The sequence below is a fragment of the Alkalibaculum sporogenes genome (genome assembly GCF_009362815.1).
GTDB lineage: Bacteria > Bacillota > Clostridia > Eubacteriales > Alkalibacteraceae > Alkalibaculum_A > Alkalibaculum_A sporogenes.
The window spans coordinates 57,672-115,342 of sequence record NZ_WHNX01000003.1 but is presented as its reverse complement, the minus strand read 5'-3'; the positions used below and the strand labels follow the sequence as shown (position 1 = coordinate 115,342).

The 57,671-nt window shown below is 32.0% G+C and carries 49 protein-coding genes and 3 riboswitches (2 of these 52 cut by a window edge); of the genes, 13 read left to right on the top strand and 36 right to left on the bottom strand.

Features of this window, described 5'->3' with window-relative positions:
• A protein-coding gene (locus GC105_RS02535; protein ID WP_152801373.1) for a DEAD/DEAH box helicase crosses the window boundary here: on the top strand, positions 1-1,175 show its 3' portion. It extends 109 nt beyond the left edge of the window; 1,175 of the gene's 1,284 nt are visible here — the last part of the coding sequence; its start codon lies off the left edge, out of view; it ends in the stop codon at positions 1,173-1,175.
• A gap of 133 nt (positions 1,176-1,308) precedes the next feature.
• On the opposite strand, the gene GC105_RS02530 is transcribed toward GC105_RS02535, so the two are convergent.
• From GC105_RS02530 to GC105_RS02500, 7 genes are all read right to left on the bottom strand, one after another.
• Positions 1,309-3,102, bottom strand: coding sequence for a GTP-binding protein (locus tag GC105_RS02530; protein WP_152801370.1), 1,794 nt, complete (start codon positions 3,100-3,102; stop codon positions 1,309-1,311).
• 1 nt (position 3,103) lies between these two features.
• Complete coding sequence (gene cysD / locus GC105_RS02525) at positions 3,104-3,985, bottom strand: sulfate adenylyltransferase subunit CysD (RefSeq protein WP_152801368.1); 882 nt, start codon at positions 3,983-3,985, stop codon at positions 3,104-3,106.
• Positions 3,982-4,740, bottom strand: a complete 759-nt coding sequence (locus tag GC105_RS02520) for a phosphoadenylyl-sulfate reductase (RefSeq protein WP_152801366.1) — start codon at positions 4,738-4,740, stop codon at positions 3,982-3,984. Before GC105_RS02520 ends, cysD begins: the two co-directional genes overlap by 4 nt.
• A 24-nt stretch (positions 4,741-4,764) precedes the next feature.
• Entirely contained in the window at positions 4,765-5,817 is a 1,053-nt protein-coding gene (locus GC105_RS02515) for a sulfate/molybdate ABC transporter ATP-binding protein (RefSeq protein WP_152801364.1), read from the bottom strand.
• 108 nt (positions 5,818-5,925) lie between these two features.
• On the bottom strand, positions 5,926-6,729 hold the full coding sequence (gene cysW / locus GC105_RS02510; RefSeq protein WP_425481513.1) for a sulfate ABC transporter permease subunit CysW: 804 nt from the start codon (positions 6,727-6,729) through the stop codon (positions 5,926-5,928).
• A gap of 76 nt (positions 6,730-6,805) precedes the next feature.
• On the bottom strand, positions 6,806-7,651 hold the full coding sequence (gene cysT / locus GC105_RS02505; RefSeq protein WP_152801362.1) for a sulfate ABC transporter permease subunit CysT: 846 nt from the start codon (positions 7,649-7,651) through the stop codon (positions 6,806-6,808).
• A gap of 91 nt (positions 7,652-7,742) precedes the next feature.
• Positions 7,743-8,768, bottom strand: coding sequence for a sulfate ABC transporter substrate-binding protein (locus tag GC105_RS02500; protein WP_152801360.1), 1,026 nt, complete (start codon positions 8,766-8,768; stop codon positions 7,743-7,745).
• A gap of 643 nt (positions 8,769-9,411) precedes the next feature.
• On the opposite strand from GC105_RS02500, the gene deoC reads away from it, so the two are divergent.
• On the top strand, positions 9,412-10,152 hold the full coding sequence (deoC, locus tag GC105_RS02495; RefSeq protein ID WP_152801358.1) for a deoxyribose-phosphate aldolase: 741 nt from the start codon (positions 9,412-9,414) through the stop codon (positions 10,150-10,152).
• 47 nt (positions 10,153-10,199) lie between these two features.
• Positions 10,200-11,024 carry an SDR family NAD(P)-dependent oxidoreductase gene (locus GC105_RS02490; protein ID WP_152801356.1) on the top strand — a complete coding sequence of 275 codons (825 nt, stop codon included), beginning with the start codon at positions 10,200-10,202 and terminating at the stop codon, positions 11,022-11,024.
• Positions 11,025-11,152: 128 nt separating this feature from the next.
• Here the strand turns inward: GC105_RS02490 and hisC are convergent, their stop codons facing one another.
• Positions 11,153-12,223: a histidinol-phosphate transaminase gene (hisC, locus tag GC105_RS02485; protein ID WP_152801354.1), complete on the bottom strand. Its 1,071-nt coding sequence runs from the start codon at positions 12,221-12,223 to the stop codon at positions 11,153-11,155.
• 61 nt (positions 12,224-12,284) lie between these two features.
• Positions 12,285-12,458, bottom strand: a complete 174-nt coding sequence (locus tag GC105_RS16755; protein WP_193708250.1) for a hypothetical protein — start codon at positions 12,456-12,458, stop codon at positions 12,285-12,287.
• A gap of 219 nt (positions 12,459-12,677) precedes the next feature.
• Between GC105_RS16755 and cooS the strand changes: the two genes are divergently transcribed.
• Together cooS and GC105_RS02475 are read left to right on the top strand one after the other, a co-directional pair.
• A complete protein-coding gene (gene cooS, locus GC105_RS02480) occupies positions 12,678-14,588 on the top strand; it encodes an anaerobic carbon-monoxide dehydrogenase catalytic subunit (RefSeq protein ID WP_152801352.1) in 1,911 nt (636 codons plus the stop codon).
• Positions 14,589-14,897: 309 nt separating this feature from the next.
• Positions 14,898-16,610 (top strand): methyl-accepting chemotaxis protein, encoded by a 1,713-nt coding sequence (locus GC105_RS02475; RefSeq protein WP_152801350.1) that lies wholly within the window; start codon positions 14,898-14,900, stop codon positions 16,608-16,610.
• A gap of 288 nt (positions 16,611-16,898) precedes the next feature.
• Here GC105_RS02475 and GC105_RS02470 read toward each other — a convergent pair whose 3' ends face one another.
• The 9 genes from GC105_RS02470 to GC105_RS02430 form a co-directional block, all read right to left on the bottom strand.
• Positions 16,899-17,612 (bottom strand): class A sortase, encoded by a 714-nt coding sequence (locus tag GC105_RS02470; protein ID WP_152801348.1) that lies wholly within the window; start codon positions 17,610-17,612, stop codon positions 16,899-16,901.
• A 164-nt stretch (positions 17,613-17,776) separates the two neighbouring features.
• The gene (locus tag GC105_RS02465) at positions 17,777-18,520 is read right to left on the bottom strand and encodes an LPXTG cell wall anchor domain-containing protein (protein ID WP_193708249.1); all 744 of its coding nucleotides are present in this window, start codon (positions 18,518-18,520) and stop codon (positions 17,777-17,779) included.
• Between the two features lie 130 nt (positions 18,521-18,650).
• Positions 18,651-19,259, bottom strand: coding sequence for a TasA family protein (locus GC105_RS02460; RefSeq protein ID WP_193708248.1), 609 nt, complete (start codon positions 19,257-19,259; stop codon positions 18,651-18,653).
• 16 nt (positions 19,260-19,275) lie between these two features.
• Positions 19,276-19,800 (bottom strand): signal peptidase I, encoded by a 525-nt coding sequence (locus GC105_RS02455; protein ID WP_193708247.1) that lies wholly within the window; start codon positions 19,798-19,800, stop codon positions 19,276-19,278.
• An 81-nt stretch (positions 19,801-19,881) separates the two neighbouring features.
• The gene (locus tag GC105_RS02450; RefSeq protein WP_152801340.1) at positions 19,882-20,442 is read right to left on the bottom strand and encodes a SipW-dependent-type signal peptide-containing protein; all 561 of its coding nucleotides are present in this window, start codon (positions 20,440-20,442) and stop codon (positions 19,882-19,884) included.
• Between the two features lie 26 nt (positions 20,443-20,468).
• Positions 20,469-21,080 (bottom strand): hypothetical protein, encoded by a 612-nt coding sequence (locus GC105_RS02445; protein ID WP_152801339.1) that lies wholly within the window; start codon positions 21,078-21,080, stop codon positions 20,469-20,471.
• Between the two features lie 45 nt (positions 21,081-21,125).
• Positions 21,126-21,614: a signal peptidase I gene (locus GC105_RS02440; RefSeq protein WP_152801337.1), complete on the bottom strand. Its 489-nt coding sequence runs from the start codon at positions 21,612-21,614 to the stop codon at positions 21,126-21,128.
• Between the two features lie 24 nt (positions 21,615-21,638).
• Positions 21,639-22,250: a hypothetical protein gene (locus GC105_RS02435; RefSeq protein WP_152801335.1), complete on the bottom strand. Its 612-nt coding sequence runs from the start codon at positions 22,248-22,250 to the stop codon at positions 21,639-21,641.
• Between the two features lie 18 nt (positions 22,251-22,268).
• Positions 22,269-25,262: a vWA domain-containing protein gene (locus GC105_RS02430; protein WP_193708246.1), complete on the bottom strand. Its 2,994-nt coding sequence runs from the start codon at positions 25,260-25,262 to the stop codon at positions 22,269-22,271.
• A gap of 141 nt (positions 25,263-25,403) precedes the next feature.
• A riboswitch (cyclic di-GMP riboswitch) is annotated at positions 25,404-25,514 on the bottom strand.
• A gap of 197 nt (positions 25,515-25,711) precedes the next feature.
• Positions 25,712-25,821, bottom strand: a riboswitch (cyclic di-GMP riboswitch).
• Positions 25,822-25,889: 68 nt separating this feature from the next.
• Positions 25,890-25,981, bottom strand: a riboswitch (cyclic di-GMP riboswitch).
• Positions 25,982-26,168: 187 nt separating this feature from the next.
• Here GC105_RS02430 and GC105_RS02425 point away from each other — a divergent pair.
• Positions 26,169-26,861 carry a manganese catalase family protein gene (locus tag GC105_RS02425; RefSeq protein ID WP_152801331.1) on the top strand — a complete coding sequence of 231 codons (693 nt, stop codon included), beginning with the start codon at positions 26,169-26,171 and terminating at the stop codon, positions 26,859-26,861.
• A gap of 124 nt (positions 26,862-26,985) precedes the next feature.
• Here the strand turns inward: GC105_RS02425 and GC105_RS02420 are convergent, their stop codons facing one another.
• From GC105_RS02420 to GC105_RS02405, 4 genes are all read right to left on the bottom strand, one after another.
• Entirely contained in the window at positions 26,986-29,649 is a 2,664-nt protein-coding gene (locus GC105_RS02420; RefSeq protein WP_343029934.1) for a cation-translocating P-type ATPase, read from the bottom strand.
• A 372-nt stretch (positions 29,650-30,021) separates the two neighbouring features.
• Positions 30,022-30,654: an amino acid ABC transporter ATP-binding protein gene (locus GC105_RS02415; RefSeq protein WP_152801329.1), complete on the bottom strand. Its 633-nt coding sequence runs from the start codon at positions 30,652-30,654 to the stop codon at positions 30,022-30,024.
• Between the two features lie 7 nt (positions 30,655-30,661).
• The gene (locus tag GC105_RS02410) at positions 30,662-31,303 is read right to left on the bottom strand and encodes an amino acid ABC transporter permease (protein WP_152801327.1); all 642 of its coding nucleotides are present in this window, start codon (positions 31,301-31,303) and stop codon (positions 30,662-30,664) included.
• Between the two features lie 171 nt (positions 31,304-31,474).
• A complete protein-coding gene (locus GC105_RS02405) occupies positions 31,475-32,281 on the bottom strand; it encodes an amino acid ABC transporter substrate-binding protein (RefSeq protein ID WP_343029933.1) in 807 nt (268 codons plus the stop codon).
• A gap of 280 nt (positions 32,282-32,561) precedes the next feature.
• Here GC105_RS02405 and gdhA point away from each other — a divergent pair, with 280 nt between their 5' ends.
• From gdhA to pflA, 4 genes are all read left to right on the top strand, one after another.
• On the top strand, positions 32,562-33,908 hold the full coding sequence (gdhA, locus tag GC105_RS02400; protein WP_152801325.1) for an NADP-specific glutamate dehydrogenase: 1,347 nt from the start codon (positions 32,562-32,564) through the stop codon (positions 33,906-33,908).
• A gap of 294 nt (positions 33,909-34,202) precedes the next feature.
• Positions 34,203-35,714 carry an FAD-dependent oxidoreductase gene (locus tag GC105_RS02395; protein WP_246169670.1) on the top strand — a complete coding sequence of 504 codons (1,512 nt, stop codon included), beginning with the start codon at positions 34,203-34,205 and terminating at the stop codon, positions 35,712-35,714.
• Between the two features lie 14 nt (positions 35,715-35,728).
• Positions 35,729-37,948 carry a formate C-acetyltransferase gene (gene pflB, locus GC105_RS02390; RefSeq protein WP_152801324.1) on the top strand — a complete coding sequence of 740 codons (2,220 nt, stop codon included), beginning with the start codon at positions 35,729-35,731 and terminating at the stop codon, positions 37,946-37,948.
• Between the two features lie 128 nt (positions 37,949-38,076).
• The gene (pflA, locus tag GC105_RS02385; RefSeq protein WP_152801322.1) at positions 38,077-38,799 is read left to right on the top strand and encodes a pyruvate formate-lyase-activating protein; all 723 of its coding nucleotides are present in this window, start codon (positions 38,077-38,079) and stop codon (positions 38,797-38,799) included.
• A 57-nt stretch (positions 38,800-38,856) separates the two neighbouring features.
• Here the strand turns inward: pflA and GC105_RS02380 are convergent, their stop codons facing one another.
• On the bottom strand, positions 38,857-39,372 hold the full coding sequence (locus GC105_RS02380) for an amidase domain-containing protein (protein WP_343029932.1): 516 nt from the start codon (positions 39,370-39,372) through the stop codon (positions 38,857-38,859).
• 141 nt (positions 39,373-39,513) lie between these two features.
• Between GC105_RS02380 and GC105_RS02375 the strand changes: the two genes are divergently transcribed.
• Positions 39,514-40,866 carry a methyl-accepting chemotaxis protein gene (locus tag GC105_RS02375; protein ID WP_152801320.1) on the top strand — a complete coding sequence of 451 codons (1,353 nt, stop codon included), beginning with the start codon at positions 39,514-39,516 and terminating at the stop codon, positions 40,864-40,866.
• 190 nt (positions 40,867-41,056) lie between these two features.
• Here GC105_RS02375 and dnaJ read toward each other — a convergent pair whose 3' ends face one another.
• The 9 genes from dnaJ to gpr form a co-directional block, all read right to left on the bottom strand.
• Positions 41,057-42,199, bottom strand: a complete 1,143-nt coding sequence (gene dnaJ / locus GC105_RS02370; RefSeq protein ID WP_152801318.1) for a molecular chaperone DnaJ — start codon at positions 42,197-42,199, stop codon at positions 41,057-41,059.
• A 182-nt stretch (positions 42,200-42,381) separates the two neighbouring features.
• Entirely contained in the window at positions 42,382-44,214 is a 1,833-nt protein-coding gene (gene dnaK, locus GC105_RS02365; RefSeq protein ID WP_152801316.1) for a molecular chaperone DnaK, read from the bottom strand.
• A gap of 25 nt (positions 44,215-44,239) precedes the next feature.
• The gene (gene grpE / locus GC105_RS02360) at positions 44,240-44,794 is read right to left on the bottom strand and encodes a nucleotide exchange factor GrpE (protein WP_152801315.1); all 555 of its coding nucleotides are present in this window, start codon (positions 44,792-44,794) and stop codon (positions 44,240-44,242) included.
• Positions 44,795-44,799: 5 nt separating this feature from the next.
• Positions 44,800-45,855, bottom strand: a complete 1,056-nt coding sequence (hrcA, locus tag GC105_RS02355) for a heat-inducible transcriptional repressor HrcA (RefSeq protein WP_152801312.1) — start codon at positions 45,853-45,855, stop codon at positions 44,800-44,802.
• 102 nt (positions 45,856-45,957) lie between these two features.
• Positions 45,958-47,094, bottom strand: a complete 1,137-nt coding sequence (hemW, locus tag GC105_RS02350; protein ID WP_152801310.1) for a radical SAM family heme chaperone HemW — start codon at positions 47,092-47,094, stop codon at positions 45,958-45,960.
• A 46-nt stretch (positions 47,095-47,140) separates the two neighbouring features.
• On the bottom strand, positions 47,141-48,952 hold the full coding sequence (gene lepA, locus GC105_RS02345; RefSeq protein WP_152801308.1) for a translation elongation factor 4: 1,812 nt from the start codon (positions 48,950-48,952) through the stop codon (positions 47,141-47,143).
• Positions 48,953-49,271: 319 nt separating this feature from the next.
• The gene (locus GC105_RS02340; RefSeq protein ID WP_152801306.1) at positions 49,272-49,505 is read right to left on the bottom strand and encodes a hypothetical protein; all 234 of its coding nucleotides are present in this window, start codon (positions 49,503-49,505) and stop codon (positions 49,272-49,274) included.
• A 13-nt stretch (positions 49,506-49,518) separates the two neighbouring features.
• Positions 49,519-50,670, bottom strand: coding sequence for a stage II sporulation protein P (gene spoIIP, locus GC105_RS02335; protein ID WP_152801303.1), 1,152 nt, complete (start codon positions 50,668-50,670; stop codon positions 49,519-49,521).
• A 72-nt stretch (positions 50,671-50,742) separates the two neighbouring features.
• Entirely contained in the window at positions 50,743-51,708 is a 966-nt protein-coding gene (gene gpr / locus GC105_RS02330) for a GPR endopeptidase (RefSeq protein WP_152801301.1), read from the bottom strand.
• Between the two features lie 151 nt (positions 51,709-51,859).
• Between gpr and rpsT the strand changes: the two genes are divergently transcribed.
• Positions 51,860-52,120, top strand: a complete 261-nt coding sequence (rpsT, locus tag GC105_RS02325; RefSeq protein WP_152801299.1) for a 30S ribosomal protein S20 — start codon at positions 51,860-51,862, stop codon at positions 52,118-52,120.
• Positions 52,121-52,305: 185 nt separating this feature from the next.
• Here rpsT and holA read toward each other — a convergent pair whose 3' ends face one another.
• From holA to GC105_RS02305, 4 genes are all read right to left on the bottom strand, one after another.
• Entirely contained in the window at positions 52,306-53,331 is a 1,026-nt protein-coding gene (gene holA / locus GC105_RS02320) for a DNA polymerase III subunit delta (RefSeq protein ID WP_152801297.1), read from the bottom strand.
• Between the two features lie 12 nt (positions 53,332-53,343).
• Positions 53,344-55,614, bottom strand: a complete 2,271-nt coding sequence (locus tag GC105_RS02315; RefSeq protein WP_152801295.1) for a DNA internalization-related competence protein ComEC/Rec2 — start codon at positions 55,612-55,614, stop codon at positions 53,344-53,346.
• Between the two features lie 250 nt (positions 55,615-55,864).
• Complete coding sequence (locus GC105_RS02310) at positions 55,865-56,581, bottom strand: MBL fold metallo-hydrolase (protein ID WP_193708244.1); 717 nt, start codon at positions 56,579-56,581, stop codon at positions 55,865-55,867.
• Positions 56,582-56,605: 24 nt separating this feature from the next.
• Positions 56,606-57,175 carry a helix-hairpin-helix domain-containing protein gene (locus GC105_RS02305; RefSeq protein ID WP_152801291.1) on the bottom strand — a complete coding sequence of 190 codons (570 nt, stop codon included), beginning with the start codon at positions 57,173-57,175 and terminating at the stop codon, positions 56,606-56,608.
• Positions 57,176-57,421: 246 nt separating this feature from the next.
• On the opposite strand from GC105_RS02305, the gene GC105_RS02300 reads away from it, so the two are divergent.
• Positions 57,422-57,671: the beginning of a D-alanyl-D-alanine carboxypeptidase family protein gene (locus GC105_RS02300; RefSeq protein ID WP_193708243.1), read on the top strand. The gene runs 1,034 nt beyond the window's last position; the window shows 250 of its 1,284 coding nt (coding positions 1-250); its start codon is at positions 57,422-57,424; the stop codon falls past the right edge of the window.

The following is a 57,671-nucleotide window of genomic DNA, read 5'->3' as shown; positions in this document are numbered from 1 at the left end:
AAGGAATGGATTTACTTGGATGTGCTCAAACAGGCACAGGTAAAACTGCTGCTTTTGCAATACCTATACTACAAGGTCTATCAAATGATCAAATCAATACAAAAGGACCAAGACAAATAAAAGCATTAGTATTAGCCCCTACTAGGGAGTTAGCAATTCAAATCCACGATAGTTTTTGTGCTTACGGAAAATATTTAGGTCTTAAAACTACAGTTATCTATGGTGGTGTATCACAGCATCCCCAGACTAACGCTTTATTAAAAGGAGTGGATATTTTAGTAGCTACACCTGGAAGACTCTTAGATTTAATAAATCAAAAGTTTATCCGTTTAAATAGTATAAAGTATTTCGTACTTGATGAGGCAGATCTTATGCTTGATATGGGAATGATTAACGATGTAAGAAAAATCATTAAGTATATTCCTTATGATAGGCAAACAATGTTTTTTTCAGCTACTATGCCTAACGAAATTGCAAAACTTGCAGACTCTATACTAAAAAATCCAATAAAAGTACAAATCACACCTGTTGCTTCTACAGTTAATTTAATAAAACAAACAGTATATTATGTTAATAAAAAAAATAAAACCCAATTACTTATACACTTACTAAAGAATAAATCTATCGTCTCTGCCTTGGTATTTTCTAGGACAAAACATGGAGCAGATAGAATAGTTAAGTCTTTAGAAAAAGCAGGCCTACAATCTCAAGCAATTCATGGAAATAAGTCTCAAAATGCGAGACAACTGGCCCTTAATAATTTTAAAGAGAGAAAAACCAGAATATTAGTAGCAACAGATATAGCTGCCCGTGGAATAGATGTCGAGGAGTTATCTCATGTGTTTAATTTCGATTTACCAGAAGTTCCAGAAACCTATGTACATAGGATAGGTCGTACTGGAAGAGCAGGTCTTGGAGGAATTGCTATTTCATTTTGTGATCAAGAAGAAAAACCTTTGCTCAAAGGTATTGAAAAGTTAATAGCTAAATCCATAACCCTAGTTGAAGATCACCCTTATCCATTAATAGAGACAGCGTCTGAAATAAAAACAGTAAATTCACGAAAACATGCACCGCTCAAAGCTACCTCACGCTATGAGGATAGAAAGGGCAAAGCAAAGAGTTCCTATAAAGGTAGCACGCGAAAAAGCGATAAAGCTAAATATTCTCGTTAAAACAATAAACTCATTATAAAAAGATGGGTCAATTTACAAATCGACCCATCTTTTTATCCCATACTACGGGCACTAAGATTTCTGAGAAAAATCCCTGCAAAATAAAGTTTCACTTTATTCTCTAAAATTATGTTTACAGGTAATACTCAAGGATAATATCCTGATTCTTTAGAATATCACATACTCTGTCAACTGAACCCTCTATAGGTATGCACGCATCTGGCTTAAAACTGTCAAAAGGTGATTCCCCTATATTAATAACTAAAATATCATGCGGTTGGTTTAATAATTTTAATTTTTCTGCCTCATAATCATCTAAATTAAATACTGTGGTAATAAAAATTTGTCCTGAATCTGTCATAATTCTAGCTAATTCTCCAATATGTCTTATCTGTTCATCCCTACCTCTATAGTCTAATACTATATCTGAAGCTATACTCTGTAGAATACTTCCTACACCAAGATAATAAGCATTATAGTTCATCTTAAATAATTTTTCTTCTAACTCTTTAGCTACGTCTTGAATTCTACTTTCATTACCTTCATTTCCTGAGGTAATAACGATAAACTTAGATTTATGTCCATAAGCTGTATTTCTCTGTGCTGAAGTGATAGTACCCTTCTCCCATTGAAATTCTCTATCTTCAATATAATTAATTAAGGTATTCTCATTATCAACACTATGTTGTATTATTCCTCCTCCTGATATTTCATAATTATCTACAATAACAAATCTACCTGTCATATCAATATCTGAAATAGAATCAAAAGCTAGAGGTTTTACTGTTTCCAAAATACATTCTGCAACATCATGCCTTTCAACTTGATCCTTAAATGTATCTATTTGAAGTTCTGCTGCATCTATTATACTTGATATCTCTAAGAGTTTAACTCCAATTTTCATATTTCCAATTTTCAATTTATAATTTTTATTCTTTACAAAAGGTGCTTTACCAACCCAAAATATATTTACCTTAAAGCAAGAGCTAAGAGATGGCTGTTTCTCATCTGCTTTAACCATTAATTCACCTGGTTGTATGTAAATTTGAGTGCTAAGTGTTACCCCTGTTGCTTCATCAGCATAAGCAGTATCTCTGTGCTTTACATTAAAGCCTTCAATACTTTTTATAGTACTTTTCTTTTTTGAAGGTAAAAAGATCACTTTATCCCCTGTACGAATAGTCCCACTTAAAATAGTACCAGCTACAATTCGTCTATCGTCACCTTCTCCAGTAAATTTGTAGATATCTTGTACTGGCATACGCAGTGGTAGCTCACTATTTTCTTTCTTATTTTCGAATACATCCAACTGTTCTAACACTGTAGGTCCATCATACCATTTAGCACGAGAAGATTTTTCGGCTACATTATCCCCATCAAAAGCACTCATAGGTATAAACTCTACTGGATTAATATTTATCTTATTTAAAAATCGCGTAAATTCAGTACGTATGTTATTATAAACATTCTCATCAAAATCCACTAAATCCATTTTATTAACTAGTACAACTACTTGCTTAATCCCTAACATAGCGACTATATGACCATGCCTCTTTGAATTTTCTGCTATACCTTCTTTCGCATCTATTACGAGAAGCGCAGCCTCTGCCCTTGATGCTCCAGTGACCATATTTTTTAGAAATTCTATATGCCCTGGAGCATCAATAATAATATAATCTCTACTTTCTGTTTTGAAAAAGCACCTTGCTGTATCAATAGTGATCCCTTGAGCCTGTTCATCTTTCAATGCATCTAATAAAAAAGCATATTCAAAAGGTCGAGAATTCTTTTTGCAGTATTCCTTTACAGATTCAAGTTTACCCTCTGGGAGAGAACCTGTATCTGCTAACAATCTACCAATTACAGTACTTTTACCATGATCTACGTGTCCAACTATTACAATATTCATCTGTTCTCTAGTATTCATATTACATGTACCCATCCCTTCTTAGCGTTTCAAGACCTCCACCATCATCTTTATCTTGAGCCCGACCAGATCTTTCTGCAATATTTGCAAATTTACCACTTTTTAATTCTTCAATAATTTCACTTACATTTGTAGCTGTTGATTCAACTGGTGTAGTACATGGATAACATCCTAATGAACGATATCGTTTGCCACTTCCTCTATCAAAATATAGTGAAGTAATAGGTATATTTTCTCTCTCAATATACTCCCATATATTCAGTTCAGTCCAGTCAAGAAGTGGGTGTATACGAACATGGGTACCTGGCGCAAAATCTGTTTTATACTGATTCCAGAATTCTGGCGGCTGATCACCTACATCCCAGTCATTTTCTTTGTCTCTAGGTGAAAAATATCTTTCTTTTGATCTACTACCTTCTTCATCTGCTCTTACACCTACTATAACGCCTGTATACCTGTCTCTATTTATATCAGGTATATATTTTCCTGTTGTAAGATCCATAATATATCGATCCCATTCTCCTGATAACGTGTTTTTCAATGCTTCAGATTTTAAAGCTTTACAGCAACTGATACGATCTATCTTTCCATCAGGAAAAGTGTTTTTTTCTAGTATTGCCTTGCTATTTTCACCGTAAATCATCGTTAATTTCCATTTAAACGCTAGATCGTCTCTATATTGAATCATCTCTGGTATCTTAAAATGAGTGTCCACGTGTACTAGAGGTATTGGCACATGGCCAAAAAATGCTTTCCTCGCTAGCCATAAAAGAACTGTACTGTCTTTACCAATTGACCATAACATACAAATACTCTTAAATTCCCTATACGCTTCTCTAAGTATATGAACACTTTGTGCCTCTAATTTATCTAAATGATTCATTTTATTTCCCCCTTAGTATCTGTATAAATCATCTCTGTTTCTAAATCCGTATCCCAATGTAATCCACATTCTTTCTTATCAGCATCCTCCCACCACCATCTACCACTACGAAGGTCATCACCTTTATTTATGGATCTTGTACATGGCTGGCAGCCAATACTTGCAAAACCATCGTGATACAATTCACTATAAGGCACATTCTCTCTTTTTATATAATTCCAAAGATCTTTTTCATTCCAGTATGCAATAGGATTTATCTTATAAATAGAATGTGTTTTATCCCACTCAAAAATTTCTACATCTTGACGAGTAAGAGATTGCTCTTTTCTCAAACCACAAATCCATGCATCTACAGTAGTTAGTACTCTTCGTAATGGGCGAACTTTTCTTATTTCACAGCAATTTTTTCTCAACTCTACACTTTCGTAAAAAGAATTTGGCCCATAGTCTGCAACCATCTTTTCTAGTTCTTCACTTTGTGGTACATACAATTCATAGTTGAAGTTATATCTCTTCATAGTCTCATCCATAAGATCGTAAGTTTTTTGAAAGTGCCTACCTGTATCAATAAAGAAAATTCTTGCTTTAGGGTTAACTTTCAATAATATATCTGTAAGAACCTGATCTTCTATAGAAAGACTTGAGGCCAGTGTAATTTTTGAAACACCTATTCTCTCAACCATATATTTTATAATCTCTTTAGGTTCCTTGTGTACGTATTCTGCGTTTAGTTTATCTAGATTAAATCCTTCCATTTTACCTTCCCCTTTATAGTAGCATTAGATTACATAATCTTCTGGTACAAACACTTTAAAATCTTTAGGTCTCATATATACAATTTGCTTTGATTTAAATTCAAGTTCCTTATAAACTTCCTTGGCTATTTCGGCTTCGATATAATCTCCATTATCTAATCTTTTAAGTTCTATATTTACTATTGGCCCAATAGCCCTAATAAACACAATCTCAGCAGAAATATATCCTTCCCCTTGCTCTTCTAGTTTTATTTCTATATCATGAGGACGACTATACCTTACTTCATCTGTATTTATTTGATAATCATTAGCCCCTACCTCTACTACTCCTTCATGTAATCTTCCATGAAATAAATTTACATTCCCAAGAAAGTTATAAACAAAGGGATTCGCAGGATTATCATATACTTCTTCAGGTGTACCGATTTGCTCTATTTTTCCTTTGTTCAAAATCACAACTCTATCAGCCACATCAAGAGCTTCTTCTTGATCATGTGTCACAAAAACACTTGTAATAGGGTATTCATTATGTAGATTTCGTAGCCACCTACGAAGATCTTTCCTAACCTTTGCATCTAAAGCTCCAAATGGCTCATCTAATAACAAAACCTTAGGCTCTACAGCTAAAGCCCTTGCAAGAGCTATTCTCTGTCTTTGACCGCCTGAAAGCTGTGCTGGATATCTATTAGCTAACTCTTCCATCTTCACCAACCCTAGTAATTCATAAACTTTTTTATTAATAGCATCTTTACTAGGGCGTAACTTAGAAGGTCTTACTTTTAAACCAAAAGCTATGTTTTCAAAAACAGTCATGTGTTTAAAAAGCGCATAATGTTGAAATACAAAGCCAACCTTTCTATCTTGAGTATTTCTTCCTGTATTGTCTTCACCATTTAAAACAATACTTCCACCATCAGAAGTTTCAAGTCCAGCAATGATTCTCAAAAGAGTGGTTTTACCTGAACCTGACGGACCCAATAGAGCAATTAATTCTCCAGTTTTTATGTTTAAATCAATACCACCAAGAGCCTCATAGGAATCAAATGATTTTGTAATATTTATTATATCGATGCTCATAACTTGCTCCCCCCTCATTTTTATAAACTACAAAAATACACTACACCTCTGTTGTGAATCGTCATATCATCGCAAGCAGATATTTGGCTCCTTATCTACACAATTAAACTAGATCTTTTGCTGCTTTATTTTCCAATCAGAAATATTTTTAATAATTATATTTATAAATGCTATGCCAGTTAAAAGTGTTGCTACTGCAAATGAAGCAGAAAATTGATACTCATTGTATAGTATCTCCACATGCAGAGGTATTGTATTTGTAAGCCCTCTTATATGGCCTGATACAACTGACACTGCACCGAATTCTCCAGCAGCCCGTGCGGCAGTGAGCATTACTCCGTATAATAAAGCCCATTTTATATTTGGAAAAGTTATAAGGCAAAACGTTTTAAAACCACTTGCACCTAGGGTAAGAGCAGCTTCTTCTTCTGTAGTCCCTTGTGCTTCCATTAAGGGAATAATTTCTCTTGCTACAAAAGGGAGTGTTCCAAATAGTGTCACTAGTATAATAGCTGCTCTTGTGAAAATTATACTTATACCCCATTCATTTAGTAATGGAGCAAAAATTCCATGAGTAGTACTAAATAATAGGACAAATATTAGTCCTGAAACAACTGGTGAAATTGCGAAAGGTAAATCAATGATTGTTATTAAAAAACTTTTACCTTTAAATTTAAACTTTGCTATAGACCATGCTGCCACTAATCCAAAAATAGTATTTATCGGCACTACAATTGCCATTGTAATAAATGTAAGTTTTATAGCCTCTAAAGCCATAGGCTCACTTATTGCAGCAAAGTACACCATAGCACCTTGCTCAAATGCTTTTATAAATACTAGAAAAAGAGGTATCAATAGCATTAGCGTAAAAAACAATAATGCTATTCCAATAAGTATGATTTGAACAGCTATTGGATCTTGTTTAACATTATTTCGATTAGTGCCTCTAACACAAGGGATATACTTAGCCACTTTATCACTCCTATCATCACTTATGTCTATTGCTTACCCACCATTGGAAAAAATTTATAACTAGTAACATTAAAAACGATATTACAAGCATCATTGCTGCAATTGCAGTAGCACCTGCGTAATCATACTGCTCTAACTGGGTTTTAATTAAGAGTGGAACAATCTCTGTTTTTAGTGGCATATTTCCCGATATAAAAACAACTGAACCATATTCGCCTATAGCTCTAGCAAAAGCAAGGGCAAAACCAGTAATCAATGCAGGTAGTAGTTCAGGAAAAATAATCTTTCTAAATACTTGCAACCTTGTTGCTCCAAGACACATAGCTGCTTCTTCAACTTCAAAATCTATGCTTTGTAACACAGGTTGAACTGTTCTAACTACAAAGGGGAAACTAATAAATATTAGTGCAATAGTAATTCCCAAAGGTGTATAAGACATTCTTAATCCAAGGGGAGCTAATAGCTGGCCTATCCACCCATTTGGAGCGTAAAGTGTTGTAAGCGCGATACCAGCTACTGCAGTTGGTAATGCAAAAGGCAAGTCAATTAATCCATCTACTATTTTTTTTCCAGGGAATGTATATCTTTCAATAACCCATGCAATAAGAAGTCCAAAAAATACATTTACTATTGCTGCTATTGCTGAAGTACCAAAAGATACATTTAATGCAGACAATACTCTTTGGCTAGTTGCTAACTCCCAAAAATTCACCCACCCTATACCAGAGCTATTTACAAAAACCATTGAAACAGGAATTAGAATTATCAATGTTACGTAAGATAAGGTAAATCCCATGGTAATATTAAACCCAGGTATAACACTATGCTCTTTTAGTTTAAATGGCTTAACTGTTGAATTCATTAATTTGCCTCCTAAATTGTTATACTAATAATACTTTGTTAATTGAGCACCTCTAGGTTTTCAAAAGTGAAATATTTGTTAGATTTTCACTTTACTTAATATAAATTTGATCGAATATACCACCATCCACAAAATGTTTTTGTTGTGCTTTTGTCCATCCTCCAAAAATTTCATCGATAGTAAAGAGCATAATTTCTGGAAAAATTGAAGCATATTTTTTTGCTACATCTTCATTAACTGGTCTATAATAATTTTTAGCAGCAATTTCCTGACCCTCAGTACTATATAAGTATTTAAGATAAGCCTCTGACACCTGACGTGTTCCTTTTTTATCGACTACTGAATCAATGACAGCAACTGGTGGTTCAGCTAATATACTCATAGATGGCACGACTATTTCAAATGCATCTTTATCAATTTCATTAACAGCAAGATACGCTTCATTTTCCCAAGTAATTAGTACATCCCCTAATCCTCTTTCAACAAATGTTGTAGTTGATCCTCGTGCTCCTGAATCAAGTACAGGTACATTTTTATAAACTAATTCAATAAATTCTTTTGCTTTTTCTTCATTGCCGCCGTTATTTTTAAGAGCATATCCCCAAGCTGCAAGATAATTCCAACGTGCACCTCCAGAAGTTTTAGGACTAGCCGTTATTATCTCTATCTCCGGTTTAATTAGATCATCCCAATCTTTTATATTCTTTGGATTACCCTTTCTAACGAGAAATACAATTGTAGAAGTATGAGGTGATGAATTATTTGGCAAACGACTTTGCCAATCTTTATTAATAATCTCTTGGTTTTTATTAATTGAGTCAATATCATAAGCTAATGCTAGACTTACTATATCTGCCTGATTCCCATCTAAAACAGTCCTCCCTTGACTACCTGAAGCACCATGAGATTGCAAGATGGTTACATCTTCCCCTGATGTTTCTTTCCAATACTTTACGAAGGCAATGTTATATTCTTGATATAGTTCTCTGGTAGGATCGTATGAAACATGTAGAAGTGTTACCTTTCCTTTTTCTTGAACTGGACTACAACCTACCAGCAATGATAATAACGTCATTACTACAACTATTATAGAGATACTTTTATGTAATCCTTTCATGCACTCACACCTTCATCGAAATACCAATACGTATAATTCGTATATGTTTAGTTTATATAATATGCTCTATGATTTTCATTGTCAATAGATTTTTATTATTATTCATATATATTTAGTAAGTTTAATTGCAATGTCACGGCAATCCCATGAAAAGTTATTTAAAGCACGCTTTTTAGTTTTATTTTTTATCATTTAAAGGTTCTTCGAACTTTTAAAAAAATATATCTGAAAGTAGCTAACTTTATTGAGTATTTTTAAAACATTAGCAAACGATAGCTTCGCTAAATTTGACCTTTTACTACTGTAATGTTAATATTTCTATATAAAGAGAAACTTTATTAATTAGGGGGTTTTCTTCATCCCCTACTTAATATTAGTTCTCGCGAAACAATAAGCCAAGCGAAAACATGTTTTCGCTAGTACCTTAATGACGGAGCAGTTAAATAGCTTGCTAATTTAACTGTGGAGTTATTAAAATACGTAAATGAAAGTTTGCTTTCATTTGGCGAATGTCGCGGCTTTTACAGGCACTTAACTCCCACTTATCTTTCTTTACTATCTTGAAATCTTGAAGTGAGAGTCTTAGTGCCTGTTAATGCGGGATAAACATAATTATCTTTTCAAGTAAACGGAGGTTTGATTAATGAAACAATTTAATGGAGACTTAAAACAAATAGGTCGTATGATCGACGTTAGTGCTGTTAGAACTGATGTTACACTTTCTGAAATCGACCAACTAGTAGAAGTAGCGAAGAAATATAACTGTATCTGTACATTTGCTATGCCTTGCTTTACAAAATATCTTGTTGATAAGCTTATAGATTCACCAAATACAATGGTTGGTGGTGTTGTCGGATTTCCTTCCGGAGCAGATACTTCCTCAATCAAAGTCCTTACTGCTAAAGAAATGATTGCTACAGGATGCAAAGAACTCGATATGGTCATTAATGTAGGTGCTTTAAAGTCAGGTAAATTCAATATAGTTAAAGATGATATTAAAGCTGTCGTAGATGCCGCAGAAGGTATACCTGTAAAGTCTATATTAGAAGTTGGATACCTTACAGATGACGAAATTGCTAAAGGAAGTGAGATTGCAGTAGAAGCAGGTGTTACATTCGTTAAAACAGGTACTGGGTGGGCGCCAAAACCAACTACTGTGGAAACCATAAAGTTAATAAAATCAGTCATTGGAGATTCTACTCAAATTAAAGCTGCGGGAGGTGTCAGAGATCTTGATACTTTGCTTAAGATGATTGATGCAGGATGCAGTAGATTTGGAATAGGAATACGTTCAGCTATAACAATATTTCAAGAAGCCTATAATCCCTCAACAATCGTGATTTCAGACACTATTGAAAATTTAAATCCAAATGACACTTATTAGTATGTACTATCCTATCCTAAAATTACTGGATAATGGAAGGAGATTAAATGGAAAAAAAACTTATTAATAAAGTAGCCATGGTGACAGGAGCTGCCCGAGGTATAGGAAGAGAGTACGCACTCAGACTTGCTAAATTAGGTGCTAATATCGTCATCACTGATATTGACTTAACTGCTGGAAACTACAAGGAATCAGATATTTCTGCAAATACAGTTAAAGAAGAACTTGAGAATTTAGGTGTAAAAGCCCTTGCATTCCAAGGCGATGGCACAGATGAAGAATTTGTTGTAGATGTAGTAAAATCTACTATGAATGAGTTTGGTCACATAGATATACTTATAAATAATATTGGTGGAACTGGTGGAGCTGGCCCTGGACTTGCTACTGAAATGTCAGTAGAAAAATTTAAGAAGGTAATCGATATTAACTTAACCACAACTTTCATATTTTCTAAACACGTGGCAAATATCATGAAAAAACAACGTAGCGGAAAGATTATAAATATTTCATCAGTAGCTGGGGATGTGCCTCTTTTTGTTGTTCAACCACATTATGCAGCAGGAAAAGCAGCTGTAATATCTCTTACCAAAACTCTAGCACTAGAATTAGCACAATATGGTATTACCGTTAATGCGATTGCACCAGGTTATATTAGCACAGTCAAATGGGATGCTCATTTTAGTAGCCAAGTAGAAGAATTAGTTAAAAAAGTCCCTATAGGAAGGATTGGTACAACAGAAGATTGTGCCAAAGTAATTGAATTTCTTGCTACTGATTTATCTGATTATCTTACTGGGCAAACAATTCAAGTAGATGGCGGATTATTAGCACTAAACCCCTCCTCTACAAACACAGACACATATCACTTGTAGTTTCTTAGTTATATTTAAAAATTTTGGTTAATAGAGTAAAAGAACGACCTCATAGACGTTCCTTTACTCTATTATTAACTAGGTCGCTAAAATCCAAATTTTTTAAACGCGTAGAAAGCGCTTTCTTGTTATAGATTGTTTTCATAGACTATTTTGCATACTTCTCTTATGAAAATGTCCATTTCCTTATCATTACCTATGGTTACTCTAAGGTAATTATCTATTCTAGGCATTTTAAAGTATCTCACTAGAATAGCTCTCTCTCTTAACTTCATAAAAATATCTACTGCTTTTATAGAAGAGTGGTTAATAAATAAAAAATTTGACTTTGAATCTATAACATTAAACCCTATCTTTATCAATTCAGAAGTTATCCTCTTTCTCGTATCCATAATTTTATTTCTTGTTTCTTGAAAATAATTTTCGTCATTTATAGCTGCAATGGCACCCTTCAAAGCCAACCTATCTAATGTATATGAATTAACTGAATTTTTAACTCTATTTAGACCTTCTATTAAATCTTTATTACCAAGTGCATATCCCACTCTTAATCCTGCTAAAGAACGAGACTTAGAAAATGTCTGAATCACTAGTAGATTTGGATACTTATCCACTAGAGCTACTGCAGAATCTCCTCCAAAATCAATGTACGCTTCATCTACTATAACTACTCTGTTAATATTTTTAATTAATACCTTCTCAATATCTTCAAGTGGTATACAATTTCCTGTAGGCGCATTGGGATTTGGAAAAATTACACCACCATTTTTTTTATACAGTTCTTTTATAGGTAATGTAAAATCCTCATTCAAAGGTACTAACTCATAATTAATTTTAAATATATTTGCATATACAGTGTAGAAACTATAAGTTATATCTGGAAATATAATAGACTCAGATGAATCAAAAAATGCCATAAATGAAAATGCTAAAACTTCATCTGAACCATTTCCTAAAAAGACTTGATCTTTGTCTAGATTATAATAGTTTGCTAAGGCTTCCTTTAATTCACTTCCATTTGGATCAGGATATAAACTCAATTTATCATCTGTAACTAACTTAATAGCATCGATTACTTTATTAGACGGCGGATACGGATTTTCGTTAGTATTAAGTTTAATGTATTTTTTGTCTTGAGGCTGTTCACCTGGAACATAAGGTTCTAAATTTTGTGCAAGTCTACTCCAATATTTACTCATATTTTCACGCCTTTCTGCTTAATATGCAACTATATTAACACTAGATATGATAAAAATATTATTACGGCTCATAATGATCTTCTTCGTAATCAAACTCTATCTTTTTCATAGTTGATCTATTTGTAAAGCATTTATCTTTACTATTATTTATATCGCTATTTTTTAAGCGATCGTAAGTGTCTTCTTCATAATCAAATTCTACTCTAAAATCCTTGCCATTTCCGATGATTATCACTCCTTGTTTATAAAATAATTCTTGAATGTAATGTAAAATTGAAGAATGTTAGTTAAATTTATTCTAGCATATAAGAATATAATAAACATCATTAGGTCTTTAGTCAATCCGATATATATATATCGGATTGACTATATATTCTCACAAACAACATTATTTTATAAAAATTGCACATACTATTTACATTAACAATTATAGATTTTACCTGAGGAGGTTACTATGTCTACTACTATTTTAGAAAAAAAAGAAGGTCGTGTAAGCTATCATGACTCTGTTGAAGAGATGCTTAAAAGGATTAAAGAAGATGGTCTTTCAAGTGTATTTTCAAGATGGGGTGAGCAAGAAAAAATTCGCTGTAAATACTGTCTTGAAGGCTTAAGCTGTCAACTTTGTACACAAGGTCCTTGTAGAATTAGTGAAAAAGCAGGTGCAGAAAAAGGTGTTTGCGGAATTGGTCCAGATGCAATGGCTATGAGAAATTTGCTTATGCGTAATATTATGGGTGCAGCCACCTATGGCCATCATGCATATGAAGCTTTTAGAACACTTAAAGCTACAGGCGAAGGAAAAACATCTTTTAAAATAACTGATGTAGATAAGCTTAAATCCATGTGTGAAAAGCTTGGAATTAAAACAGACCAAGACACTAATCAGTTGGCAATTCAATTGGCTGATCTTCTAGATAAAGAAATGAAAGTGAATCCGGATCAGGAAAGTATGATGGTTGAGGTCTTTGCACCAAAAAAGAGAAAGCCATTATGGAAAGAATTAAATATTTATCCTTGTGGAGTCCAACATGAAGTAGAAAACTCAATTGCAAGTTGTTTGACAAATGTTGATGGTGATTATGTATCCCTGGCAAAAAAAGCTCTTCGATTAGGATTATCTACAATATATACAGCACAAATCGGACTAGAAATGACACAAGATATTTTATTTGGAACTCCTATGCCCCACGAAGTAAATGTTGATATGGGTATTATGGATCCAGATTATATTAATATTGCTTTTAATGGACATCAGCCATGGATTGCTGTTGCTACTCTACAAAAGGCTAAAGAATCTCACTATCAAGAAATGGCAAAAAAAGCTGGTGCAAAAGGACTTAGAATTGTTGGTTCTATTGAAACAGGACAAGAATTACTACAAAGGTTTGAAGTTGATGATGTCTTTGTAGGCTTAATGGGAAATTGGTTGTCTATTGAACCATTCCTTGCAACTGGAACTGTAGATGCTCTAGTTATGGAAGAAAACTGCTCTCCTCCTGCCATCGATCAGTATGCTGAGAAGTATCAAGTAGCTCTAGTCAGTGTAAGCACTATTATAGGAGTTCCAGGAACTCAACACGAAATGCCTTACTACCCTGCTAAAGCTGATGAAATGGCAGAAAATTGTATTAATATTGCTATTGATAATTTTAAAAAGAGACATAATAAAATATTACCTATGGTTCCCAAACAAAAACAAAAAGCTATTGCAGGTTTCTCAACAGAGGCTGTGCTCAAAGCAATTGGAAATGACTTAAATGTATTAGTAGATGTTATAACAAAGGGGCAAATTAAAGGGATTGTTGCCTTAGCAAACTGTTCAACTTTACGAAATGGTCCTCAGGATTGGAATACTGTAAACCTTACTAACGAGTTGATTAAAAGAGATATCTTAGTAGTTTCTGCTGGATGTGGTAACCACGGTTTAGAAGTAGCAGGTATGTGTAATTTAGATGCAATTGAATTAGCTGGAGAAGGTCTAAAAAGCGTTTGTAAAGCCTTGCAAATTCCTCCTGTACTAAGCTTTGGAACTTGCACTGATACAGGTCGTATTTCTATGTTAGTTACCGCTTTAGCAGATCACTTAGATCTGGATATATCAGATCTTCCAATTGCAGTTACTGCTCCTGAATGGATGGAACAAAAGGCCACTATTGATGGTTTATTTGCAGTTGCATATGGTGCCTATACCCATCTTTCACCTACTCCCTTTATCACTGGAGCTCCAAAACTTGTAAAACTTCTTACAGAGGATGTTGAAGGATTAACTGGTGGAAAAGTAGCTCTAGGTGATGACCCTGTTCAAGTAGCAATAGATATAGAAACACATATCAATAATAAGAGAAAAAAATTGGGTATGTAAAACGAGGGAATTTCCCTCGTTTATTTATTATCACGAAGTAATGAGCCAAATGTCTGCAAGCAGCCACTTGGCGACTACCGCGTAACCCGATAAACTCGTAAATCGTGTTTCTTGTGGTTTGCAAAGACCTTGATCCAAGCGTTTTCTTGTGGCTAAACTTATCTGACTAGCTTATTGAGTTGCATTCTTTTCTATCATACTTGAACTTGTTAAATCTATTTAATTATTAACAAAACTATTAATTAATCAAAGAGTATACCGATATAATTACTTCTGTAATTAACATAAGAAAATGGAGGTTTATTTCGCATGGGATTTTTGAAAAAAATTACTATTAAAAAGAAATTATACTTTTTGGTAATACTACTTTCCATCGTTACCATATTTGTCGGTATATATGGATTGAATGGGATTAAAACTACAAATCAAGGCCTAGAAACGGTGTATAACACAAACGTAGTTCCACTTGAAAATCTAAAAAAAGTTTCAGATTTATATGCAGTGAGTATTGTTGATATATCACATAAGGTTAGAAATGAAAATATTTCATGGTCACAAGGTTTAATAAATATCGATAATGCAAATAACGGTATTTTAGCCTTATGGGATAGATATAAAAAAAGTCCTTTAACTACTGAGGAAGAAAAGCTTGTAGCAGAGGCTGAAGTTCTTTTTAAAGAAGCTGATCTTTCGGTAGAAAAATTGAGAGAAATTATAGTACATCAAGATGAAGAGGCCTTAGTTGAATATACCACAAATGAATTATACTTTAAAATTGATCCCATTACAGAGAAAATAGGGGAATTAGTCAATCTTCAATTAACAAATGCCGAACAAGAATATAGAGAAGCTGAAAAACAATATAATAAATCTCGTACACTTTTATTAGGAATTATAATCATAAGTTTAGGAGTTGCAGTTGTTCTCTCTGCTTTGGTGGTTAAATCAATTACTAATCAAATTGCGATTATGATGGCAGGGATAAAAAAAGATGAAGACGGAAACATAACTATTAAGGAGATAGATATTAAAACACAAGATGAATTAGGTGAATTAGCAAGATCATTAAATATTATGACCTCTCAGATTCGAGATTTTATATTAACAATTATATCTTCATCTACAAATCTTGCATATGCATCTGAAGAATTGACATTGACTAGTGAACAATCTGCTATTGCAGCTAATGAAGTATCTCAAGCCATAGATGAAATCGCAAAAGGTGCTTCAGCTCAAGCAATAGAAACTGAATTGGGAGCAAATAGTATTCATAATTTAGGTGATCTAGTAAGTGAAAACCAAGACTATATACATAAACTAAATAGTGTAACTCAAGATGTTGACAATCTTAAAAACCAAGGTCTAGAAATAGTTAAAGAACTAGTTCAAAAAACACAATTAAGCGAAAAAGGGACAGAAGAAGTATATAATATTGTATTAAAAACACAAGAAAGCGCACAAAAAATTGAAGTAGCAAGTCAAATGATCAAGGATATATCTGACCAAACAAATCTTCTTGCGCTTAATGCTGCTATTGAAGCAGCAAGAGCAGGTGAGTCTGGCAAAGGATTTGCAGTGGTGGCAGAAGAAATTAGACAACTAGCTGAACAGTCTAACACATTTACTCAGGAGATTGCCATGGTTATAAAAGACCTTTCTACTAAATCAAGTAATGCTGTATCAACAATGAATCAAGTTGGTGAAATAGTAGCTGCTCAAACTGACAGTGTAAATATGACTAACTCAAAGTTTACAGGTATATCTGAATCTATAGAGAAAATGAAATCTATCATTGAAATCTTTAATGAATCAGGTAATAAAATGGCAATAAAAAAAGACGAGATAATATCAGTCATTGAAAACTTATCTGCCATATCTGAAGAAAATGCAGCTGGAACAGAGCAAGCTTCTGCATCAGTTCAAGAACAAACTACAAACATTAGTCAAATTGCTGATAAAACTGAAGACTTGACAAAATTAGCTCAAGATATGAAAATAGCAATTTCAAAATTTAAACTTTAGGCAATAATAAGGAAAACTAAAAAATTATGATTAAGATTTTTCTAGTTTTCCTTATTATATTTATCCCGCATTAACAGGCACTAAGACTCCCACTTCAAGATTTCAAGATGAAAAAAGATAAGTGGAGGTTAAGTGCCTGTAAAAGCCGCGACATTCGCCAAATGAAAGCAAGCTTTCATTTACGTACTTTAATAACTCCACAGTTAAATTAGCGAGCTATTTAACTGTGGAGTCATTAAGAGGTACTAGCGAAAACATGTTTTCGCTTGGCTTATTGTTTCGCGAGAACTAATATTCAGTAGGGGATGAAGAAACCCCTACTGAATAAAGTTTCACTTTATTAAAAGTATCATCGTAAGGATACTCTTTGACAAGCTCTCCTAACGCAAAAAATCTCTTACCTGTCTTAGATGAATAATAACATGTCATAAGTGAAATGATTGGCGTTCCCCGTTGATTTGATTTGTTATCAGATATCATAGCAAGATTAGTATCTGAAACTACCGCTGTATTATAAACACTATATTCATACACAATTTTTTTATCCGTTATTTTTATTATACTTCCTTTTTTTATGTCCATTAATCCACCGAAAAGCGTATCTTTTCTTTTTATATAATGTCCTGCTAAAGTATAATTATTTTTGCCCATTATTTGATCTTTTTTCATGGTAGCAGCACCTGCAAGCAAGTTACTTTCTGAGACACCTTTAACAATAGGTAGATTTAGATTAATATCTTCTATTATTATTTGCCCTATAATAAGATTGGGATCAAAATTTCTCGAACCTATTAAAGTTCTAGTAAGATCAACGTCTCTAACACCATTAAAATCAAAATCTGCATCTCTCAACATATTTCTTTGTAAATCTTCAGCTGTCAATTGATCTAAATTGTCAGCATTGTTATCGCTAATGATTTTTAATATCATATCTGCTACAGTAGGTAGTAATATTAAAAATAAACCTATTACAATTAATAGTATAGAGACTTTTCTTTTCATAATATCACCTCACTCAAATTAGTTCCTAATATGTAATAATCCCCATCAAAGATGGGGGATATCACATATTATTATCGCTTAGACAAGAATCCAAGCGTATGTTTATAGACCATGTACTACCAAACAAAGCCAGTAAAACAGACAAAACATGTTTTTATGGTCGGTTACTTTTTATTTCTAGATTTATATGCACCAACAGCTCCAGTACCAACCAATGCAATTCCTATAATAGAAAATAAAGATGTTAAAGCCATAGAACCTGTTTTAGGTAGTTTTGCTCCTCCTAGAGGAACTTCTTCATCTAAAATTTCTTTATCTGGTTTATTTATGTCAGGTATTATTGCACCGCCTATTGGCACCTCTTCATCTGGTATCTCAACTAGTTCTTCGTCACTTATTGCAGTGAACTTCCATTGATTGTTATGGGAGATACCCATAAATTCATTACCTGTATCTTTTCCAGGAAGATGAACTAAAATCTGTATATCCTCTGATTGATCTGGTTCAAAAGTTCCAAATTGAATCCCATTAGGATCAGTCGCGAAATCTATCATAGAACCATTGTATATCTCTTCCCCTTTAAATGTGACGCTCAACATTAATTGTTTAAACAAATCAGGGCTTCCCACAGGAGGTTCTTCATCTAATCTGCTTACTTGTAACATCAATTCAAATGAAGTATTATATGTATTACTAACTGTAAGATTAGCTTCTTTATAATCTCCAGGGCCCAAATTCAACTCACTGTACAAGTTGCTATCATGTGGAATTATTTCTAAACCATTATCACTACCAACCACCTGCAAACTACTTGCATATACGGATCCATTAGTAAACACTAATGATATTAACATCATTAGAAATAGAATACTAAAGAATATTGGAGCTTTTATATTCATATTTTTCATTTTAACCATCCTTTAACCAAGTGATACAAATATAGTAAAACTCTTTTTTCATCTTAAAATCTTCAAGTAGGAGCAATACCCAATTTATTTAGCCTAAAAGGTAAGACTCTACACATCTACTATCATGTACCTAGTTTGTTGGAGCCTCGTTTTCTGGAGTCCATTCTTCTACTCCTACAGCAGGTATAAAACCATTAGTTCCCATTACACCAGTAATCCCCCATTCATCTTGAAATGCATAGTGAGATGCTTGCACAGCTTGTACTTCAATATCTATTTCGAAAGTTGCTCCTTTATATCTATTGTCTGTTTTCTTTCCATCAAATGTGATTCCACTTAGCAACAATTCTGTTGTTTCTTCTTGATTTAGTATCTCTTTATAATAAAACCAATTTCCTACTCTAACCCAATCATCTGTGTTTAAATCTGGTACTATATTATTAATAGGTAGTGATACCCTCTCCTGTGCTGAAGTCCACTCAGGAGTAAATCTAACTCTTACATAAGTTTGTTTTGACCCATTACTAGTTACACTTACGTCTTTTTGATACCAATCGCCAGGATTAACATTCTGAATTCCATCTAAAGGGAATTCATCATTTAAAGTAATATCTACGCTTCCAGTGGTAAATACATTGTTTGCCTCAGCACCAGAAGTAAACCACGCCATTGTAGCACCACCGATTACTAATGCAATAACTAAAACTGAAGAAACTAATATAGTAATATTTTTTTTCATTATCATTATCCTCCTACTATTCCATTTTTGAAGTAATTCTTCTTTTTTTATTGGATATAAATGTTAATATTACTGTTAATATTATTAAAGTAGCAATAACTAGAAAACCCATTCTAGATTGTATGAATTTTAGCAAATATCCAATATATGGAGCATTAAAAACAACTTTTCCAACAATCCTTTTACTATCCACTGCATATGGGTCATCTGAATTATTTGCATCACCTCTAGTTATAAAGCTTTCCTCGCGAGTTACTATTTCCATAACTCTGTGTGTGACAACATAACTTCCCATACCCTCATACGTTATAACATCGTTTAATCGAATATCTGTTGGATCAACTTTCTTAACTACAATTAAGGAACCTGTTGGGATAGTAGGAGACATACTACCACTGTCAACGTAATAAATTTTGTGATTTAGAATAGATGAATTGTCTCCTTTACTATTAGTCTGTATAACATTCAATAATAAAACTAATATAACCAACATTGTTATGATAAACATCGTATTCCCTATAACTCTAATAATTCTAACCATTAAGTCCACCATATTTCCTTAAACTGTAGTTATTAAGTGTTCTAATTAAGTAATTATACTTTTAATATGTATTACTTGAAATTATTCTACTTCAAATGCAACCCATGCATCCCCTTGATTAGCAAAGTTTGCAGATTGTATAGCCTGTGCAACTACAGTAATCTTAAGATCATTATCTGTCAACGCTGCAAGAGTCTCATTACTTACGCCTGGCCCTTTTATTTTTATTTCATCAAATACAGGTGGTAGTTCAGTATTTGTACCACTTGATAACACTTCTCCATACTCGAAGTAATAGTCGTCACCTGTAACAGGTGTCACCATAGACCAACCATTATTTAGTTCTAGATCTTCCATTATTGCTTTCAATTTCGCTGGAATAGTTACTTTTACACGAACATAAGCCGATTCACTCCCAGCTAGTACAGTAACTACAGGATCTTTTTCTATTACTTTACCTGGAATAATTTTTGAATTATCCATATCCCAATTTGGCTCTGATAATTCTATCGCTACATTTCCTACTGTAAAAGTATTAGTAGCCTCATCTCTGTCAGTTAAGTATGCAATTGTACCTGCAATAGTTAAAGCACTTACTAGTATCACCACTAGAATTGTCGATAATAATTTATTCTTTTTCATTTTATAACCTCCAAATTTTTATTATATTATTGTAATATTAATGTATCTAACTCAGCTTTTGCTGTATTATAGTCTACTCCTTCTGCTTGTACTGCGTAGGCTTGAATTGTAATATTAAAACTATGTAAATCATCGATACCAATTTCACTTAAAATAGTAATATTGTCGAATAAGCTAGCTGTTTCCACAGAAGATGCCACTTGTGTTTTATAGTAAAACACCGTATTTGTTTGATCCGCTGCTTCCCAATCTGTACTAAATGCAATTGTTGCAAAGTCATCTATATCACTATATGTAGATAATTCCTCTTCTACTTCATAATCTAACTTAATAGCTATCCAAACAGACTCTTCAACACTAGTATTCTTTACTTTAGGATCTTTGGGAATTACTCTACCTGGAACCATATTGTTTGCCTTAGTAATACCCATTGTGGATGTTTGCTCTGGTATAGTACTTTCACCAAATTCTTGCCCATCCCATGCTGGTTCTCTTAATTCAATTTCAATATTTGTGCCTTTAGTAAAAGTATTTACTTTTTCATCTGAAGTTGCCGTCAAGTATGCAAATGTAGCACCTGTAATAATTACTGCACATAATGCAACAGTTATTGATATTAATACAAATTTATTTTTCATAATCCATCCCCTTAAAAATTTTTCTTGACATAGAAGTATAACATTTTAAGTCGATTCTTCCTTCTTCATAATCTGTGGAAGAAATGTAAGTATAATCATTACTATTAATATACCTATCATCAACACGATACCTTGTTTGGTTTTAATAAAAGCTGTTAAAAATCCTAAGTAAGGTATACTAAACAATAATTTTCCTACTAATCTTTCAAACTCTACTGGTCCATCATTAGTCTCATTAGCATCACCTTTTGTTATAAATACATTTTCTACTTCGTTTACTGAAACTACTCGGTGTGTTACTAAATACCCGTTATCACCAGTCATAGTATATGTAATAATATCGCCTTTTGTAATTTCATCAGGTGTCGAAGCTTTTATATAAGCAAGACTACCTGTATGTACTGAGGGCTCCATGCTACCACTTAGCACTACAAAAGTTTTAACTCCTATTAGATGAGGTAGTCCAAGTGATAAAGATACTAAAATCATAAGCGTTAGTATAATTGATGAAACCATTGAGCAAAATCTTTTCATTATGTATTTTCCTCCAAATTATGCCTACTGTAATTGCTCTGCAATAGTTCCCCACGCATCTAATGCTGCACCGTTTTCCGCCTGAATTGCATCAGATAAAACTTCTAGATTAAATGTTTGCCATAGCTCAGTATTGGTAACATGGACACTTTCAAGTAGAACGTCAGTTAAATCTCCTGGTGATACAATACTTTTATAGTAGAAGTAGCCATTTTGAGATATCCAATTATTATTCCATCCCGAAGTGAGATTAAGTGTTACTGTCTCACCACTAGGCGCTTCTATTATAATACTGTCATTATTAGGATTCAGTGATATGTTCCCAGCTAAGGTACCCTCGTCTGACCGAAAAGTAGGTACAAGCATTACTCTAATATACGCATCAACCTCGTGTGCACCAGGCGTATTTTGCACCTGTACTTCCTTTAGTGTTGTATTTTCTGTAGGTATTAGACTGCTATGTCCATCAGGTGCTAAACTACCATTTTCAAATATCTGTGAAGTTAAAACCCCTGGAACGAATCCATTTGCTTTTGCTTGAGTCTGAGTAGAGAGCAGGGCTAAGGTAGTACCTGCAAAGGCAAGTGTCACCACAAAAACAGAGCAAACCACTAAAAACATTTTTTTCTTATTCATTATCCCTTTACCCCCTTTCTATTTAAACTCATTTACTACCCAATCATCACTACTAAGGAATTTAATTACCTTAGATTGATTAGATAATGTTGTTTCTCCATTGATTTTGTTAATATTTCTACTGCCATTGGCATTCAAGCCCAAAGTATCAAACTTCATTTTATTTCCAACCACATTGTACTTCCAAGACCAATCGTCTTTTTCACTGACTTCATAATAACCTTTAGGTAATTTGATTATTGTTCTATTATTTTGTTCACTGCTAACTCTTATGGTTTCATAGAATGTCTTTATCAGTGTAGTCTTGTCTGTATCGTCATACTGTTTTATTTCAAATACGAATGTCTGATTTGGATTAACTGTCCCGTTAATCGCTTTAGTAATGGTTAAAGACCCTTGTTTTACGTTTATTGTGACGGGAATATTATTTTGCACATCCGTAGAATCATACTTTGCTTTTACTTTTAATATAGTATCTTCCACCGGCTTATAACCACTTAATGGTGCAATATAACTTGGAGCAGTAGCAGGATTTATAGCATCCACTTTAAAAGTTAATCTATTTTTGTAGCCTGACAATCTATTTTGTAGATTGTTTTTTATATTTGTAGGTATATCCACTCCTGCTATATCTTTATTTGGTATTGAAAGAGTAATTGCATTAGATAATGTACTTGCCCCTCCATCTCCAGAGGTTTCTCCAAGAAATATATTGTAGGTACTACCTGCAAATTCAGGTTTTACAGGTCTAATAGTATAAGTACCTGTATCAGCTTTGCCTACTGCTACTGTACCAACTGCTAGATTATAAATTTCTCCAGTATTTTTATTTTTATACCCACCCGAAATCGGCTCCCATATACTTTGATCATTAAAGGATATATAATTTATAGGCTCTGCTGTAATATTTAAGTTAAAATCCGTCGTCGTTGTTGGTTTTGTATCGCTTGTTAAGTTTGGACTCCAACTATACTCTAGCATTCCATTTGGATAGTTATAATGAAGATTTTGATTTACAATTTCTTCCTGTACGACTTCAACACTTTTCGGTACGCTTTCGCCTAATAGTATATAATCTTGAATATTCTTTACGCTTATATTAAAGGGTACATTTACTAGTGGATTCGGAAAACTTCCTATGTTATTTCCTTCTGTATAAATAGCAGAAATATTTAATGTATTTGTTGGAATATTATTACCACCTATAAAATCAGATTTAGGTTTAATAAATAGCGACCCTTTAAAACCTTTTCCCTCAGCAATAGTTCCTGGTCTAATTCTTGCTTTGGTCCATCTAACATATATTCCTTTGTCATCTATCATGATTGTACCTGTTTCACCACTTACAGTAATCGTATCGCCAATTTCTAATATATTGCCATTAGCATCGACTATGTCAAATGCTGGATTTATATAATCCTTTATTACTACATCTTCTACTGTTTCTCCAGTTTCTTCTGCAATTGCTTGGAAAATTGAATCTAAGCTTTCAGTAGAATCTGCAGTAAAATAATAATCATGTCCATTAGAATTTGTTGCATTAGTTTTATTATCACTAGACATCCACGCCATGTATCTATGTACTAATGTATTGACATTACTATCGAATACACCTACACTATATACGGTGGCACCACAACCTACTTCATTGCTAACTACCTTTGGTCCATCTATATTGCCATTACCTGCTCTCTGATTATTGAAGGATACATCGCTACTTAATGTTGTACCTCTAGCTCCTTTTAAAACTGCTGCCTGGTTTATAGTGGCAGCTGCATACCTAGAACCATCATTATTATCAAAGCCATAATTCCCTGGTTCTCCATCAGTAAACTTTATCACTACTCTATTTCTATCTGAACTATTATCTGCTTGGAATATATCTTTTGCCATTCCCATACCTTTATTAGAATGAGTTGCCCCATCGGCATTTAACCCATTTATAGCATTGGTTATAGTATTATTTACTGTGTTATTACTCTTAACATTTACTAAGCCACCAGTATTATTTGTTACGTTTCCGCTATATGAAACTATTGCTATCCTACTATCTGGAGATTCTGCGTAAACTTTATTTACAAAGGCATTTGCAGCATCTTTTAAACCTTGTAATCTTGTAACACGTCTATAAAATGGTTTTGGTCGAGGGTTTGATGAAGAAGTGTTACCAGCACTATTGTCATCACCATTAATATCCCACGTAACATATCTTGTTCTGTACAAAATTCCAGGTTTGTAACTCCATCTATTAGAGCTATATGATACTTGTATAAAACTGCCATCTACCTTCACGTAATAATTTGAATTTGTTGAAGGTGCAGAAGTTATAGGGGTATAGCTTAACAGATCACTCATACTTCCTGATCTATCTAAAACCATTATTATGTCACTAGGTTTAATAGTCGTCACTATATCTGATTCTGTAGTTGCAGTTAGATCTAGTCTAAATTTGTTACCATCGGTTGGAGTAGCTGTTTTTGTCAGTGTCAATCCATGCTCTTGTGGATCTACATAAGGCGCCATACTTTTTACATTCATCATTCCTGACGATCTTAATAACATAGCTCCTACTTGAAGGGATTCAATAACTGGTCCTACATTTAATGATGAACTTGCAGGATAGTAGTCTAGTGATTCTTCTACTACAATTGGGTCGTCATCTTCCTCTAAGAGTTTTAAATTATCTTCAGATTTTTTATCATTTTTTTCTTCTTGACCTTTTTTATCATCTTTATCCTTGTCTTCCTTAGATTCTGATTTTTCTAAATCTCTCTTATCTAAATCCTCAGTCTCGTTAACTTCTTTATTTTCATCTTTTTCATCATCTTCAGCTAGTTTTTCAGTTTCATTCAGATCATCTAGCTCTTCTAACTCTAGACTTTGGATTTGTAATACTTCTTCATTAGGTGCACTAGACTTTGTACTTGCAAATGTATTTTGATTCAACAGTGAAAATATCATAACACATGCAAATACAAGAGATAAAACACGCAATCCTCTTAACTTTTTCATTCTCATTTCTCCTCCTATCATTAAAAATATCTAATTTTCTTTAAAATTCCTCCTCTTATTTATAAAATCCTGTTAGCTTGATAGCAAGCCTGAGCTTGTGCAATAACTTTCTATCACATAATAAAAGCCACCTGAATTAAATCTGGCGGCTTGACTGTCATAGTAAATACATCTACTGCAAATAGTAGTTATATAAACATTAGACTCTTAGCTTTGCGTCCTTACCTTTCAGTAAGTTTGCCTTTATCAAAATGTTGATATGATTTTTCATATGTTTAATAATTTATTGGATAATAGCAAAGTTTAGACTTTAGCTAAACTTTGCTTCTTCAAACCACAAGAAACACGCTTCGCGAATTTCTCGCGGTTACGCGGACAGTCGCCAAATGTCTGCAAGCAGACGCTTGGCTCATTGTCTTCGCGATAATTAAAAAAGCCACCTGAATAACTCTGGTGGCTTGACTATCATTGTAAATACAATTACTTTTAACAGCAATTATATAGACTTTAGACTCTTGCTTTGCGTCCTTACCTTTCGATAAGTTTGCCTTTATCTTTTTAAAAACTATGATAGGATTTTGTCCTATATTTTATGTACTTGTATAAAAAAAGCCACCTAATACTAAATTAGGTGGCTCGACTATCATAGTATAATTTTTATATACCTTAGACTCTTAGCTTTGCGTCCCCAACTTTCATCAGGTTTGCCTTTTCTTTTTGATCTGAATTGTAATATATAGTTACCACAAATTTCACTTCTTAAACAACACTGTAAATAATTGTTTTTTATAATTTATATACTACATAAAGACAATGTATTTGTCAATAATTTATTATCTTTTTATTTACATAAAATCTATTATTAAAGAGAAAATAAATATAAACCTTGAAAGGGAGTGAATTCTATTGTTTAAACATGAAAAACATCTGTTACAAGAAGTTAAAATTGATGCACCTAACCCAAATTATGCAGCTATGCTTCAAGAACAACTTGGTGGTCCCCAAGGTGAACTAAAAGCAGCCTTACAATATCTTTCTCAAAGTTTTAGAATAAACGATCATGAAATTAAGGATCTATTCCTAGACATCGCAGCTGAAGAGTTAGCTCACATGGAGATGGTTGCTACTACAGTAAATATGTTAAATGGACATACTCCAGATGCAAATAGAGCTACAGTAGGAAATGTACAAGCTCACGTACTAAGTGGCCTATCGCCTATGCTAACCAATGCATCTGGTCAATTATGGACTGCTGCTTATGTAAACTGTACAGGTGATTTAGCAGCGGATATATTATCCAATATCGCTGCAGAGCAACGAGCAAAAGTAGTGTACGAGTATCTTCATCGACAAATAAATGATAAAGGTGTACGAGATACTATTGACTTTTTACTCAATCGAGAAGAAGCACATAACTCATTATTTAGAGAAGCTTTTAATCGCATACAAGATACTGGTTCTCAAAAAGATTGGGGAGTAACAGAAGATTCTAAACTTTACTTTAACTTATCAACTCCAGGTAAATATTTTGATTTAAATAATCCAAAACCTACAAGTTTTAATAATCCTAACCCACAAAATGATAGACCAATGAATTAAGAAAAAGTATCCTAGGTTTTAATTCTAGGATACTTTTTCTAATTGGATAATTATAATCTTATCATTTTAAACTTCAAATCAATCTTCTTATATTAGCAAATCCTAAATTATATCCTTTTAAAATTTATTCACCTTGTTTATCTTTTCTTCTTAAAAATATTTTAATAATTTCATTTATAAATAAAGGTACTAATGCAAATAAAATTACTAATCCCCAATCATAAAGAGATAACATCTGTACTCTAAAAGCTCTAGCAAAGAAAGGAATTGATATTACTCCTAACTGTAAAATAAATCCTATTACTATTGCACCTATTAAATATAAATTAGAGAATAAACCAACTTGAACAATTGATTTTGTAGGATGCCTCATAGTGAGAGAATAAAACAACTGAGAAGCAGCTAGAACTACAAAAGCCATAGTTCTAGCGTATATAAGTACTCCGTCAGGAATATCATTTGCTCCTAGATTATATCCATACTCCTTCAAACCAAAGTAAAACGCTACTAAGGTTAATATACCTATGAGGGTCCCACCTAAAATGGCTCTAAATCCGGCGCCTTTTGCGAAGAAGCTTTCTTTAGGATCTCTAGGCTTTTTTTTCATTACATCTCTATCACCAGGGTCAAGGCCAAGAGCAATAGCAGGAAAAGTATCTGTAATTAAGTTAATCCATAGTATCTGCGTGGGTAGCAGTGGTATTGGCCAGAAAAATAAAACAGATGCAAATATGGCAATTACCTCTCCCAAATTACAAGATAATAAGAATATAACGGACTTCTTTATATTATTGTATATATTCCTTCCTTCTTCTATAGCGTGAACAATAGTAGAAAAGTTATCATCAGTTAAAATCATATCACTAGCACCCTTAGAAACATCCGTCCCAGTAATCCCCATAGCAACTCCAATATCTGCACTTTTAAGGGATGGCGCATCGTTAACACCATCTCCTGTCATAGATACAATGTTTCCATGATACTTATAAGCCTTTACAATTTTCACTTTGTGTTCAGGTGAAACTCTTGCAAATACTCTATATTCATTTATTCTATTAGTAAATTCTTCATCTGACATTTCTTCTATTTCACTACCTGTCAAGCTTTGTTCAATAGAATCAGCTATACCTAATTCTTTTGCTATAGCTACTGCAGTATTTTTATGATCACCAGTAATCATTATGGGCATAATACCTGCTGCTTTAGCTTCTATTATAGATGCTTTTACTTCAAGTCTTGGTGGATCTATCATTCCTACTAAACCTATAAGGATTAAATCACTTTCCATATCTTCTGACTCTATAATCGTAGTCGTATCCTTGTATCCAACTCCAAGTACTCTAAGAGCTTGATTAGACATCTCTTCTACAACTTTTAAATATTCATTTCTCAACTCTTCTGTTAATGGAATAACTTTACCATCTATTAATGTTTTAGTAGCAATTTTTAATAGATTATCAACTGCTCCCTTAGTATGAACTCGATAACCATTTTCCTCTATATTAAGAGTAGACATAAGCTTTCTATCAGAATCAAACGGTTTTTCTCCCACTCTTTTGTGTTGTGAGTTCAATATTTTTCTGGATAAATTGTATTTATCTCCTAATACAACTAATGCTATTTCAGTAGGGTCTCCTGTTCCTTCGCCATTCTCATAAGTTGCATCAGAACATAATACAAAAGATTTTACTAACTCTTTTTCATCACTAGTGGCCTCAAGTCCTGTACTCTCAGCGGGTATATCTTTCACTTGGTTACTTACATAATGTTTAACTACTGTCATCTTGTTTTGTGTAAGTGTACCTGTTTTATCTGAACAAATGACATTGACACATCCCAAAGTCTCAACAGCAGGCAATTTTTTAACTATAGCGTTTATTTTAGACATCCTAGTTACGCCTAGGGCCAATACTATTGCAACTATAGCAGGTAGCCCTTCAGGTATAGCAGCAACAGCTAAACTAATTGAAGTTAAAAACATTTCAAATAGGTCTCTTCCTTGAATTAATGCAATGATAAATATAAGTACACATATGCCAATTGCAATAAATCCTAGTGTCTTACCTAGTTCTTCTAACCTTTTTTGCAATGGGGTCATTTCTTCAATATCTTCATCTAGAATCTTAGCAATCTTTCCTATTTGAGTATCCATAGCAGTAGCTACTACTACACCTTCACCTCGGCCATAAGTAGTTAATGTAGACATAAATGCCATGTTTGATTGGTCTCCTAATGAAGTTTTAGGATCTGTGAAAATGTCTTTTGCGTCCTTATTGCTTGGTACTGATTCTCCTGTTAGTGCTGATTCCTCTATTTGAAGGTTTGCACTTTCAATCAATCTAATATCTGCCGGTATATATCTACCAGCATCTAAAATAACAATATCTCCAGGCACTAATTCCTGTGAATCAACTTCTTTTATCTCGCCACTACGTTTTACTAAAGATTTTGGCGCAGTCATTTGTTGTAGCGCTTCAATAGCTTTTTCTGCTTTGTACTCTTGTACTAACCCAATTACTGCATTTAAAACTACAACAAATAGAATAATTATAGCGTCAACATATTCTCCGATTATAATAGTGACAAGGGCAGCACCTAATAATACATAAATCAACATATCTTTTAACTGAATGAAAAAAAGTGAGATAATACTCTTTTTTGGCTTTCCCTTTAGTTTGTTCTCACCATATTCTTCAAGTCTTCTAACCGCTTCCTCAGTATTAAGACCCGTATGGAGGTTAACATCTAGTTCTTTAAGTATTTCTTCTTGGGATCTTGAAAACCACACAACAATCACCTCTTATTATTATTTTATTACATTTTTTTTAGATATTCTATAAAAGCTATGTTCTAAATATAAATTAATCTGTCTACTATATTATTGTCTAAAAATTTAATATGAATGAATGAATTTTTGTATATCAACACAAAAAAGAGACTTTCCACATAACCATTAAAAGATTATGTTAAAAGTCTCGTTACCTATAAATTGGGTACATGGCCAAGTTAAACTATCAATTTAACCAGTATTGTTGACGTATGTATTTAAAACTACTCCCTCTTAACGAAATTATAATATCATATTTAAAAAAGAGAGTCAATATTATTTTCCACAATTAAACAATTCGTACACACTAAAGTTATTTCAAAAATCTATATTTTAGCTATTGCGCAGTTCTAACTGTTCACCAAGTTCGTATAGTTTTGTAGCATATTTTTCAGCAAATATCTTATCGTGAGTTATAACTATAACTCCTGTCCCTTTTTTAGCAATTCCTCGAAGCATTTCTCCAACATCTTCTCTAAGTTCTGAATCTAATGCTGATGTAGGTTCATCAAAACATAAATACTCAGGATTTAACGCTAATGCTCTAGCAATTGCCACTCTTTGCTTCTGCCCACCAGAAAGTTGGTACTCATAGCTTTCTTCTAGTCCTTCTAATCCAAGAGAGGCTAACAATTCTTTTGCTTGCTTTTCTGCTTTTTCTTTGCTATGTTTCTTAACTTTAATTAAAGGAAAAGTTATATTTTCTAGTGCACTTAAATGAGGAAAAAGATTAAAACCTTGAAATACTAAACCAACAGGATATTGTTTTTCTTCTCTTCTCTCCGATATTTCAATTTTGCCACTATCATATTTTTCAAGGGATGATAGACATCTTATAAGTGTAGTCTTTCCAACACCAGAAGGACCTGTAATGATTGCAATATCACCTTTATTTACCTCAAAATTAATATTTTCTAAAACTTTTTTATCTCCAAAGCTTTTTGAGAGATTTTCCACTTTTAACATTTTACACCTACCTGTAGTAATTGTATTTTATCTCTGTGCGTCTAAGTAAATAGGTTACAATAGCTATTAATACTAGATATATAACACCAGCTACAACTATAGGCATAAGAGATGCTTGCGTATTGGATAAGGTTTTTGCAGCTCTAATTACATCTCCAAGTCCTAGTACATAAACTAGAGAAGTATCTTTTACTAATGTAATCAATTCATTTCCTACTGGAGGTAATACTCTTTTAAAAACCTGAGGTAATATTACACCAAAATATGTATCTCGTTTTGATAAACCAAGTACTTTAGAAGCTTCGTATTGTCCTTCACTTATAGACATTACCCCGCCTCTAAATATCTCTGCAAAGTAAGCAGCGTAATTAAGGGTAAAAGCTATTAATACTGCAGTGCCTCTATCGAGTACAATTCCCACATATACAAGCCCAAAAAACACAAATATCAACTGCAATAACAGTGGTGTCCCTCGTACAATCAATATGTAAAGTTGCATAGTTCCTTGAAGAATTTTGCTCTTAGACAACCTAAGTGTACATATTATCATACCAAGAGGTATTGATAATAATCCAGTAAATACAAATACCCAGATTGTTGTCCTTAGCCCTTGCATCATCAAAGGCATTATTTCCATAATATAACTCATTGTGTCACCTCATTTTCATAGCACCTAAAAAGCTAAATAAGCACCTAGCTTCTAGCTACTAGCTTGCAGGTCTGTCTTGTTAGTCATTAAACTTAATGATGGTATTACGCTAGTGACTAGAGTAGCCACTAGCTAATTTTTTTTACCTTATATAGTAGTAAATTTACTTAATTACTTCACAATATTTTCGCCAAACCATTTGTCACTAATAGCAGCCGCTCTTCCATCTGCTTTCATTTCATCTAATACTGTATTTAATTTTTCAAGTAGTGTCGTATCTTCTTTTCTTACTCCAATACCGTATTCTTCATCTCCAAAATCTTCATCCAATATATAATATTTTTCTTCTCCTCTTTGAGCTATATAGTATCTTGCTAAGATTTCATCTGCAACAACAGCATCAACTCTGCCTGCTTCGAGGTCCATAAATGCATCATTGTAAGTATCAAAAAGTACGATATCTCCGTTTTTAAAAGTTTCCTTAGCTCCTTCTGATTCAATAGCTTCTAATGCACTAGAAGAATTTTGAGTTGCAACTGCCTTATCTTTTAAGTCAGCCTTATTTTTAACGCTTGAATCACTCATTACGACAATAACTTGTTGATTATCTAAATATGGAGTAGTAAAATTCACTTTTTCTCGTCTTGCTTCGGTTATAGTATAACCGTTCCAAATCAAATCAATATTACCTGCATTTAATTCCGTTTCTTTTAAATTCCAATCAATTGATTGAAATTGAACGTCAAGTCCCATGCTTTTAATAGCTTCCTCGGCTAATTCAACATCAAAACCTGTTAATTCACCACTTCCATCTTTAAATCCCATAGGAACAAATGTATCATCTAATCCTACAATGATAGTACCTCTCTCCTCAATCATGTCCCATGAATCTTCTTTATCTTTGTCTCTTGAAGAACATCCTACAAGTACTGTTGCTACTAGCAAAGTAGCTATTATAGCTAATAATAATTTTTTCACGTTGTTTCTCCCCCTTAAATAATTATATCGATTTCTACACATATGTGCTATTTTATACTGTAGCACTTTAGTGTCATAAACCATTATAGTATATTTAAATTTTGAATACAATCTAATAATAACTGTTAAATTGTCTCATTTATGTTTTATTAGTATAACTATATTACAAATTATTTGACACTCAAATAGTAGGGTGCTATATTTATTTATACAAAGTAATAATATTTAAGTTTAGAAATGGTTATTAAAGTAATTAATCTTATACAAAGGGAGAATGACGATGAACGGTAGTGAGTATGTACAATTAGTTTTAAATCAAGTAGAGAGACGAAATATAGGAGAAACTGAATTCCTTGAAGCTGTTAAAGAAGTATTAACCTGTTTAACACCTGTATTCGAAAAAAATCCAGAACTTATAGAGGCTGGTTTACTAGAAAGGCTTACTGAGCCTGAGAGAGTTATCTCATTTAGGGTTCCTTGGGTAGATGACAGTGGAAAAGTACAAGTTAACAGAGGTTTTAGAGTTCAGTTTAATTCTGCACTAGGTCCATATAAAGGTGGTCTAAGATTTCATGCATCTGTAAACCAAAGTATTATTAAGTTTTTAGGATTTGAACAAATATTTAAAAATTCACTAACTGGATTACCTATAGGTGGTGGAAAAGGTGGTTCTGACTTTGATCCTAAAGGTAAATCTGATAATGAGGTAATGAGATTTTGTCAAGCATTTATCAGTGAATTGCAAAAGTACATAGGTGCAGACCTAGATATACCTGCTGGTGACATTGGTGTAGGTGCAAGAGAAATCGGCTATATGTACGGATACTATAATAAAATTAAGAATGTCCGCGAACAAGGAGTACTAACAGGTAAAGGATTAACTTATGGAGGTAGCCTCGTTAGAACACAAGCAACTGGTTATGGTCTTGTATACTTTACTGAAGAGATGTTAAAAGATACACATAAAAGTTTTAAAGGAAAAACTGTAGTTGTATCAGGTTCTGGTAATGTTTCTATTTATGCTATGGAAAAGGCTGCGGAATTAGGGGCTAAAGTTATAGCTTGCTCTGATTCTAATGGTTATATTATAGATGAAAATGGTATACAATTAAATATTGTTAAAGAATTAAAAGAAATTAAAAGGGCAAGAATTAAAGAATATGTAGAAAGAGTACCTGGCTCAAAATATGTAGAAGGTTTTACAGGTATTTGGACTGTAAAATGCGACATTGCATTACCTTGTGCTACCCAAGGAGAGTTGGATGTAACAGCGGCTAATTCATTAGTTTCAAATGGAGTTATAGCAGTTGCAGAAGGAGCAAATATGCCTTGTTCTCAAGATGCTGTTAATGTATTTATAGAAAACGATATTCTATTTGCACCTGGAAAAGCTTCTAATGCAGGGGGAGTAGCTTGCTCTGCTCTTGAAATGTCACAAAATAGTATGCGTTATTCTTGGACCTTTGAAGAGGTAGATTCTAAATTACAACAAATCATGGAAGATATCTACAAAAATGCAAAAGAGGCTGCTATAGAATATGGTTCTGATAATAATCTTGTAGTTGGCGCAAATATTGCTGGGTTTTTAAAGGTATCAACTGCTATGATGGCACACGGAATAGTATAAAATTTTAGGACAGTTGCTAAAATGTTTGCACACATCTTTTACACGGGTATGTAGTTTAATACCTGTGTTTTTTTATCTTTATTTTATAATTTTAATAATCTCATTAAATACAAACTCATAATTTTTGTAAATTTCATTATAATTGCTGTTGATGTAAAGTATTTCAAATCTCTTTGAATATATTTATATAGCAGTGGAATACTTACATACAAATACTGTGGTTTAAAATTAATTTTCAAATACTCAGTTTTCTGTTTAGTCTAATATATCACTTTTATAAGGAGGATTATAAATTTGAATGATAATCGATTTAAAGATAGTCCAAGTTCATATTGGATGTCATCTACTAAACAAACTAATTATCAAAAACTAGAAAGTGACATAGACATAGATGTTGCCATTGTTGGTGGAGGCATGGTAGGAATCACTACAGCATATATGTTAATTAATTCAGGCTTAAATGTCGCTATCTTTGAAAGTAAAAATATTGCGAGCAGTACTTCAGGTTATACAACAGCTAAAATAACGTCACAGCACGGTTTGATTTACAATAATATAATCGACAATTTTGGTATAGACCATGCAAAAAAATACGCAACTTCTAATGAGTGGGCAATAAATTATATTGAAAATCTTGTTTCTGAATTAAGTATTGATTGCGATTTTTCACGACAAGATTCTTATATTTTTACTCAGGATGATACTTATTTAGATCAAATTCAAAGTGAAGTTGAAGCTGCTAAAAAGGTTGGCATTGATGCTACTTTTGAAAAAGATCTTAATCTTCCTTTCCCTACTCTAGGAGCTGTTAGATTTAAAAACCAAGCTCAATTTCATCCTAGAAAGTATTTACTTGCCATTGCAGATCATATTATTCAAAATGGAGTTCATATTTTTGAAAATACTCCAATTGCAAACATCAAAAGAAGTGATCCTTGTATTTTAACTACTAAAGATAATAACCAAATAAATGCTAAAAAAGTTGTTATCGCCTGTCATTTTCCATTTATCGATAATATTGGGTTCTACTATGCTAGAATGTACCAAGAACGCTCTTATATATTAGGTGTTAAAGTTAAAGAAAAATATAATGAAGGCATGTATATAAACGCCGAAACACCTACTAGGTCACTTCGTTGTCAAAAATACGAAAAGGGAGACTTAATTTTAATAGGTGGAGAAAGCCATAAGACAGCCCATGGGCAAAATACCCATGAACATTATAATGAGTTGCTCAACTTCGCTAAAAAATACTATACCGTCGAAGATGTCCCTTATCATTGGTCAACGCAAGACCTAATTACTCCCGATAATATACCTTATATTGGAAAAATAACTAAATTCTCAGAAAACATATATTTAGGTACAGGTTTTAAAAAATGGGGCATGACCTCTTCTCATGTAGCATCAAAAATTATTAGTGACGAGATTCTAAAAAATAATAATGAATGGAAAAGCCTATATAATCCATCTCGAAGCTTAAACCCAATCTCCATTCTAAAATTAGTAAGTCAAAATCTTCATGTAGCAATAGATTTAGTAACAGGAAAACTTAGAAATCTTCCTGATGACTTAAACCTCACACCAGGAGAAGGCTGCATACTCAAAATTGATGAACAGAAGTTTGGTGCGTACATGCATGAAGATGGCAAAATATATTTTGTAGATACAATATGCACCCATAAAGGTTGTGAACTTAGGTGGAATAGAGCAGAAAAATCTTGGGACTGTCCATGTCATGGTTCACGTTTTGATTACAGAGGAAATGTAATTAACGGGCCCGCAATAAATGCATTAAATGATTAAGAGGAGAGTTGTATATGAGTTCTTTTACAAGAGGCAATTGGAATAGTGAAGTTGATGTTAGAGACTTTATAATTAAAAATCGTACTCCTTATATTGGAGATGATAGTTTTCTTGAAAAAGCAACAGAGAAAACTAAGAATATATGGAGTAAGATTTCTAAAGCTCTACAAGAAGAAAGAAAACGTGGAGGTGTATTAGATATAGATACAGATACTATATCTAATATCGTTGCTCATAATGAAGGTTATATAGATAAAGAAAACGAGATAATATATGGATTGCAAACGGATGCCCCTCTTAAGAGAGCTATAATGCCTTTTGGTGGAATTCGTATGATAATAAAAGGATGTCAATCTTATGGCTTTGATTTGAATCCAGATATAGTAGAGATATTTCAAAAGTACCGTAAGACCCATAATGAATGCGTATACGATCTTTATACTGCCGAGATGAAACGAGCAAAAAAAGCTGGTATCATTACAGGCCTTCCTGACGCTTATGGGCGTGGACGAATTATAGGGGACTATAGGAGATTGGCTCTATATGGAGTAGATTATCTTATAAAAGACAAAGAACAAGAAAAAATCATGATGGAGTATGATTATATTGATGATAATGTAATGAGAGCTAGAGAAGAAACATCAGAGCAAATTAAAGCCCTAAAAGAGTTAAAAGAGATGTCTAATAAATACGGCGTCGATGTTTCTAAAGGCGCTACAAACGCCAAAGAAGCTGTTCAATGGCTATATCTAGCATACTTAGCAGCTATTAAGGAACAAAATGGTGCTGCCATGAGTCTTGGTCGTGTATCTACATTCTTAGATATCTATATAGAAAGAGATCTTAAAGAAGGAATAATAACAGAATCACAAGCACAAGAACTAATAGATCAATTTGTAATCAAATTAAGAATTGTTAGATTTTTACGTACTCCTGATTATGATAAATTATTTAGCGGTGATCCAACTTGGGTTACTGAGTGTATCGGCGGCATGGGTTTAGACGGTGAAACATTAGTTACAAAAACATCATATAGATTCTTAAATACTCTAAATAATTTAGGACCTGCTCCAGAACCCAATATGACCGTATTATGGAGCACCTCTTTACCTGATAATTTTAAAAAATACTGTGCCAATATTTCTATTAATACAAGCTCTATTCAATATGAAAGTGATGATATCATGAGACACCATTATGGTGATGATTACGCCATTGCATGTTGTGTATCTGCAATGAGAGTTGGTAAACAGATGCAGTTTTTTGGTGCAAGATGTAATCTGGCTAAAGCCTTACTATATGCTATCAATGGCGGAAGAGATGAAATCACAGGAATACAAGTTGGCCCGAAATTTCATGCAATTAAGTCTGAGTACCTTGACTATGATGAAGTTATGACAAGCTTCGATACAATATTAGATTGGGTAGCAAGATTGTATATTAACTCTTTAAATATGATTCACTTCTCTCATGATAAATACGCATATGAAAGAATACAAATGGCCTTACATGATAAAGAGGTTTTACGTACTATGGCATGCGGAATTGCAGGGCTATCTGTGGTGGTAGATTCTCTTAGTGCTATTAAATATGCTAAAGTTAAGACTATAAAGAATGATGAAGGTATTGTAGTAGATTATGAAATAGATGGTAATTACCCAAAGTACGGTAATAATGACGACACTGTAGATCAAATTGCTATCGATGTTGTGAAACTCTTTATGAATAAACTCCGTAAACAGAGAACATATCGACAATCAGTTCCTACCCTCTCTATTTTAACTATTACTTCAAATGTAGTATATGGTTCTAAAACTGGAAATACTCCCGATGGCAGAAAGTCTGGCGAACCATTAGCTCCAGGAGCAAATCCAATGCATGGACGTGATATAAAAGGAGCATTAGCTGTGCTAAATTCAATAGCTAAATTACCTTACGAATATGCACAAGATGGTATTTCTTTTACTTTTTCAGTTATTCCTAAAGCTCTAGGAAAAGATCAAGGCTCTAGATCAACAAATCTTAAAGCATTGTTAGATGGATATTTTAGCAAAGGCGGACATCATATAAATGTAAATGTCTTTGAAAAAGAAACATTAATAGATGCTATGGAACACCCTGAAAAATATCCTCAACTTACTATAAGAGTCTCTGGATATGCTGTTAATTTTATAAAGTTAACAAGAGAGCAACAGCTTGATGTAATTAATAGAACCTTTCACGAGAAAATTTAGTTGAATGCATTCTGTAAAATGGTAATTTATATCTTTCCTCAGATATTTTTATCATTTACAACAAGTCATTTAATACACGTGCTAATAGCTATGCTATAGTTTAATTATGCTGGGTAGGAGGTGGAATAATGTCTATTACAGGTCAGATTCATTCTATTGAAACTTTTGGAACAGTAGATGGTCCTGGCATTCGTTATATTGTTTTTATGCAAGGTTGTCCTCTTAGATGCCTTTACTGTCATAATCGAGATGCTTGGAACCCAAAATCTGGACGTACGGTCACCGTTGATGAAATTCTAGATGATCTTCAAAACTATGTGGAATATTTTAAATTCTCACAAGGTGGCATTACTCTTTCAGGAGGAGAGCCAACCATGCAAATAGATTTTGTAACTGAATTATTTAAACAATGCAAAAAATTAGGCATCCATACAGCACTAGATACTTCTGGCTATATAGAAGTTAAAAAAGTGTATGAATTTTTGAATTATACTGATCTTGTACTATTAGATATAAAACAAGCAGTTAAAGAAAAACATAAATTATTGACTGGCGTAGATTTAGATATAATTCATAAATTTGCACAGTATTTGTCTGAAATAAAAATACCAGTTTGGATAAGGTATGTTCTCATACCAGGGTACACGGATGCTCAAAAAGATTTAGAATTAGCAGCAGAGTTCATTAATACTTTGAAAAATGTAGAGAAGATTGAAGTGCTACCTTATCACTCGTTAGGACAATATAAATGGAACAAGATAGGTGTTGATTATACTCTAAAAGACATTGAACCTCCTTCGCAAAAAGAAGTCGAAAAAGCAAAATCTATATTATCTTCTAAATTTCTATAATTTAAAAATATTAATAGCCAGATTAAAAGATTCATTTTTTCTCTGGCTATCAAGTTACTAGTTAATGCTAGTTATATGATGAAAAATTACTTGTTTAAAATTTTTTCTCCATGAAACATTTCTACCTTCAAATGTATGTTGTGAAACTAGTGGTTCATTATCTACATTATCAAATCCTGTGATAATAGTAGAATGCTGTATTCTGTCTTGATAATTTTTGTATTGTATAATATCTCCTAATTTTATTAATCCTTCAATATCTTGTTTATATTTATTATTGTCATTTAAGTAATATGTATTAGCTTTAATACCAAATCTATTCTCCTGTGTACATACTCTAATATACCAAAAAAGCGAGTGTGCAACAGACCAACAAATAGAATTTTTTCCATTATTATACCACCAAGGGTGACTAGTATTAAAGTCATTTTGCGCTCCTCCAGCCCGTAGACACTGTGAAATAAAATTTGTACAATCATTATCTTGATAGTAAATATAGTTGTTATTTGGCTCTAAGGCATACTTTAGCGCATATTGAACTGCTGAATTCTTATCGTAGATAATATAAATCACATCCCTTCTATATATTTTATTATGCTAAATAATATATGTTCTTGTATTATCATATAATATTTTATTTTTTTCATAATTTCCCATTAAATTTATTCAAAAATTAACCGATATTACAATAAGCACTTATCAAAGGAGGAAAAGATGAAATATAGTAATAAAGAAAAATTACAATATTATACTGTCACAAAATCCTTAGTATTGAGAACGATTTTACTATGTATTATGATTTTTATAGTGGTAGGTATCTCTACAGCTGTGTACTTAACCAACAATCCCACTAATACACAAGATTCTTTAAAATTCTTGTTAGTACTTTATTTAATATCTGCTTTAACATTTTCAATAATAGCACTAGTATATTTTAATTCTTTTATGAAAAAGAATGTACATGACCCTATATTCTTTTTAAAATGGCTATCAGGTAAAATGAGCAAGGGTGACTATACTTTTACAGCTAATGAAAACAAATTAAAAAAAGATGAGTTTGGTGAAGTAATCTGTTCATATAATTTAGTAATAAAAGAAACTAAAATTTTAATAGATAAAGTATACGATTCCTTAAGTTTTTTAACTGAGGCTCTACAAGTATTAGGAACTACTGTTGATCAGACAAATGTAGCTTCCAATGAAATTTTAAAAAGTAGTGAGAATATTGCAAATAGCGCTACTGAACAAGCCTCTGTAACAGTAAGAGGCGTCGAAAAGTCTCATTACTTAGGAGAGATGGTAATTGAAACAAACTCTCTGATTAACGGTGTAGATGAAATTTCTAATAATATCTTAGGATTAGTAGATGAAGGTATGTATCAGATACAAGATTTATCAAGTAAGGTTTACGAAGCTGATGAGTCAATACAATCAATAAGTCGCGTAGTTATTAAAACTAATGAAAGCGCAGTAGATATTAAGGAAGCAAGTGATATTATTTCTTCTATAGCTCAGCAAACTAATTTACTTGCTTTAAACGCAGCTATTGAAGCATCAAGAGCAGGAGAATCTGGAAAAGGTTTTGCAGTAGTTGCAGAAGAAATAAGGGAGTTAGCAGAAAAGTCTACAGAATCAACTAAAAAAATAGATAATATTATTAAAGAATTACAGATTAACTCAAATGGTGCTATGGATGCTATGGACTTAACAAAAGAGGTTATAAATAAACAAGTCACTAGTGTTGAAACGACAAAAAATAAGTTTGAAGATATAATTAGTTCAATTAATAAAAGTAAACTCGCTATAGAAACACTAAAAAAGAGTAGCTTAAATATGGATCTAGTAAAAGAAGATATATTATCTATTATGGAAAATCTCTCAGAGATAGCAGAAGATAATGCGGCAAGTACAGAAGAGTCAATTGCAGCTATACAAGAACAAACATCCGCAATGGAAAATTTATCTATTGAAGTGGAGAAAATTTACTTGTTAAATGAAGACCTAAACCAAGCTATTTCTTTCTTCAAAACTAAGAAGAAAACAAAGAAAAAAGAAAGCTTAGCATAGTGATGGATATTTAGGTAGTGTAATAAATTTTGGGTCTATGGTAAAAAATAACTCTTTATCGACTTTTTATCCTAGAACCCAGAAAAAATTACATTCTCTTTTATAGTATTGTATTACTCATGAGTAACTGGTCTAAGTCTTTTAAGAAGTTACTTAATTAATTAAAAAAAGATAGCTTATGCTATCTTTTTTAATTAAAATAATCTTTTACCTTTTTCCAAAAGCTTTTATTATGTTCATGTACTTCTGATCCTGTAACATCAGCAAACTTTCTCAGAAGATCTCTTTGTTCTTCATTTAAATTTGTAGGTACTTCCATTTTCACTTTAATATACTGATCTCCCTTACCATAACCATTCGGATTATTTACACCTTTACCTTTTAGTTTAAAGGTATGATTTGGTTGAGTTCCTTCAGGTATAGCAAACTTAACTTGCTTTATAGTCTTAGACTTTTCATCTAAAGAAGGTATATCTATTTCGTCTCCTAAAGTTGCCTGCACAAAAGTAATTGGTATCTCACTATAGACATTATTGTTTTCTCTAACTAAAAACGGATGGTCATCAGCACTTATGTATACTAATAAATCTCCTCTAGGTCCTCCGTTGACTCCAGGTTCTCCTTCTCCTCTAAGTGGTAAGATAGAACCATTATCTACTCCTGAAGGAATATTAATATTTATTTTTCTGACTTTTTTTTCTAATCCTCTACCACCACAGTTACTACAAGGATTTTTAATTATCTTACCTTCACCATTACATTTATCACATGTTCTAATAGATTGCATAATACCAAAAGGAGTTTTTTGATTTACTCTCACTTGACCTGCGCCATCACATTTATCACAAGTCTTAACATCTCCTACATCTTTAGCACCAGTCCCGTGACATTTTCCACACTCTTCATTTCGGTTTATTTTTATATCTCTTTCAACGCCAAATACAGCTTCTTCAAAAGAAAGATGAATGCTTATCTTTAAATTTGCCCCTCTTTGAGGAGCGTTTCTTCTTGCTGAAGAGTTTCCTCCACCACCAAACATATCAAAAATATCGCTAAATATATCGTCAAAACCACCACCACTAAATCCACCACCAAAACCACCGTTATTACCCATTCCAGCGTGTCCATACTGGTCATATTGACTTCTTTTGCTGTCTTCGCTTAAAACTTCATAAGCTTCATTAACTTCTTTAAAATTTTCTTCTGCCTTCTTATCTCCTGGATTCCTATCAGGATGATATTTCATAGCAGCTTTTCTATATGCATTCTTAATTTCTTCCGAAGAGGCACTCTTACTTAATCCTAAAACCTCATAATAATCTCTTTTACTCATTTAAATACTCTCCTTAAACTCACTTCACTTATAAGGTATTCAAGAATGATCTACACGTGATTTTATTGGATGAATAAATCCCAACTGGTATATCTATCTTTCATATCATATAATAATAAGAACAATAAGCAACCAAAACAGAGCTTTGGTTGCCATAATTCTTTTTTACTTCATTTATTCTATTACTTTTTATCCTCTTCGTCAACTACTTCATAATCTGCATCTACTACGTCGTCATTAGGCGAACCTTCTGGTTGCTCTCCTTGTTCTTGCGCTGATGCTTCTTCATACATCTTTTGTGCTATTGGGTAAAAAGCTTCATTCAATGCTTCTGTTGCAGCCTTTATAGATTCAGTATCACCGTTTTCGATTTTTGCTTTTAATTCATTTATAGCAGATTCTATTTTTCCTTTATCTTCATCAGATACTTTATCCCCTAATTCTTTAAGAGATTTTTCAGTCTGATACAATGTAGAATCAGCAGTGTTTTTTACTTCAACTTCTTCTTTTTTCTTTTTATCTTCTTCGGCAAATTTTTCAGCATCTTTTACAGCTTGATTAATTTCATCTTCACTCATATTAGTAGAAGATTGTATAACAACATTTTGTGATTTACCAGTACCTAAATCTTTTGCAGATACATTTACAATTCCATTTGCATCTATATCAAATGTTACTTCAATTTGTGGTACTCCTCTTGGAGCAGGTGGAATTCCAGTCAATTGGAATCTACCTAATGTCTTATTATAGGTAGCCATTTCTCTTTCACCTTGTAATACATGTATATCAACTGCAGTTTGGCTATCAGCAGCCGTAGAGAATACTTGGCTTTTTTTAGTTGGTATCGTAGTATTTCTTTCAATTAACTTTGTAAATACAGCACCCATTGTTTCTATTCCTAAAGACAGTGGTGTAACATCTAACAACAATACATCTTTTACTTCTCCTGCTAATACTCCTGCTTGGATTGCAGCACCAATTGCAACACACTCATCTGGATTAATTCCTTTATCTGCTTCTTTTCCAGTAAGTTTTTTAACTGCGTCTTGTACTGCTGGTATCCTAGTTGAGCCACCTACTAAGATTATCTTATTAATTTGATCTGCTGATAAACCAGAGTCTTTCATAGCATTTTTAACTGGACCTACAGTTCTTTCTACTAAATCGGCAGTTAACTCATCAAACTTTGATCGAGATAAGTTAATGTCTAAATGTTTTGGTCCCTCTTGAGTTGCAGTAATAAACGGTAAGTTTATATTAGTTGTCATTACTCCTGATAATTCAATTTTTGCTTTTTCAGCAGCTTCTCTCAGTCTTTGCAAAGCTATCTTATCACTTCGTAAATCAACACCATTATCTTTCTTGAATTCTGATGCTAAATAATCGATAATCTTTTCATCAAAATCATCTCCACCTAAGCGATTGTCTCCGTTAGTAGATAGAACTTCAAATACTCCATCTCCTAATTCTAATATAGAAACGTCAAAAGTACCACCACCTAAGTCATATACCATTATCTTTTGATTTCCAGCTTTATCTAGTCCATAAGCTAGTGCAGCAGCAGTAGGTTCATTTATGATTCTCAATACTTCTAAACCTGCTATTTTGCCTGCATCTTTAGTTGCTTGCCTTTGACTGTCACTAAAGTATGCTGGTACTGTAATAACAGCTTTACTCACTGTTTCACCTAGATATGCTTCTGCATCTGATTTTAATTTTTGTAGTATCATTGCTGAAATTTGTTGTGGTGTATGCTCATTATTTTCAATATTAACTTTATAGTCTGTACCCATGTGTCTTTTGATTGACATAATAGTTTTATCTGGATTGGTCACCGCTTGTCTTTTGGCTACTTGACCAATTAATCTTTCTCCATCTTTTGAAAATGCTACTACTGATGGTGTAGTTCTATTACCTTCTGGATTTGCAATTACTACTGGTTCTCCACCCTCTAATACAGCAACACATGAATTTGTTGTTCCTAAATCAATACCAATGATTTTTTCCTTACTCATAGATATATTTCCTCCTTAAAAGTTTTTATTTTTTGCATATTTTTACCATTGCAGGTCTTATTATTTTATCTTTAAATTTATACCCTTTTTGGTAAACCTCAATAACTTGATTATCTTCTATTTCTTCTAAATTCTCTACTGCAACTCCATGGTGAAGTAAAGGATTAAACTCTGTATTATCTGCCTTAACCTCCTCTAGTCCTTCGGTTTTCAATACATCTATTAATGTATTAGCTACCATCTTAACACCATCTACATAAGCATCACTTATATTTGCGTCTTCAATAGACTTTAAAGCTCTTTCCATATTGTCAAGAACAGGTAACAACTTTTCAGCAAAATCTGATAATGCATACTTATATATGTCTTCCTTTTCTTTGATAGTTCTTTTTCTAAAATTATCAAAATCTGCCTGCATTCTTATCAATTTATTTGCATTTTCATCCTTTAATTTGTCAGCTTTTTCAACTTCTAATTCTTCCAATTCAATATCACTTTTCACTTCTGCTAACTTTTCTTCATCTGTCGGAGATATTTCCTCATTCAATTCTTCTTCAATTATATTTTCATTTTTATCCAATCATATCACCTTTCATCAGTATTTTTACTATATCTATTTTGGTTTATTTGTTTATTTAATTCTTGGCTTAAAAACGCTAGCACTGAAACCACATGATCATAATTCATGCGTATAGGTCCTACAACGCCAATAGTGCCAAGATTTTGACCATTAAACTGGTAAGTAGCAGTAAGTAAACTGCAATCTTTAAACTGTGAAATTGTATTCTCATTGCCTATGACAATATGAGTACCATTTGCATAATTTTTTAGTAACTCGGCAATTGTTTGTTTTTCTTGAAATATCTCTAAAAAATGTTTTACTTTATCAATATCATTAAATTCGGGATAGTTCAGCAAATTTGTCATGCCATTAGAATACAATGTGTTCTTATTATCACTATCTAATAATACATTCTTTAAATTGGATATTATATCCTGTAAAAACTGATTTTCTTTTATCGATAATTGATCTATCTCTTTAATCAACTCACTATTTATCATAGAAATATCTAGATCTTTAATAAAATAGTTTAATATATTAGTCAGTTTAGTCAATTCAGCTTCCTCGACACTCTGAGATAAAACAATTTCATGATTCTTAACTACGTTTTCTTTCGTAATTATAACCATTAGAATTCTCTCATCTTGAATACGAATTAGCTGTACCAACTTACAATTTAAAGACCTTATTTCCGGAGTAAGTACTAAAGATGTATAACTAGTTAATTGTGCCAATAATTTTGCCGTTAATTCAATTGATTTCTCAATTTGTTCAACGTATTGTTTATAACTATCTCGAATCGACTTCTCTACAATCTCATCTAATTTCTTTATCTGCATTAGTTGATCTACATAAAGCCTATACGCTTTTTCTGATGGAACCCTTCCTGCAGATGTATGAGGTTGTATTAACAAACCCATCTCTTCTAAATCAGCCATTTCGTTACGTATTGTTGCAGCGCTAACACCTAGATTATATTTTTTAGCTATAGTCCTTGAACCAATCGGTTCTGCAGTAATAATATAATCCTGAATAATTGCTCTTAATATACTTAACTTTCTCTCTTTCATTTTATCCATTTTAATCACCTTCTTTGTTAGCACTCTATAAGGTCGAGTGCTAAGGCTAATATAAAAATATCACCAATTGCATTGTTTGTCAATAGTTTATGACAAATTATTCTAATCATTTAGAAAAGACATGAATACAAAATTAGCAAAATCTAACCCTTTCTTGCTCAACTTTAAATTTCCATCTGTAATAATAATATAATCTTCCTTAACTAATTGGTTTATCTCTTTTTCATAATCATCAAAGAAACTACTATTAAACATTCTTCTATAAAATTTGTCATAGATACCATGGATTTTCCTTAGCCCAAGGAAAATGAATTCTGCTTTCATATCCTCAACAGAAAGAAGCATTTTTGCCGTATTTATAGTATCTCCATTTTGAATTTTATGAATATACTGTTTTATATTTTCTTCATTACTATATCTATATCCTTCAAAATACGAGTGAGCTCCTAATCCTAGTCCAATGTATGGTTTTAATTCCCAGTAAACTAGATTATGATTACACTCCATATTAGGTTTAGCGAAATTAGATATTTCATATTGATAGTATCCACTATTATTTAGATATTCTATTGAATAATAATACATATGTCTGTCTAGTTCTTCATCTATTGTAAATTGATTTGACAGATTACTTTTGTACAGTACTGTTCCTTCCTCAAGTTTTAAACTATAACAAGATAGATGGGTTGGTTCTAATTTACAAACCTCATAAAGTGTTTCCATCCAATGGCTAATACTTTGATTAGGTAACCCAAAGATTAAATCTATATTTATATTTGTAAAACCTACTTGTTTAGCATTTATATAAGAATTAACAAACTCCTCATGAGTATGTATTCTACCAATATTTTTTAATAAGTTATTTTGCCAGCATTGAAGACCAATACTGAGTCTGTTTATACCTATATTTTTATAAGCATATAAACTATCGATATTACATGTACCAGGATTACTTTCAATACTAATTTCGGCTTCTGGATCAACACTAAAATTATTTTTAATAGTTTCTATCACCTTAATAATATATTTAAAATGAACATAAGTGGGAGTTCCCCCACCTATAAAAATTGTCTTAACAAGATATTCATCTTTAGTATTTGGTGTATTATTAATTTCTCTATTCAATGCATCAAAATAAATCGAAACAGTATCCTCTTCATTAGAAAAAGATAAAAAATCACAATAATAACATTTTTGTTTGCAAAAAGGGATGTGAATGTATAAACTTAAATCTTTCAATATATTATACTCCTTACCCTATTATATCTTAGTAGTTTTTCTAATCTTACTTATCATCTAGTTTAAGTACTGCCATAAATGCTTCTTGTGGAACTTCTACATTACCAACTTGTCGCATTCGCTTCTTTCCTTCTTTTTGTTTTTCAAGTAATTTTCGTTTTCTAGAGATGTCTCCACCATAACATTTAGCGAGTACATCTTTTCTCATTGCACGGATAGTTTCCCTTGCAATTACTTTACCACCGACAATAGCTTGTACAGGTATTTCAAACATTTGTCTTGGTATCACTTCTTTTAATTTTTCTGTGATGCTTCGACCTCTATTATAAGCCTTGCTACGGTGTACAATAAATGAAAGTGCATCTACCATTTCACCATTTAATAAGATATCCAATTTAACTAAATCACTTCTTCGATACTCCTTAACCTCATAATCAAAAGAAGCATATCCTTTAGTCCGAGATTTTAATGCATCAAAAAAGTCATATATTATTTCATTTAATGGTAAATCATACTCTAATACAACCCTAGTATCTTCGATATAATTCATGGTTATATATTCTCCACGTCGTTCTTGACATAAATCCATTATTACACCCACATATTGTGAAGGTGCCATTATATGTGCATTCACAATAGGTTCTTCCATATGCGAAACTTCTACAGTAGGTGGTAAATTTGCTGGATTGTCAACTTGTATTTCCTCACCATTTGTCTTTGTTACATTGTATATAACGCTTGGAGCAGTAGTAACTAGATCTAGATTATATTCTCTCTCAAGCCTCTCTTGAATTATTTCCATATGAAGTAGGCCTAAAAAACCACACCTAAACCCAAAACCAAGTGCAATTGATGTTTCCGGTTCAAACATCAATGAAGCATCATTTAATTGTAGTTTATCTAAAGCTTCTCTTAGATCATCATATTTTGATCCATCCGCGGGATATATACCACTATATACCATTGGTATAATTTTTTTATATCCTGGTAGAGCTTCGTCAGTAGGGTTTAGAGCCTCAGTGATTGTGTCTCCTACTCTAGTATCCTTTACATTCTTAATACTAGCACTGATATATCCTACATCTCCACTGATAAGTTCATTTATTGGTAAAAGAGTATTGGCAAAAACACCAACTTCATCTATTTCGTAAACTTTATTCGTAGCCATCATCTTAACTTTCATACCTTTATTAATTTTACCTTCTTTAATTCTAATAGATGCAACTACTCCTCTATATTGGTCATAGTAAGAATCAAATATTAAGGCTTTTAGCGGCAAATGATCTTTATTTAATGGAGCAGGCACTTTTTTTACTATAGTTTCTAGAACTTCTTCTATATTAATTCCTTCTTTAGCAGAGATTAAAGGTGCACCTTGTGCCTCAATACCGATAATATCTTCTATCTCATTAATAACCATTTCAGGATTTGCACTTGGTAAATCTATTTTGTTAATAATTGGAATTATTTCTAGCTCATTTTCCAGTGCCAAGTATACATTAGCCATAGTTTGTGCTTCTATACCTTGAGCTGCGTCAACAATAAGCAAAGCTCCTTCACAGGCTGCTAAACTTCTTGATACTTCATAAGTAAAATCCACATGACCAGGTGTATCAATGAGATTAAAGAAATATTCCTCTCCATCATTAGCTTTATAAACCAACCTTACCGCTTGGAGTTTAATTGTTATTCCTCGCTCCCTTTCAAGATCCATATTGTCTAAAACCTGATTAGACATTTCACGTTCTGTAAGTAAGCCAGTTTTTTGTATTAGTCGATCAGCTAAAGTTGATTTCCCATGATCTATATGAGCAATAATACTAAAATTTCTAGTTCTTTCTTGTTTTGATAAAGTCATTTAAATAGATTCCTCCAATTTTACTAGGTAATTTGGTCCTTAAGTAGTTTGGTAACCTGTATCAAGTTATTATAACAAAAATACATTTTAGTAACAAGAAATTAGTTCTTGCTTATTTATTCTTAATTTCCTAGATATTCTTTTAAGTTTCAAATTCCGTGTTAAACCTTAAAGGAGGGTTACGAGTAGATAAGTATACACTATCTTATTAAGTATAAAAATAGCATACTTGTTGCTTATTAACGTGCTATCTTAACCAAGTTAATCTAAATTTTCTACGATTAAAAAAGCTATTATTTTATAATAGCTTTCTTAATCCTTATTTAAACTTATTTACTATATTATTAAAATAATTATTTATATTTTCGTTAATTACAATATACTCACCAAATATTTTTATATGGGTCTGATTATTTTCAACATTTATTATAATTACTTCTTTATCTGCATTTTCTATTATCTCATAATTGTTATAATTAACTTCCCTTATACCCATAGCTAGTATAAAAACTATAAATAGAAAGAACACGAATATTTTTATTCTATGTCTCATATTTTTTATCCTTTTAGTTGTTTTCTTTATCAGTAATTACTTTTCCTAATACATCACCTAAAAATTTTCCTGATGCCTTAGCTTCTTCTAATGTACTTAAATTACTACCTACCTCAAAAAGCATAGCATTATCTCTTGCAAATTGATTATATTTAGCAGTACTCCTCTTAACTGTAGGTAAAGCTATCGACGGGTACATTTCTTTAAAACCTTGGTATACCTTTTCTGAAAACTTTAAATTCATTGCAGAATTATCATGGTTTAAACCTACCACCATCATTATTTTTGCACTATTTACTTCATTAACTACAGTAGCATATTTTTCCTTATTGCTAGGATTGTCAACCAACCCATCCCTATGAATATCAAACACATATTGTATTGACGGATATTTCTTTAAATTTTTCTTAATAGTCTCTAGAGAATTACTATAAGACTGTGCATAGCTTGGGTAATCGTGAACTGTAGTATCATGAACAACTACTATTCCATACTTTTCCTCTAGCACTTTTTTTACCTCAGCACCTACTGCTAAAACATTGTGTTCTTCATTAGTTGTTCTCGCATAACTGGTGTAATCAATTTTTGTTTTGTCTGTAGAAGTATAGCTCTCTGTAGTATGAGTACTATATAGTAATACTAAGGGTTTATCACTTGTATTATTAACTTCCACCTCATCACTATTTAGAGGTTTTGATGCAGTTATGCTATAAATTTCTTTCTCTTCTTCAACACTAATCTCAACATTATCTTCTTCATAACTGTGGATTATTGGTATTTGACTGCTAATCAATGTCTTGGGATCATTAAAGTCTACTTTAGTAATATATTTAATTATATCTTTTAATGTATAATTTGATGTCTTACTATTATAGGGTATTACTTGTTGTACCAAATACATATATAGGCTTATGTCTACATCTTGATCCGCGCTAAAATCATCACTATTTTTCTCGACTTCATTTTCTTTTAATTCTAATTCTGTAGTAGCTGAATTATTAGTAGCCATTTCCTGTTCCTCATTTTCAACAATGTAATTCTCACTAAGCACAACAGGCGTAGAGTCTTTTGTATTTACTAATAGAAAACTGGTCTGATAAACAATGCTAAACACTAAAATTATAATAATAATAGAATAAATTTTATCGCCAATATCCTTTCGCAAATAATGCACCTCATTTTCTCATCTATAGTAACTCTTATTATTCTATTCATTATAAATATTTTTATGTTTATATTAATGAATATATGAGTTCATTTGGTCTAAATTCATATGAGGATGCAGGGCTAAATTAATTGCATTTGCAATAACACTTGATAAATCAGTAATATTTTGATCTACATCTTTAGGAGTAACTAATAAGTCTCCAACATAAGGTCTTAGCAAATCTTTAATCATTAATTCTTTTTCTTCTTTATCAATTTCAGATAACATTTTATAAAATTCCTGGCCACTAGATGTCTGTTCAATTATTTTATCTAATACTATATCAATTGTGTCATTTGCCATTGTAGATGCTTCAACTACTGTAGGTACTCCTATTGCAATTACTGGCACACCTAAAGTACTATGGTTAAGAGCTTTTCTTTTATTATTGACGCCAGAACCTGGTATTATACCAGTATCAGTAAGCTGTATTGTTGAACAAATTCTCTCTATCTTTCTAGAAGCTAAAGCATCAATAGCTATAATTAGATTTGGAGATACCTTTTCGACTACACCCTTAATAATTTGGCTTGTCTCTATTCCTGTTATACCTAATACTCCTGGTGATAATGCACAGACTTGTGACATATCGTGATCTATTAATTCACTAGCCTCTTTAAATATGTGTTTTGTAATCATTAGCTTTGAGACTACTTTTGGACCAAGTGCATCCGGTGTAATATTCCAATTACCTAATCCTACTACTAATGTAGTGAAATTTTCGTCAGGATCACGCATTATGACTTTTTTTATTTCTTTTGCAAGTACTTCTGAAATTTTTAACATATTATCTGGAATATTTTTAATTTCAAGTGTTACATAGTTTCCTATCGGCTTGCCCATGGCTTTTTCGCCCTGAGAATTAGTAATTTCAACTTGGGTCAAAATCATTTCTTTCACTGTCTCATCTACATTAACTCTAATTCCATCTTCATTAATTCCTCTTTTACTTAAGTCCTCTTTATTTTCTAATGCTAAATCTGTTCTCATGTTCATTTCGTTCACCTCTTAATACTATTTTTCAAATAATGAGGACAATAATACATTTTTTTTTAAAATACTATCATTAAAAATAATAATACTTGATATTTACCTTTGTAGATGATAGAATATTTTGAGTTATAGATAACGGAGGGTGGTGAAAAACATGGCAAATATTAAATCAGCTATTAAGAGAGTTAAACTTACTGAAATTAGAACTCTAAGAAATAAGAGTATTAAAAGCACTATTAAAACTACTATAAAGAAATTTGAATCAGCTGTTGATTCTAGCGATAAAGATTTAGCTTTAGAAGCTTTTAAAGATGCTGTTAAAAAAATTGATTCTGGTGTTTCTAAAGGTGTATTCCATAAAAATTCTGCTTCAAGAAAAAAGAGTACATTAGCCAGAAAACTTAACGCTATGTAATTAAACAATATTTCCCCACTCGTGTCTAAAAAATGACTACTCCGTTATGTAGTCAATTTTTTTTACTCATTTTTAGTTCTTAACCACTTATTTAAGTACTTATAATTTATATATCCACAGCTCCTGAGAAAAACTATTGCTTCACCGTGAGTTTCTCTGCCGTAGAATTACCCATTGATTTATTATTAGTTTGCTATAACTAGTAGCATTTCTAATGCTAACTTATGATCTAATTGTGTACTTTTCATTTTAATGTCTATCTTAGCTGCATACTCATAGATAGCGTTTAATTTTTCATATGAAAACAATTTCACTTGATTAAGTGCCTTTGTCACTACAAAAGGTCTTTCTCCCATTATCTTTGAGATATCATTGGTAGAATACCCCGCATCCATTAGTAATTTACTGTGATAAATCAAACGAATTTGTCGCACTATCATAAATAGTATTTTTACTGGTGGTTCTCCATTCTTTATGAGTATATCTAATAAAGATAAACTTTGGCTAATAGATCCCTTACCTAGTAATTCTAACATTTTAAAAATATTAGTATCCGTGTTTTCTTGTATAGAACTTTCAATGTCATTTAATTCAATCACTGCTTTATCTTTTGAAAATGCTAAAATCTTTTCTATATCATTTTCAATATCACTTAAATTCATCTTACTATCTCTATTTAGATAATCACTTGATTCAATGAAAAAATTGAGAGCATTATTTTCTATTTTCTTTTTTCTTAAATGAGTTCTCTTAGTAATCCATCTAGATAAATCAATCTTTGATAATTTATTATATTCTACTACTTCACCATACTTTAGTATAGCTTTATACAGTTTACGCTTTTTATCAATATCTTTATTTATAAAAACCAAACAACTGCTTGGAGGCAAATTTCCTATATAATTGCACAATGCATCTATATCCTTGCTTGAAATGCTATTTGTACCATGTAAAACTGATATGTTATTAACTACTACAAGTCTTTTACTCTCAATAAATGGCAAAGTTTCACAAGCATTTATTATTTCATCTACCGTGACTGTCTTTCCATCAAATGAAGTTACATTTAATTGTTCATACTGGGGGCTAATAAAAGATTTTTTTAAGTTCTTAAGCAACATCTGAGAAAGTAAAAATTCCTCTCCATAAAACAAATATACTTTACTAATACTATTATTCTTAATGTCTTTCATTAATTGTTTATAATCCACAACTATTCTCCTTCAATCTGTATATGTTTTAATCTTCACTTTTTCTCCATTAGTATTTATTTCAATAGCTCCAACTTGATCAGTTCTAAAATAATTGACACCTTTATTATCTAACAACTCTAAAACTTCTTGATTAGGATGATTATAGCGATTATCTTTTCCTACGCTAATTATACCATATACGGGATTTACCGTAGATAAGAATTCTTTACCTGTAGAGGTCTTGCTACCATGATGACCTATTTTTAAGAAAACACTGCTAATATCTTTCTTGTTTTCTATAAGATTTTTTTCTCCTTTATTTTCTAAGTCGCCCATAAATAAAAATGATATATCATTATAGCTCATTTTAGTAATTACAGAGCTATTATTTTCATCAATATATAATGTGTTGCTATTTGGATATACAAAGTCTAAAAGGATACTTTTACTTATATTTACTTTAACTTGATTATTTTTATATACTGGAATATTAAATTCATTTGCCAAAGATATTAAATCTGTATATCCCTCTTCTTCGAGACAATTAATAATAATGCTATCTATTTTCACCTTACCAATTATCTCTAAAATTCCCAGCTTATGATCGTCATGAGAATGAGTACACACTACTAAATCTAATTTACGGATATTCTTATGTACAAGAGTATTGATAATAATCTCATCTCCAACAGAATAATTGTATTGCCCTCCTCCATCAATTAACATATTTTGACCACTCGGAAATTGAATCAAAGCTGAATCTCCCTGACCTACATCTAAATAAGTAACAGTAAGTGGTTTAGGTATAATACTTAATATAATCACAATAGATATATTTATTATAGTAACTACAATAATCACTTTTCTATTTCTTAATCTGTAGTGATATAAGTATCCAAAACAAATAAATACCAACAAATAATAAAAGCTTACTATATAAAAAGGCATTGGTGATAAAATACTATATGAGTAAGGTATTTTAATTAAGTTTTCAGATACACTTAATATAAAATTAATACTGAGCTTTACTGGTACGAGAAAAGGTAGCAAAGATATATTAAGTAGGGTACTAACACAGAATACACACAAAAAAACAATAACGATAAACCCAGCTGCTGGCACGATTAGCAAGTTGGTTATAAGAGAAAAAATTGATATATTATTAAAATGATATATTACTAAAGGAATCGTACCAATCTGGACGGAAATTGTTATTAATATTATGGATTTAAAGTACTCTAAGTACTTTGTATTAAAACTGATCTTATTGTTTAGATATGGATAGAAGACAGTAATTGATAAGACAGCACTGTAAGACAATTGAAACCCAACACTATATATAACATAAGGATTGTGCAGAATAAAACACAGTGCTAGAAAGCATAAGACATTTAATGTATCGTATTTTTTATTTGTGATATTTGCAAGTAATAAAAGAAACAACATAAGTGATGCTCTAATAACCGAATCACTAAACCCAACTATAAAACAGTATGTATATAGAGATATTCCTATAATATATATTTGTATTTTTTTATTTAACTTAAGAATTCTGCATATGGTAGTAGCAAATAAATATATAAAACCAACATGTAAACCAGAAACTGATAAAATATGTGATATACCTAATTTATTAAAGTTATTTATAACTTCACTGTCGTTTCCCTTCTCCCCAATTATCAAAGCTCTTAAGAATTGATTTTCTCTTTCAGTGAAATTTACATCAATAAAGTCAGTTAATTTATTACGAAGTGCTGAAATATTTTTTGATATTATATTTTGAGAATTGTTCTGTATAACTAACGAATCGTTATTTATATACATAACTGTGTATATTTTTTTAGTTCTTAAATATTGTCTATAATCAAAGCCCCCAGGATTTCTCCTACTATTAGGTATAGTAGCTTGAGCAGTAAATTCAATCATATCTCCATAAGTTAATAAATGAGTATTGTTATTTATAAACCCTTGAACCTTTTCTTTTTTAGCTCCTTTTACTTCCATTACAAATTGAACTTTATTTTCTTTGTAAATTGGGAATGAGACAACCCTGCCTTGGTACTGTACTTCATTTTTATTTAAATCAAAAGATGATGTGATATTGCTAATATTATCCATGCGACAAAAAATGAATATGAAAATTATAGAGCAATAAATCACAATTAGTTTATAGCTATCACCTTTACAAATACAGAAAGCAATAGCAAATACTACACATGCTAATATAAGGTTTATACCTATATTATAGGAAATAATAGCTAATAAACCAGATATGAAAAAAAACAAAGGTAGTCTTTTCATAGAGACTCAAATCCTTAATCGATAAAGTGAAACTTTATTCAGTAGGGGTTTTCTTCATCCCCTACTGAATATTAGTTTTCGCGAAACAACGAGCCAAGCGAAAATATATTTTCGTATCACCTTAATGACGGAGCAGTTAAATAGCTTACTATTTAACTGTATAGTTATTAAGGTACGTAAATGAAAGTTTGCTTTCATTTGGCGAGTGTCGCGACTTTTACAGGCACTTAATTCCCAACTTATCTTTTTTCTATATTTGATAAGTTTTCATTATAGTTGCTAACACGAGCAAGCCATCAAACTGATTTATAGATTCTTTAATATACTCATCTATCGTATATTCAGGATTAAAATGCGTCAAAAACAACTTTTTAACCTTGCTTTTTTTCCCTATTTCACACGCCTGCTTCGCAGATAGATGAGGTGGATTAAACTTTAAATCTCGATGTAAAACTCCAGCTTCAATCAATAGTACATCTGAATTACTAGCAAACTCTATAATGTTTTCGTCATAGATCATATCACCTGTGTATACAAATTTTTTATTTTCTGTTTCTATACAAATACCATAATTTCTTAGTACATGCTTGAATTCTCTAAAAGTAATAGATAGCTGTCCAATAGTTAATTTCAGATCTTGATATATCTCACAAATATCAAAAACATTCTTATATTCTAGTCTCTTATATTCATCTGAAGGACTAGAGGGTGCATACAAAGGTATCTGTATACCTTTTCTTTGTAATGCATACCTCATAATAAAAATATCTGAAATATGGTCTGGATGTAGATGAGTAAGTATAATAGCGTCTAACTTCATAATGTCACATACATTAAGCAAATTGCTCATAACACCATTTCCACAATCTAATAAAATTTTAGTATCATCATGTTCTATTAAATACCCTGAACATGCACCATTGGCTGTCGGGTAAGGCCCATTATTTCCAAGAACAGTAAGTTTCATTTCCATCAATCCTTATCTTATTATTTAATAACATGTTATCATATCTTTTATTTTTTCAAAGGTAACGTCTCCTATTCTCGAGACATTCTTTATTTCATCAATTTTCCTAAACCCATTATTATCCTGCCTATAAATCACAATATTATTTGCAATGGTTTCACCTATTCCAGGCAACTTTGTGAGTTCTGTTAAATCGGCAGTATTTATATTTATCATACCCTCTTCTCTGTTTTTTTCAAATTCTGAATTTTCGTTTTTCGAAGGAATTACAATCTTTTGTTGATCTTCTACTATCATAGCTAAGTTTACCTGGTCAATATCTGCTTCAATAGTAGTACCACCTATTAATTCTAATGCCTCGTATAGCCTTTGTCCATACAGTAATTCAACTATTCCAGGATTTTTAACCTCTCCAGATATATGTATAAATATAGTTACTTCTTGTTCAGGATCCTCTAATTCAATTATGCCTTCATTAACTTTAATATTTGAGCTATTTAAGGATGTATAATAATAAATTAATAGTATAGTTACTATAACAATTGAAAGTATCATAGTGACTTTTTTATTGTACAACAACTTATTTTTATCCATATTTTACACCTCAATTCACTATTCTACATTTTTATATAAAAAACCTTCTTAATTTCAACACTTTTTTTATTTTTTTTGTTATAATTAAAATGTGTACAAGTTATAATAGAATTGTATACATATCGTATAAATTGTAACGATAGCGTCTCTACGCTTATCCAAGTATGATAGTGTAGTTTGAACATCATGAGCTATTGGAGATTTCTTATGATATAATATAAAATTACCCCACCTATGGAGGAACTTATGACTAAAAAAGTTTTAATTATAATATTTGCACTTGTAGTTTTTATAAACTCAAGAGCCTTAGCAAATCCAAACATAGAATCAGGATCTGCAATGCTAATGGAAGCAGATACAGGTCAAATATTATATGATAAAAATTCAAATGTAAAACAATACCCTGCTAGTATAACTAAAGTTCTTACTGCTATTATTGCCCTTGAGCATAATGAGTTAGAAGATGTAGTAGTGGTAGGAAATGATGTTCCAAACC

Bases quoted from the DNA above. Each gene is read 5' to 3' on its own strand.
- GC105_RS02530 (WP_152801370.1), bottom strand. From the start codon at position 3,102: ATGAATACTAGAGAACAGATGAATATTGTAATAGTTGGACACGTAGAT.
- cysD (WP_152801368.1), bottom strand. From the start codon at position 3,985: ATGAATCATTTAGATAAATTAGAGGCACAAAGTGTTCATATACTTAGA.
- GC105_RS02520 (WP_152801366.1), bottom strand. From the start codon at position 4,740: ATGGAAGGATTTAATCTAGATAAACTAAACGCAGAATACGTACACAAG.
- GC105_RS02515 (WP_152801364.1), bottom strand. From the start codon at position 5,817: ATGAGCATCGATATAATAAATATTACAAAATCATTTGATTCCTATGAG.
- cysT (WP_152801362.1), bottom strand. From the start codon at position 7,651: ATGAATTCAACAGTTAAGCCATTTAAACTAAAAGAGCATAGTGTTATA.
- GC105_RS02500 (WP_152801360.1), bottom strand. From the start codon at position 8,768: ATGAAAGGATTACATAAAAGTATCTCTATAATAGTTGTAGTAATGACG.
- deoC (WP_152801358.1), top strand. From the start codon at position 9,412: ATGAAACAATTTAATGGAGACTTAAAACAAATAGGTCGTATGATCGAC.
- GC105_RS02490 (WP_152801356.1), top strand. From the start codon at position 10,200: ATGGAAAAAAAACTTATTAATAAAGTAGCCATGGTGACAGGAGCTGCC.
- hisC (WP_152801354.1), bottom strand. From the start codon at position 12,223: ATGAGTAAATATTGGAGTAGACTTGCACAAAATTTAGAACCTTATGTT.
- cooS (WP_152801352.1), top strand. From the start codon at position 12,678: ATGTCTACTACTATTTTAGAAAAAAAAGAAGGTCGTGTAAGCTATCAT.
- GC105_RS02475 (WP_152801350.1), top strand. From the start codon at position 14,898: ATGGGATTTTTGAAAAAAATTACTATTAAAAAGAAATTATACTTTTTG.
- GC105_RS02470 (WP_152801348.1), bottom strand. From the start codon at position 17,612: ATGAAAAGAAAAGTCTCTATACTATTAATTGTAATAGGTTTATTTTTA.
- GC105_RS02465 (WP_193708249.1), bottom strand. From the start codon at position 18,520: ATGAAAAATATGAATATAAAAGCTCCAATATTCTTTAGTATTCTATTT.
- GC105_RS02460 (WP_193708248.1), bottom strand. From the start codon at position 19,259: ATGAAAAAAAATATTACTATATTAGTTTCTTCAGTTTTAGTTATTGCA.
- GC105_RS02455 (WP_193708247.1), bottom strand. From the start codon at position 19,800: ATGGTTAGAATTATTAGAGTTATAGGGAATACGATGTTTATCATAACA.
- GC105_RS02450 (WP_152801340.1), bottom strand. From the start codon at position 20,442: ATGAAAAAGAATAAATTATTATCGACAATTCTAGTGGTGATACTAGTA.
- GC105_RS02445 (WP_152801339.1), bottom strand. From the start codon at position 21,080: ATGAAAAATAAATTTGTATTAATATCAATAACTGTTGCATTATGTGCA.
- GC105_RS02440 (WP_152801337.1), bottom strand. From the start codon at position 21,614: ATGAAAAGATTTTGCTCAATGGTTTCATCAATTATACTAACGCTTATG.
- GC105_RS02435 (WP_152801335.1), bottom strand. From the start codon at position 22,250: ATGAATAAGAAAAAAATGTTTTTAGTGGTTTGCTCTGTTTTTGTGGTG.
- GC105_RS02430 (WP_193708246.1), bottom strand. From the start codon at position 25,262: ATGAAAAAGTTAAGAGGATTGCGTGTTTTATCTCTTGTATTTGCATGT.
- GC105_RS02415 (WP_152801329.1), bottom strand. From the start codon at position 30,654: ATGTTAAAAGTGGAAAATCTCTCAAAAAGCTTTGGAGATAAAAAAGTT.
- GC105_RS02410 (WP_152801327.1), bottom strand. From the start codon at position 31,303: ATGAGTTATATTATGGAAATAATGCCTTTGATGATGCAAGGGCTAAGG.
- gdhA (WP_152801325.1), top strand. From the start codon at position 32,562: ATGAACGGTAGTGAGTATGTACAATTAGTTTTAAATCAAGTAGAGAGA.
- pflB (WP_152801324.1), top strand. From the start codon at position 35,729: ATGAGTTCTTTTACAAGAGGCAATTGGAATAGTGAAGTTGATGTTAGA.
- pflA (WP_152801322.1), top strand. From the start codon at position 38,077: ATGTCTATTACAGGTCAGATTCATTCTATTGAAACTTTTGGAACAGTA.
- GC105_RS02375 (WP_152801320.1), top strand. From the start codon at position 39,514: ATGAAATATAGTAATAAAGAAAAATTACAATATTATACTGTCACAAAA.
- dnaJ (WP_152801318.1), bottom strand. From the start codon at position 42,199: ATGAGTAAAAGAGATTATTATGAGGTTTTAGGATTAAGTAAGAGTGCC.
- dnaK (WP_152801316.1), bottom strand. From the start codon at position 44,214: ATGAGTAAGGAAAAAATCATTGGTATTGATTTAGGAACAACAAATTCA.
- hrcA (WP_152801312.1), bottom strand. From the start codon at position 45,855: ATGGATAAAATGAAAGAGAGAAAGTTAAGTATATTAAGAGCAATTATT.
- lepA (WP_152801308.1), bottom strand. From the start codon at position 48,952: ATGACTTTATCAAAACAAGAAAGAACTAGAAATTTTAGTATTATTGCT.
- GC105_RS02340 (WP_152801306.1), bottom strand. From the start codon at position 49,505: ATGAGACATAGAATAAAAATATTCGTGTTCTTTCTATTTATAGTTTTT.
- gpr (WP_152801301.1), bottom strand. From the start codon at position 51,708: ATGAACATGAGAACAGATTTAGCATTAGAAAATAAAGAGGACTTAAGT.
- rpsT (WP_152801299.1), top strand. From the start codon at position 51,860: ATGGCAAATATTAAATCAGCTATTAAGAGAGTTAAACTTACTGAAATT.
- GC105_RS02315 (WP_152801295.1), bottom strand. From the start codon at position 55,614: ATGAAAAGACTACCTTTGTTTTTTTTCATATCTGGTTTATTAGCTATT.
- GC105_RS02310 (WP_193708244.1), bottom strand. From the start codon at position 56,581: ATGAAACTTACTGTTCTTGGAAATAATGGGCCTTACCCGACAGCCAAT.
- GC105_RS02305 (WP_152801291.1), bottom strand. From the start codon at position 57,175: ATGGATAAAAATAAGTTGTTGTACAATAAAAAAGTCACTATGATACTT.